This is a genomic window from Chryseobacterium sp. GVT01B (genome assembly GCF_019970045.1).
Lineage (GTDB): Bacteria > Bacteroidota > Bacteroidia > Flavobacteriales > Weeksellaceae > Chryseobacterium.
On the sequence record NZ_JAHXYI010000006.1, the window covers coordinates 403,699 to 461,369 of the forward strand.

A 57,671-nucleotide genomic window follows, 5' to 3' on the forward strand; every position below is an offset into this window, starting at 1 on the left:
GCGGGGGAAGCAATGGTACTGAAGCCCCTTACAATCTTGAAGAATACAGATCAATGCCGGCGTTGATCCAAGTGAATGTTTCAAGTTCAAACAACTGCAGCAAAGCCTGTGTGATTTCTAATAAAAATGTCACTCAGAAAATAACAAGATAATTTGAAAAACCAGCTTTTCAGGAGCTGGTTTTTTTATTTTGAATAGGATTTTCAATAAAATACTGAACGGCATCACTGATTGCTTTATCTACAGATTGATATTGAATATCCAACTCTTCTACTGATTTCTGATTAGAATAATAATTACAAATCTGCAGTGCTTTCATATTGGCAGTACTGAGATTTGTTTTTATCTTTAATTTTCTTAATCCCTCTCCTATCAATCCCAGGAAATTCAACAACCCATTTGGAATGGCTATCATGGCTGGATTTTGATGGGTAATTTTATTTATTTTCTTAAAAAATTCTTTATAGCTTAAGTTTTCATTGGCTAAAAGATATTTTTCACCATTCCTACCCTTTTTAATCGCATGTAAGACTCCGTAGGCTGCATCTTCTGCGTGTACAAAGTTTTTCCCTCCTTTAGGGTAGAAAACAAGTTTATTTTTCCAGGCCCAGAAGATAATTTTCCCGGAACTCGGTTTGCTGTCATAGGCTCCGATCATAAAAGTGGGATTTACGATAATTACTTCTGTATTTTTACGGTTCTTTAAAAGGTAATCTTCAGCTTCCAACTTACTTTGAGCATACATTGAATGGGTAAAAGGATAAAGCTGCGGTGCTTGTTCATTTCCCCGGAATGCTGTAGTTCCATATCCCAAAGTGTTTGCTGTGCTTACAAACAAAAACTTTTTTACATTCATTAATTCTGCATGGGTAAACAGATTGATGGTTACCTCATAATTCACTTTTCTATATTCATCATAGTTGATGAGATTCTGGCGTGTTTCCGCAGCAATATGAATGACGCAGTCAACTTCTTTGAGTAATAATGAAAGATCAGATGAAAGATCCGTTTCCATCAGCTTCAGATTTTCGTTCTCTTCACCCAGCCAGCCGCTTTTCTTGCGCACCAGAGCAATAACAGAATAATCATTTTGTAATAATTTAATAATAACATTAGTTCCCAGAAGCCCTGTCGCTCCGGTTACACACACTTTTTTCATGCTTCTATCTCTCTTTTTATAGCCTGAGTCATCAACGGAAGTTTGATCCATATGGGTAAAATTTTCATCATCAGCCAGCTGATTGGGTTCACCATAATTACGGAATCTTTTTTAAACAATTGACGAATGCAGTATGATGCCACTTTATCAGGATTTAAAAGGGTCAGTTTTCCTATGAAACCTTGTTTTTCTATCCTTTTACAGACATCCGTATTGGTTTTCATAGCACCTGGATTCACCACACTTACAAAGACATTGGTATCTTTCAGTTCTTCATGCAGTCCTCTTGAAAATGAATGGATAAAGCTTTTGGAAGCTGGATATACGGTTTTAAAACCAATGGGAGAAAAGGCAGCCATGCTGGAAACATTCAAAATATAGGCTTTTGGCTGTTTTAAAAGATTAGGAAGTAGCTGATGAGTGATCAATGAAGTTGCCGTTACATTGACCTGTAGAATAGTATTGATATAATCCGGAGAGGCTTCTGTGAATTTTTTAGTTCCTCCAAGTCCTGCATTGTTGATCAGGATATGAATATTAAAAGAACGATTAAGCCATTCTGTAAGCTTCATGACATTGTCATTAACAGAGAGATCTGTTTCATAATAATGAACTTTTACATCATACAGCTCGTTCAGTTCCTGAGAAAATTCTTGAAGGTTCTGATCCGGAAGACTGACCAGAATGACATTGATCTTTTTCTTTGCCAGATGTTCAGCGAATGACTTGCCAAGTCCCTGGCTTGCTCCTGTGACGACAGCATATGACTCTTTGGTATCCATACGTTTAAATTTTATGGTACAAAGCTATCGTGAAAAGAGGGTTTGAATGTTCCGGATTATCTAAACGGACTGATTTTGAAACAATAAAGATAATTTATTTAAAACACTAAAAATCAGCACTTTAAATCAATAAAAAAGTAAAACTTTATAAACCTGAACTTATTTTTTGAATTCGGAAGGGGTTTGTCCAGTCACTTTTTTAAAGGTTGTATTAAAAGATGTTTTGGAATTGAATCCGGATTCGTAAGCAATCCCGAGAATTGATAATTTACTATTTGACTCCTTCAGAAGTTTTTGGGCATATTCTACTCTGAATTCGTTCACATATTGGAAAAAATTCTTTCCAAAGCCTGTATTGATAACATACGACAGGTGATGGGTAGAAACGGACAGCATTTCGGCCAGCCTGATCAGGTTGAGTTCACTGTCAAGATAAGGTTTCTGTGTTTCCATCAGCCTTTCAAGTGAGGTTTTAATCTTTATTAATTCATCATCAGAGATTAGCTTTCTCTTTATTTCTTCCGAATCAGAATCTTCATGGATAGAGATCAGCTCTTCTCTCTGTTTTTCTTCTAAAGGATAGATTTCTCTCTGTTTCATGGAATAATAACCCACCCAGTAGATGACAAGTAAAAAGACTGTATTAATAAAGAAATTCAGTGATTTGGGATCATAGAAAAGATTATATATCACATAGATGATATTCACAATAAGAAGTACCAGAATGATATATTCAAGCCAATTCAGATTGATTCCTTCCGTATTGGAAGAAAACTGCTGGATCTTCCGCTGGTGTTTTCTGATGGTAACGTAAGAAAGTCCGGTGTAGAACAGTGCCTGGATCAGGATCAAAATAACACTTAGATATTCAAACGGTTCTTCATACCCGAGCTTTACTAAAATAAGGCACAGCAGAAAAGCTGCGGGAAGCAACAGGAATCTAAAATCCCTGATTTTGAAGGTAAAAGAAGGATTGGTAAAGAACAGCACACTAAAGTAAAAAACAATAGGCGTGAAAAACTGAATACATCTGACGAAAAACAGGGAGTGAAACTCCACCGCCTCACCTGTGATAAGAAACAAAACCTCATCCAGCCAGAAGGTAGACCACAGAAACAGAAATATCCCAAACCAGAAATTGGCTTTACGGTTTACTTTCAAAGGATTGGCCAGCTTCAGCAGAGAAAGCAAAACCAATGAACCATAGATAAGTATCACGATGAAACTGTTTAACTCTGATGTGTTCATTGGTTTTGATATTTTGATTAAAAATAGTCTTTTTATCCTATTCGTTTCCTTACAAAAATTTCATATCCCAGATAAATTAATGGAAGCGACATGATTCCTATATAAATTCCGTTTTGCATGGCATGTTCCGGTGCATTTATCACAGCATATATTAATCCCAGAAAAGCTCCTCCCAAATGAGCAGCATGTCCGATATTATCATGTGCTCTCGGATTCAGCATCATATAGACAGAATAACCAAAATAGATCAGCCCGAAAATGTATCCGGGAATGCCGATAGGAATAAAGAAAAGATAGATTTTGAGATCAGGAATAAGTGCTATGGAAGCAAAAAGAATTCCTGAAACACCACCACTCGCTCCAACGGCAGAATACCAGGGTTGCTTTTGATATATGTATAATGATAAGAAGTTGCCCAGCAATATTGCTCCCAGATATACAATGATAAATCCAATATTCCCAAAGCCCTGAATAACAATAGGCGCAAAGAAATATAATGTCAGCATATTGAATACCAGATGCATGATATCAGCATGTAAAAATCCTGATGAAAGCAAACGAATATATTCTTTTTTATGAAGAATAGCACCAACACTAAATTTATATTTTTCAGTAATGGCAGGATTATTAAAAGCTATAAAACTTATAATAGCCGTAATGGCAATAAATAATATTAAAATATTCATTTTTTTTAATTTTCAGGTTCGTCACCTTGAAACAGATCACCAATAACTCCTCCGTCTTCGTCAGTATCTCCTGTTGATTCAGGTTCTTCATATACTTCAGGTTCTTCTTCTACAGGTTCAGGAATGGTAATATTGATTGCTTTTACTTTAAACTTTGTAAACTGATTCCCGATTGCTTTTATTCCTTTTACGGCAATAAATTCATCAATGTTTATCGTTTCAGCTTCACGTTCTTTCCCTTTATCTTTCGCAAAAATAATTTCTGCAGTCACATCATTGGCAACAATTACATTTTCAATGAATGATTTCGGGTGTTCAGACGGCATAAAAGTCTGTACATTTACTGTATTTTCCAGTAAAAATCTCTTGATGAAGTAAATATCTTTTTCTCCATCATAATAAATACAGGTAATAGGCTGTGCCGGTCTCCATTTTTCCAATACCAGATATTCATCATCGAAACGGTTACCAAGATCAAAAGACACCAGTTTTACTTCTCCGTTTGTGTTGATGGTCAAAATCTTGTCATCTCCTTTGAAACTTCCCAGTAATGTTCCTCTTACATCGGCATTCAGTCTTCTTACGGTATCGTCAAACCAGATTTTTCTAGGTGCAAGGGTAGAAACTCCTTCTTCCTTCATATCAACTTTCTTTACCGCATATTTTGTTACCAGATTTCCTTTGGAATCACGCCCTTTGATGGCAAGTTCGGAAAAATTAATTTCCATTTTGTTTTTCCTGATTCTAGGATTTGGTTTTAAAAGTACTGTTACGGTTTCTGCTTCTCCATTAGGATTTGCCGAAAAATACAGTGTTTCGGAACCTTTTTTATCTGAAGCTAACGGATAATCTGTATTTCTTGTCACTCCGGTTACAGAGAAACGTTTCATATAATATGGTCCTTCTCTTCCCTCGCGGTAGATCATATTATACACAGTTCTTTTATCGTTTTTCTTCCATATGGCAACGTGTAAGATATCTTTTCCAACAAACGTTTTTGCCTCTACTTTCACCACTTTCATGCTTCCGTCTTTTCTGAAAATGATGATATCATCAATGTCAGAACAGTCGAACAGATACTGGTCTTTCTTCAGGGATGTTCCGATAAAGCCTTCTTCAAAATTGGCATAGAATTTTTCATTAGCTACCGCTACTTTTGTGGCATCAATGGTATCAAAAATTCTAAGTTCTGTCTTTCTCTGCTTGTCTTTACCGTACTTTTTCTGAATATTTAAATAATAATCGATGGCATACGCAATCAGGTTGGCCAGGTGGTATTTCACCTGTTCTATTTTGCCTTCCAGTGATGCTATATTTTCTTTAAATTTATCTAAATCGAATCTTGAAATTCTCTTGATCCGGATTTCGGTCAGTTTTAAAATATCTTCTTCTGTAACAGCTCTTAAAAGATGTTTGGTATGTGGTTTTAATCCTGCATCAATGGTCTTTAGCACATCTTCCCAGGTTTTCACCTCTTCAATATCGTGGTAGATTCTATTTTCAATAAAAATTCTTTCCAGTGACGAGAAATGCCAGCTTTCCTGAAGTTCGTGAAGCTCAATTTCAAGTTCTTTCTTCAATAATGACACCGTGTGATCTGTATTCATTTTCAGAATATCGGAAACATTCATGAACATAGGTTTGTCACCTACAATCACACAGGCATTCGGAGAAATTGTCACCTGGCAGTCTGTGAATGCATACAGAGCGTCAATTGTCTTATCCGGAGAAACATCATTATGAATATGGATCAGGATTTCTACTTTATCTGAAGTATTATCCTCAATCTTTTTAATTTTGATCTTCCCTTTCTCATTGGCTTTTAAGATAGAATCAATAAGATCAGTCGTCGTTTTCGAGTAAGGAAGCTCGGAGATCACCAATGTATGCTTATCAGTTTGCGTGATTTTGGCTCTGGCTCTCACTTTCCCTCCTCTGTGGCCGTCATTATATTCTGAAACATCCAGATAACCGGCTGTTAAAAAGTCCGGATACAGTTCAAATCTCTTTCCTTTAAGATAAGCTACCGACGCGTTGATAAGCTCATTGAAGTTATGCGGAAGTATTTTTGTGGAAAGTCCTACCCCAATACCTTCTACTCCCTGTGCAAGAAGCAAAGGAAATTTTACCGGCAGGTCGATAGGTTCATTATTTCTCCCGTCGTAAGATTTGGTCCATTCTGTAGTTTTAGGATTAAAGACTACCTCCAATGCAAAAGGAGTCAGTCTTGCTTCAATATACCTTGCAGCTGCGGCAGAGTCTCCTGTATAAATATTTCCCCAGTTTCCCTGAGTATCTATCAGTAGTTCTTTCTGCCCTACCTGTACCATAGCATCTGTAATGGAAGCGTCTCCGTGTGGATGGTATTTCATGGTATTTCCCACGATGTTCGCTACTTTATTGTAACGGCCGTCTTCCAGTTCCCGCATAGAGTGCATAATTCTTCGCTGAACGGGTTTTAAACCGTCATACACCGAAGGGATTGCTCTGTCCAAAATTACATAGGAAGCATAATCCAGAAACCAGTCTTTGTACAGACCGGAAACCTTCTTTAAACTTTCACCCTCATGCGAATATTCTTCTGTCGTCATCTGTTTTTCTGTCTTTTTTCTCTTTATTAGCTTTTACTACTTTGTTCAGAGAGAGTTTTAAATCGTTTACTTCTTTTCTGTTCAAATAAGAGATCTGATACTTCAGTGTAGTAGATCCATTATTCTTACTTGAAACGGTGACGTATAGTCTTTTGATAAATAAAATACTGACTACATCATATTTTATCAGCTTATATTTTGGAAATTCATCGTGAAGAGGCTTCTCTAAAAAAGGAATAATATTCCTGTTTTTAAAGTTCAGAGCTTCTCCATCGCTGTCATATTCAAAAATCTGCCGTCCGCAAATATAAAAGATAATCAGCAATACAATAGGAACAATAATCAGCAAATAACTTTCATCATCCAGTGCATTAAATCTATATTTATTAGCGATAAATGCAATTACTCCAAGTACCAATATCATAAGAAGAAGGGTGCTCAAAAAGTTATAAACTGATGCTTTATTACGGTTACTTAGTCTCATTTGATTTTTTTTGTTGTAAGTTTCCTAATCTCTTACTTCAAAATGTGTTTTTTTTAAAACCTCTGCATCGTTCTCAAGGATAGTTTTAATATATAATTTTTAGTTTTCTACTTCATCCAGAATTTCTTTTTTAGCAATATCAGTATCATCTTCTACAACCAGGTTTTCCAGAATAAAAGTCTGTCTGTCCGGAGTATTTTTTCCCATATAAAACTCCAGAAGCTGTTCAATGGTCTGATCTTTTCCTAACACCACAGGTTCCAATCTGATATCCTGACCTATAAAGTGCTTGAATTCATCCGGAGAAATTTCTCCCAATCCTTTAAATCGTGTGATTTCAGGATTTTTTCCCAGATCATTTAATGCTTTTACTCTTTCGGCTTCTGAATAACAGTATCGTGTTTCTTTCTTATTTCTTACCCTGAATAAAGGGGTCTGAAGAATATAAAGGTGTCCGTTTTTAATCAGATCAGGGAAGAACTGCAGGAAGAAAGTAATCATCAGCAAACGGATGTGCATCCCATCCACATCGGCATCGGTCGCAATAATCACCTGATTATACCTCAGGTCTTCCAGACTTTCTTCAATATTTAAAGCAGCCTGAAGAAGGTTAAATTCTTCATTTTCGTACACCACCTTCTTCGTAAGACCATAGCAGTTTAATGGTTTCCCTTTCAGTGAGAATACAGCTTGAGTTTCCACATCTCTGGACTTTGTGATAGATCCTGATGCAGAATCTCCCTCCGTAATGAAGATCTGAGTATCTCCTTTTCTTTCGGCTTTCTGATCATTATAATGTTGTCTGCAGTCACGAAGTTTTTTATTGTGAAGAGAGACTTTTTTAGCTCTTTCTCTAGCCAGTTTCTGGATTCCGGAAAGTTCTTTTCTTTCTCTCTCGGAAATCAATATTTTCCTTTGGATCGCTTCCGCAATTTCCGGGTTTTTGTGTAAGAAGTTATCCAGTTTGCTTTTTAAGAAATCAATGATGAATGTTCTTACGGTAGGTCCATTTGGTCCCATATCATTAGATCCTAATTTTGTTTTGGTCTGCGATTCAAAAACCGGTTCTTCTACATTGATGGAAATAGCGGCAATGATAGATTTTCTGATATCGGAAGCTTCAAAACTTTTATTAAAAAACTCACGGATCGTCTTCACATAAGCTTCACGGAATGCATTAAGGTGAGTTCCACCCTGCGTGGTATTCTGTCCGTTTACGAATGAGAAATAGGTTTCCATCTGAGATTTGTCCGTATGGGTGATTGCCACTTCAATATCATCATCTTTCAAATGAACGATAGGATAAAGTGTCTCACTTTCCAGTTCTTCTTCAAGGAGATCTTTAAGACCATTTTCAGAAAAATAGGTTTCTCCGTTGAAAAGGATTTTTAATCCCGGATTCAGGTATGCATAATTCCGGAGCATTCTTTCGATATACTCTTTTCTGTATTTGAAATGCAGGAATATATCACCATCCGGAATAAAAGAAATTTCAGTACCGTTTCTGTCTGAGGTCTCTTTTTCTTCAAAGTTTTCTTTGATAAGTCCCTGAGAGAATTCTGCAGCTTTCATTTTCCCGTCGCGGAAAGAACGTACTCTGAAATACTCAGAGAGTGCATTTACCGCTTTGGTACCTACTCCATTCAACCCTACAGATTTTTTAAACGCTTTACTGTCGTACTTACCTCCGGTATTCATTTTGGAAACAGCATCTACTACTTTTCCCAATGGGATTCCACGTCCAAAGTCACGAATTGTAACTTTACCGTCATCCACTTTTATTTCGATTCTTTTTCCTGATTTCATCCTGAACTCATCAATAGAGTTATCCAGGATTTCTTTAAGCAGAATATAAATACCGTCATCAGCGGAAGACCCATCACCAAGCTTCCCGATGTACATGCCGGGGCGCAGACGGATGTGTTCCTGCCAATCGAGGGTTCTGATATTATCTTCTGAATAGGTTGGATTTATTTCTTGTGACATATATGATTTCAGCAAACATACAAAAATACGAAATTGTATAAAATTATCCGAATTTTTAAGTTTGTTTTTTTTTAAGATTTTTCCTGAAATATTGCAGTATTATCAACCAAATTACATAATTTACATGATTATTCTACTGAATGTGAAAAAAACAACAATCTACTGTTTATTTTCTTTCATCATACTCGCTGTTTCATTTTGTAATGCTCAAATTCCGGGCATGGTACATTATCATGAAGGAGACGGGCTCAACAGCTCTTATACTTACGGACTTAGTCAGGATGAAGACGGGTTCATTTATGTGGGAAGTGACAATGGTTTTTTCAGGTTTGACGGAACAGAGTTCAAGCAGTTCGGAAGTAAAAACGGATTAAAGAACATTGAGATTCTGAATAGCTTCTCAATTCCCGGCAACGGAATGTTTATTATTTCTTTCCTTAATGATTTCGCTTATCTGAAAAAAGGTAAAATCATCAATTCAGACCGCAATCCGGAGTTGAAAAAAATAAAATTTAATTATACTACTCTCAGTCACATCAACGGAAACACACTCTATCTGTATGAGGGTGATAATCCCAAAAATATATTGGTTTACAAAAACGAAAAAATCACAACAATACCTCTTTTTCTTAATCAGGATACGTCGGATTCTTATTTTGCTTTCGACTTGAATATGGCAAACGGACTTCTTTATATTTCAAATAAAGATAAAAAGAAGAATATAGAAGTCTACAATATTTTCACCCGAAAAAAAACAATCTGCAATATTTCGATCGAAAAAAATGCAATGGTAACAAGGAAGGGTGATTTTTTTATTGTAAAAAACGGAAGAACGATTGATGTATATAAAGTCTACCATGAGTCCCGTTTTAAAAAAATTGCATCCTATAAAGCTTCCGAAAACATACATCGTCTGGCCTTTGATAAAAACTCCCGGATCTGGGCCTGTCTTGAAAATGGGGGCGTTCTGTATTTCAAGAATTCTTTCACCGAAGAAAAAGGTTTATCAGATCCTGTCAGATTGATGGATGGCTACATTATCAATGATGTCTTCGCCGATACGGATAACAATCTTTGGTTTTCTACCAGAAACAACGGTCTTTTTTTTATTTCGGACCTGTTTTTCAGAAATTACATTCATTTTCCTGTTAAGAACAACTCATCCCATATTAAGGCTATTACTAAAAACGGAAACCGAATTTATCTCGGCTATAATGAAGGCAAAGGCGGCATTTATCATAATGGAGTCATCACTGATATTCATTTGGGAGGAAATTCACAAATGGAAAACAAAGCCATTTTTTCTGATGGAAATACTATTATTTTCGGGCTTACCAGAAATCCTCTTCTGTATAATACTAAAACGGGAGAAAAACGTGTTCTACAAGGAAAGGTTATTAAAAATATGGTACCTTATACCTCAGGATCTGTGCTTTTCTGTACTTTAGAAGGTCTTATTGCCTATAATTATCATACAAAATCCTATAAAAAGCTGATGATGGGTGACCGAATTTATACAGCGCTACCTTATAACAAAGACAGCATCTTTGCCGGAACATTTAAAGACCTCTATAAACTGAATGCCGCTACACAAAAGAAAAAGCTGTTTCTGGAAGGATATTATTTTACAGATATTAAGAAACTTAGTCAGAATCTTTATGCAGGTGCTACCAATCTTAACGGAATCATTTTGTTTAATAATTCCAGAATAATCAAAAAAATTACGGAAAGTGATGGTCTTCCGACAAGACAGATCAAAAGAATAGAAATAGAAAATGAAAAAGTTTTTTGGGTGAGTACCAATTATGGTCTTAGCAGAATTGAGTTTAAAGATAAAAAATTAAAAATCAACAACTTCACCCATATAGATGGGCTTCCTTCAAATGTTGTATCAGGATGTGTAATTTCCGGAGATACCGTTTATGCAGGTACCTCAAAAGGTCTGGGCATTCTTTCCATTAAAAATCTGTTGAGCCAGCAGGAATCTGTCCGTAAAAAAGTAATCATTAATTCCGTAAAGATCGGGAATAATTATTTTTTTGATCTTGACAAACCGCTAGCGGGCAAAACTCCGGATAACAACCTGACCTTTAATGTAAGTTTCCCGGATTTTGCTTCACAGGGGAAAATCAGTTACCGATACAAAATTGAAGGGCTAAGTGAAGACTGGCAATCCGGCAGTTCCCCGAATATTACTTTCAACTCTATTCCTCCCGGAGATTATACTTTTAAAATTTTCGGATTGGGTTACAATGGGAGAAAGTCTTATGCTTCTACTGATTTGCATTTTGAGATTAAGCCTGCCTTCTGGCAAACGTGGTGGTTTAAACTGCTTCTTGTCCTCATTGGAGCTACCGCATTATCTATGCTGATCGCATTTTACTTTCAGAAAAAAAGAAATAAAAAACTGGAGACTTTATATTATGAAAAGAAAATTGCAGAGCTGGAACTTCAGGCCATTAAAGCACAGATCAACCCTCATTTTATTTACAATTGTCTCAATTCCATTCATTTTTTACTGTATAAAAAAGATTATAGTGAAGCGGAGAACTATCTTAATACCTTTTCTGTAATGATCCGGAAAACACTTCATTATTCCGAAAAAACCTTTATGCCCATAAAAGAAGAAGCAGAATACTTATCCTTATACCTGAATATGGAAAAACTGCGTCTGAAAGATCTTTTTGATTATAAAATTTCCGTTTCTGAAAATGTAAATGAAAGCTGGACCGTTCCTTCACTCCTCATTCAGCCTTTTGTAGAGAATGCTATAAAACACGGTGTAGCGAATCTTCAGGGCAGAAAAGGAAACATTGAAGTGCTGTTTCAACATACAGGAACATCGCTCTGTGTGATTATTGAAGACAATGGTACAGGCATTGGAAAGAACAACCATTCCAAAGCGGATTCTTTTGGAGTAAAATTATCTGAAAAGAGAATTGAAACATTCAGACAACTTTTTGCTACTAATATCATATTGGAAATAACCGATCTTCAGGAGAAAGAAAAGAGACCGGGAACACAAATCACACTTTATATCACACCTTATGAAAACCAAAATACAGGCATGCATCATTGATGACGAGCAGGACGGAAGAGATTATATTTCCCTTCTGCTGGAGAATGAATTTCCGGAAATTGAGAACATCCACCAGGCAGCCAGTGTAGAGGATGCTTATATTTATCTTTCCAAAAACTCACCTGATATTCTTTTTCTTGATGTTCAGCTGAAAGATGGAACCGCATTTGATCTTCTTTCAAAGTTCAGAGAAGTTGACTCAAAAATTATTTTCATTACAGCTTTTGAGAATTTTGCGATTCAGGCCATTAAAAACGGAGCAGCCGATTATCTTTTGAAGCCTATAAAAAAAATGGAGTTTATTATTGCTGTGAATAAAGTTCTGGAGAACATCAGAAAAGGTAAAAATACGGTAAGTCTTCAAAATAATAAGATCAACCTTCCAACACTACAGGGTTTTAAACTCACAGATATCAGTGACATTATTCGCTGTGAGGCAGATTCCAGCTATACCACATTTTATTTCACAGATAAGACCAAGATAATTGTCTCCAAAACACTCCACGAATTTGAAGAACAGCTTTCAAAATATAGTTTTTTCAGAATCCATCATAAACACCTGATCAACCTGTCTCATCTTAAAGAATACATCAAAGGAAAAGGCGGCCAGGTAGTGATGGCAGACCATTCTGTACTGGATGTTTCTGTCCGCAAAAAAAATGATTTCCTTCACCGCATAGGATATCTGGATTAAAAAACTCTTACCTAATCAAAAAATTAATATCATCATTCAACTATACAATTAAAAGCAACTTACTTACACTTATTAAGATAACGCACACACTTATCAACCGGTATAACCAATCGTTTTAATATCATAATACCTTTACCAGAAGTCAATACACAAAATTAATACTAAAGTTTTTTGTTGATTTTTGATCTATAAAATCAATACTGTATTATGATAAAAGCATACATTTTTACCATCTGTATTTTCTTGGGTGGTCTGCTTTTCAAAGCACAGGCACCTTGCTCAGATTTTGATTCACCTACCCTTCCGGCCGGAAACTGGGTTCATGCTCCTTATCCTAATGGCAATGTTACCATTTCAAGCGGCACTCCCAATACTCTGGACGGTTCTCAGTTTTTAAAACTAATTGATGATTCAGGAGGCTCACGACTTGTCAACACCATAGATTTTAAAAATCTGGGACAACAGTTTCCTGGAAAATGTTTATTTTTTGATTTCTATCTTGAAAATGACGGAACATTCAACGGATCTCCGCCTATACATCCAGCCATTCACATCATGTCTGGCAACAAAATAATCACGTTTGTCGCCAATATCACTGTTACTGAAGGAAGCGGATGGGTACGGGTGCGCGCTCCTATTGCCAACTGCAGCGGTTCTGTTCTTCCCTCCAATTCTGAAGGAACCTGGACGATGGATCCCAGCAGCGGCACAACCTGTACAGATTTCAACAACATCATCAATAATTCAACTGCTGTAATGATTACTCCTGATTATACAGCCAACCCATCAGAAATAGTATGGTATGACAATATTTGCGTAAAACCATGTGCTGACTGCGACCCGAATTTCAAACTTGACACCTCATTCAGCTCTACAAGCAATACCGCAACAGCCAAAGTATCATTAGACAGCTATAATCCTCCAAATAACTACTCTGTAAACTGGGGAGACGGCACTCCGATTACTGACCACATGACTCCGCATACTTACAATACTCCTGGTTCATATACGGTATGCGTAACTCAATCTGACAGCAAAGGTTTAAAAAAATGCAGCACCTGCATTACATTTTGCTATTCAAAAAAAGTCATTTTAAAAAAAACTGACAATACAGGTCTCCGCAGTCAAGGGCCTGACCTGGAAGCCATTTCAAAAGAAGAGCTTCAGGCGAACAGAAAAAGAGATATCTCTTTAGTTCCGAATCCTGCCAAAAACTATGTGGATGTACAAACATCTCTTTCAAAGAAGGACAAAGCAGCTGTAAAAATTATTGACGGTTCAGGAAAAACAGTATTAGAAAAGTATGAAAATCTCAATAGCGGACGCCAAAGCATCAGATTGAATATTGAGAAGCTGATCCAGGGAATTTATATTGTGGAACTCACATCAGAAGGAAAAACCGGTTCACAAAAACTAATGATCTCTAAATAAATAGTCAAGAAGACAATAACCAAAATGCAGTTTCAAAAGTCGAACAATTTAACTTTTGAGACTGCGTTTTTTATATTCTAGCCATTGGTAAAAGACATGTATTATCTTTTCTCTAATTGTACAATCATATTTCTCAACATAGCGGGTACAATCAATTTATGAAAAGGACGAACAGGAAGAAAATATAATATCCCCAGCCAATTATGAAACTTTACCGTAGTGGATATGGTAAGAGATTTTTCGTCAAAATGCTCTTTATTTTCATCCAACAAAAGGGAAACTCTGAAATCCAGATGTTTATCATCTTCCCCAATAATAATTTCATGATCCGTTTTATCAAACACCCTAAAAATACCCATGTGCTCTCCCACTTCACATTTAAAATTCTTTTCCATCTGCTGCTTTTCTGTTTCAGATCCAGTTTTAAGTCCCAATAACCTTACTACTTTATTTCTGAACGCAAACATTTTCTTTCCCCATTTCGGTCCACTTGTAAAGAAAGCTTTTCCAATTTCTGAAATATCAATATTCCGACTGTTATATGTCAATTCCCCTTCAAAACTATCAACATAATCAAAATCTTTTTTTCCCTGCGATAAAACTGATTTTTCCGGAAACTCCGTCTGCTTAATCTTCATTGTTATTGTTTTTTATAGTTGTGTGTCTAACAAATGTAGGTATCTTTCTATAGATTTAAAAGAAAAAAATCAAACATATGTTTAAAATCATATTTCATCATTAAATTAATTATTCAAACCATTAACCTCCTCAACATCAACCTTCAACCTACCTCTATTTAATTTTTATTTTTATAAGTGGAGTCTGTTTTAAATATTTCATTAAATTCGATCAACAAAACTGTTTTTATGATACAACTTCCTTTATCAAAACTTTCCAATGTAGGAACTACTATTTTCAGTCAGATGACTCAGCTTGCCAACGAAAATGAAGCGATCAATCTTTCTCAGGGATTTCCGGATTTTATGCCTGATCTGGAGTTATTGAATCAGGTAGATCATTTTATTAAAAAAGGCTTTAACCAATATGCCCCACTAGGTGGAATGATTGGTCTGAAGGAAGAAATTGCCAGAAAAATCGAGAACAGCCATCAGGCAACCTATCACCCTGAATCGGAAATAACAATTACTGCAGGGGGAACTCAGGCTATTTTCACCGCCATTGCTTCTTTTATCAAAAAAGAGGATGAAGTAATTATTTTTGAACCGGCCTATGATTGTTATGAACCTACTGTAGAACTTTTCGGAGGTATTGTAAAACGTTTTGAAATGAAAGCTCCTGATTATAATATCGACTGGACTGCTGTAAAAAATCTTGTCAGTGACAAAACCAGAATGATTATCCTGAATAACCCCAACAACCCATCCGGAAAAATACTGACAGAAAATGATATACAAGAGCTTATTCAGCTGGTAAAAGGAACTTCCATTCTTATTTTAAGTGATGAAGTGTATGAAAATATTGTTTTTGACGGGAAGCAGCATTTAAGCATCTGTAAATATCCGGAATTGAAAGAAAGAAGTCTTCTTGTTGCTTCCTTCGGGAAACTTTTTCACGTTACCGGCTGGAAAGTAGGATATTGTGCAGCCCCTAAAATCTTAACGGATGAATTCAGAAAAGTACACCAGTTCAATGTTTTCTGTGTCAACACTCCTATCCAGCTTGCGCTGGCAGAGTATATGAAAAATGATGAACATTATACCCAACTGAATCAGTTTTTTCAGGAAAAAAGAGATTTTCTTAGAAAAGGTATTGAAGGAACATCTTTTGAGCTGCTGAATTGTGAGGGAACTTATTTTCAGGCAGTAAAGTATGATAAGATTTCGAATAAAAACGATTTCGATTTTGCATCTGAACTGACAATCAATCACAAGGTGGCGAGTGTTCCTTTTTCTTCGTTCTACAAAAATAAACTGAATGAGAATGTCATTAGGTTATGTTTTGCCAAGAAGCAGGAAACATTGGAGAAAGCTATTGAGAATTTATCAAGAGTATCATCATAATTTTAGTATGCTTTTGTGAGATCTTAGAGACAAGACCTTTACTCCAACTGTCATTGCGAGCAAAGCGAAGCAATCTCATTAAAATTAATGAATTTTGTATTGGAATACACTAAGACGCAAAGGAACTTTATAAACAAATGTTTTAAGACTCAAAGATTTATCTCCGATAAAATTGTACTGTTCTAAAATGACGTAGATATTTCAGAGGTCATTTCGGACGATGAGTTTATATTTTTCTTTAACAGATTACTTATTATTATTGATTTTCATATATTTATGAAATAACTAATCCATTAAATAATTAAAATCATGAAAAAAGGAATCATCTCACAAGGTAAAAAATTAAACAAAAAAGAATTAAGTACAATCAATGGAGGATTGGGTAACGTAAGATGCACCAATTCTTCAGGGTATTGCGTATACATCGGCCCTGGATGCAGTGAGCTTAAATGCCAGCTGCCTGAACCTCTTGAAGCTGTTGAGTAATTCAACTTCAAAGAAATGATAAATAATACCTCGGGCGGCTCAAAAATGAGCCGCCCGAGGTATTATAATGATGATCCATCAAATACTATAAAAACATTCCTCCTGAAACTTCAATTCTTTGTCCGTTGATCCATCCTGCATCTTCTGTACACAGGAATGCCACCACGCCTCCGATATCATCGGGAAGTCCTACTCTTCCTAAGGCTGTAGCACCCGCTACTGCAGCATTGATCTCTTCATTATCTCTTACTCTTCCTCCCCCAAAGTCTGTTTCAATAGCTCCCGGAGCCACAACATTAGCTTTGATCTTTCTTGATCCTAATTCTTTGGCCATATATTTTGTGAGCATTTCTACTCCAGCTTTTATAGATCCATAAACAGAAGATCCAGGTGTTGCAAATCTTGCCAATCCTGAAGATATATTGATAATTCCTCCTCCATCATTCATGAATGGCAAAAATTTTTGAGTCAGAAAAAATACTCCTTTGAAATGGATGTCTACCACATCATCCAACTGTTCTTCTGTAACTTCCGTAATGGGTGAATATAAAGCTGTTCCTGCATTATTGATCAGGTAATCAATATGAGTACTTCCTGTATTTTCCTGCAGGTGATTGGTAACGTCTTTTACAAAGGCATCAAAACTTTTAATGTCTTTTGTATCCAGCTGGAAAGCAGCGGCATTCCGTCCCATTGCTTTTATTTCATTTACAACGGTTTCAGCTTCTTCCTTGTTGCTTCTGTAAGTAATAATAACGTCTAATCCTTTTTGAGCAATCTTTAGTGCTGAGTTCTTTCCCAATCCACGGCTTCCTCCGGTTACCAGTGCGATATTTGTTTTTGTGTTCATTTTATTTTGATTCTTTTGATGGTACAAAGTTGGGATATTTCCTTGCTGAAGTATTTGCTTGAATCAATCTGAAATTTGCAAAATTCAAATCAGGAACGAAATTCTAATGGCGTAAAGGAAGTTTTCCTTTTGAAGAAATTAGAAAAATGAGCAATTTCTTCAAAACCCAAGGCATAGGATATTTCTGAAACGTTCCATTTGGTCTGCTTTAAGAGTATTTTTGCTTCCTGGGTGATTCGGTCAGAAATAAATTCCGTAGTCGTTTTTCCGGTACTCTCTTTTAATCTTTTGTTTAAATAATTAACATGAACCGCCAATCTGTCGGCATAATCTTTCGCAGTCTTCAGCTGCAATCTCTGATCCCAGGATTCAATAGGGAATTGTCTCTCCAACAGCTCTATAAACAGAGAAACCACTCTCATAGAAGCATCATTTGAAGCCGATATTTTGGTAGCAGGCTGTAATTTCTGCCCATAATGAATGAGTTCAAGAACATAGTTTCTAATCAGATCATATTTAAAAACATAATCCGAATCTATTTCTTTTTTTATCTTTTTAAAAAGGCTTTCTATCTCTTCTGCAAGTTCATTGTCAATTTCAAATACAGGTACTCCTCCAGGCTGAAAAATAGGAAGATCTTCAAGGTTATAATAGGATTTATCTTTAATGAAAAAGTCTTCTGTAAATACACAGAAACTCCCTGACTGGTCAGGATCTTCAGGCACCCAATGATAGGGAACTTTTGGAGTAGCAAATAATAAGGCGTTCTGTTTTATCGATATTACTTTGTCAGCGTATTCTGCCCTGTTTTTTCCTCTTATAAAACTTATCTTATAGTATTTCCTTCTGTTATAGGGCATTTCGGAAGTAGCCTTTGCCCTTTCGAGCGTTTGGGCGATATCGAAAACATTAAAGTGTCCGATATCTTTATGAAGTCCTTTTGGAAAAATACTTTCGAGATCTTTACCTAATTTGGCAGCCATCTCTCTGTAAAAATCTTCGAGTGAGGTATGTACTACTTTTTCCATGACAGATGATTTGTAAAATTCAAATATACAAACTTATGAAATAGTCTGGTTTGAATATATTACAAATTGCTCGCCAGAATTCCTAACTCTTAATAAGAAGTGAAAAGTTTGATAAATAATATACAGGGAATTCTAGAAAATCTAGTCATCAATATTTATATTATTCAACTAATTTATCTTTTTTTCTAAACACAGTGATATACTTCATTTATTTTTCTTACATTCGTCAAAACTAACCCATTAAAAATCAAATCAATGAAAAATCAAATCAATCAAACCGGAAAAAAGTTAAACAGAAAAGAATTAATTACAATCAAAGGAGGTCTTATCAACTGTATGGAAGCTGTTCTATGTCCTAACCCTCCTTGTGAGCCTTCTTCTGATCCAAATGGATGTACTATTATTTCTATAAAGTGTGCACAAAAAGAGTGCAGACCACAGTTATAATATCAATTATTTCATAAACAAAATACTATGAAAAAACTGGATCTAAACAAAGGTAAAAGGCTTAATAAAAAAGAGCTAAAGTCTATTCAAGGGGGAATGCTAGACTGTATGGAACCTATTCTATGTACTGAATTTCCTTGTGAAACCTATCCACCCGGAGATATCAGAAACTGTACTACCATTTCTGTAGGTTGTGCACAAAAAATCTGCCGACCACAACCTTAAGATTTTTATAAAATACTTCACTAAACCCAAATTAAGCATTATGAAAAATCAAAACTTAACTAACGGAAAAAAATTGAACAAAAAACAATTAAGAGTAATTACCGGAGGAAAAGAAATGTGTCTTCTACCAGACCTTACTTGTAAGAAGTATTCACTTGCCTGTGCAGAATTACAATGCCAGCCAATCATTGAGATTGAATAATATCAATACATTGCCCTTCTTCATATGAAGAAGGGCTTTTTTAAACTTCAAAAAAAACTAATACCTGATTCATTTAAATTATTACCATGAAAAAACAAATGTTAGAGAACGGAAAAAAACTAAGCAAGAAAGAACTGAAAACAGTAGCTGGAGGAAAAAAAATATGTATGTACAATGGCATATGTACTCAAGTGGGTCTTACATGCATGGAGCTTCAGTGTCAGACTGCGGAGCTAAAATGTACAGATATGGTTGGCAACTGTATTAGTATCTCTTTAGATTGTATAGAGCCAAAATGCCGGTTTGAAGTAGGTATTCCGCTGTAAAGATAAAATAACAGAACTGCTCTCTGATTCCAGGGAGCATTTTTTAAGCAGTAGCATCTGTTTTGAACTGCACATAAATGCAAAAAACGCTCCCAAATACATGGAAGCGTTTTTTATTATAAACGAACTTTAATATTTTCTTATACATTGAATCTGAAGTGCATGATGTCTCCATCCTGTACTACATATTCTTTACCTTCTACAGAAAGCTTTCCGGCTTCTTTGATTTTCACTTCAGAACCGTAAGTGATATAATCGTTGTACTTGATTACTTCTGCACGGATAAATCCTTTCTCAAAGTCTGTGTGGATTACTCCTGCAGCCTGTGGAGCTGTCCATCCCTGTCCAATAGTCCATGCTCTTACTTCTTTCACTCCAGCAGTAAAATAAGTCTGAAGTTTCAAAAGATCATAAGCTTTTCTGATCAAACGGTTAACTCCCGGCTCAGTAAGACCCAATTCTTCAAGGAAAATTTCTCTTTCTTCAAAAGTTTCAAGCTCATTGATATCAGCTTCTATCTGTGCTGCTAATACAACTACTTCTGCACCCTCATTCTTAGCCATCTCTTCAATCTTACCAATCCAGTCATTTCCGTTTTTGATAGAATTTTCGTCTACATTACAAACGTAAAGCACAGGTTTATTGGTTAACAACTGAACTTCTCCAATAATTGCTTTTGTGAAATCATCGGTAGCAAATTCTCTTGCGTTTTTACCATCTTCAAGGAATTTCTGTAAATTCTGAAGTGTTTCGTAAGTAAGGATATCTTCTTTCTTCCCTGACTTGATGAATTTCTTAGCTTTTTCAACTGCTTTCCCTACTGTTTCAAGGTCTTTCAGCTGAAGCTCTATATCAATAATTTCTTTATCTCTTAAAGGATCTACAGAACCTTCAACGTGAATGATGTTTCCGTTATCAAAGCATCTTAAAACGTGAATAATTGCTTCACACTCACGGATATTAGCCAAGAACTGGTTCCCCAATCCTTCTCCTTTGCTGGCTCCTTTTACAAGACCTGCAATATCAACAATCTCAACTACAGCTGGTAAAACTCTCTCAGGTTTTACGATTTTCTCCAGTTCAAACAATCTCTGATCCGGTACAGAAACCGTCCCAAGGTTCGGTTCAATAGTACAGAAAGGATAGTTTGCTGATTGAGCTTTTGCATTACTCAAACAGTTAAAAAGAGTTGATTTACCTACATTCGGCAGGCCTACGATTCCACATTTCATATTGTAAAATTCAAAGTTTAAGGTTTAGGGGTAACCCAAGGTTTCTCCAACTTTAAACATTGAACTCTGAACCTTGAATTACGAGTGTGCAAAGATAGTGATTTTTGAGAGAGTTTCATAATAAAAAAATCTGCCAATATTCTGACAGATTTTCTAAAGGTTCGGATCCACCGGCTGTTTTATGGATTATCTCCCGTAGCATTCTGGGCCAGCGGAACATCATTCGGTGCTTCCTGTAAAGTTTTATCTAAAGTAAATAAAGACTCATCGGTAGCTCTGTCACCACCAGCGATTTTTAATTTATCAATTAAGTTTTGAGCTAATGTTTCTTCTTCAATCTGTTCCTGCACAAACCACTGCATAAAATTCCACGTTGCCCAGTCTTTTTCTTCCATCGAAAGATCTACGATTCTGTAAATAGCGGTTGTATTGTCAACTTCATGTTTAAAAACGCCATCAAAACAGGCTGTAAGGCTGTCCGGATCTGCTGGAGGAGCTGGAATAGCATCTACTTTTGGTTTTCCGCCTCTGTTTAAAATGTATTCCATGAATTTGATTGAATGATTTCGCTCTTCCTGAGCATGGCGGTAAAGAAAGTTAGCAATTCCCTGATAGCCTTTATCATCGGCCCAAATTCCATAAGATAAAAAAACGTGAGATGCATGAATCTCCTTATTCATCTGGTCACTAAGTGCTTTTTCCATGTTGGTGGAAAGTCTGTTAGTATTCATAATGTTATATTTTGGTGATTATGGGATGAATCATGCAAAAATGATTCCGATGCAATTTATGTTTTAAACATAATTATTTATTTGCGTTTTTTATTTAATTGAAAATCATTATTTTAAACTGATAATTTATAGTTATTCTAAAATAAAAACCCAGTTCTATTGGAGAACTGGGTTTTTATTTATCATTGAGGCTTCACCTAAAGGTTCGCAATGACATATTTAGAGTGAGTCTTATCCCAACTATTTAATTCTTCTTGCTGTATAGTCACTTTCATTTCCTAATCTGTCGATAGCTTTTATAGCAACTGCACTCAGCTTTTTACCGTCTTTAAATTTAGGAATGTCTTTTGAAAGGGTATCCAGCGTCAAAATTTCGGTTTGCCATACTCCACTGTATTGAGTAAAAAGAACCCACTGGAAAACATCAGCAGCATTTTTTGTACTCCAGCTTGTCTGTGCAAAGCTTCCGTTGTCTGCAATAAACAATGTAGGAGTCTGCAGTGGAACGGTCTTTATCCATGGAGATTTTGGCACTAATGCTTTTTCACTGTACGGCCCGTTTTTCAAAGCAGGCAGCATATTCGGATTTTTAGTAAGTCCTGCAATACTCCAGTGAATTTCTCCGGCATCATTTTTCAGGATATTTCTGGAGATTGCAATCTGGTTTTTAATTTCTGTTGGACGGTCTGATACTTTAACCTCAACAGTGTTCAATCCCGGCCATAAGTGACGGTTCATTGTGTTTTCAGACTGCCACCAGCTTAACAGGGCTTCAAAACTTTGTCCTTTGGAATCAATAGGCCAGTAAAGCTGTGGTGAAAAGTAATCTACCCAGCCTTTATTTAACCATAATTTAGCATCTGCATACAACTCGTCATATTGTGAAGATCCTACCACTCCTGCAGGATATCCGGGTTTCCAGATTCCAAATGGACTGATCCCGAATCTTACATTACTTTTTTCGGCATGGATTTCTTTATAGATACGCTCTACAAATTTGTTAACGTTATCTCTTCTCCAGTCTGCTCTGGATAATGTACCGCCACTGTTTACATAAGCATTCCATGTTGCATTATCAGGAAAATCGGCTCCTCTGTTATAGGTTGCATAAGGATAGAAATAATCATCAAAGTGTACGGCATCAATGTCATATCTTTTCACAATGTCTCTTACTACATTGGATACATGGCCTTGTGTTTTCGGATTGGCGGGATCAAACCAGTACATTCCGTTTTTTAATCTTAAAACAGTATCAGACAGTTTATTGGCCATTGACAGATTATTCACAGCACCACCGTTGGTATGGTGTGCGCGGTAAGGGTTTAACCAGACATGCAGTTCCAAACCTCTTTTGTGAGCTTCTTCTATCCAGAACTGAAGTGGATCATAGTTCGGAAATGGCACCTTTCCGGTTTCGCCGGTCAGAAAGTAAGACCAAGGTTCAATATTACTTGTATAGAGGGCATCCGCTGAAGGTCTGATCTGAAAAATAGCAGCATTGAAATTATTATCTCTCAACATATCAAGCATACTGATTGCTTCTGCTTTCTGCTGTTCTACCGTAAGATCATTTCTTGAAGGCCAGTTGATATTGGCTACACTAGCGATCCATGCTCCACGAAATTCTCTTTTGATTTCCGGAAGATTGGTTCTGAAATTTTCTTCAGTTGAGGCTGTAGTTCCTGTAGACGGTTTTGTTGTTACAACAGGTACTTTTGGCGGGGTTGTATTATTGGTGGGTTTTGTAGGATTCTTCGTTGAAGGTGTTTTTACAACATTGTTCTGAACGGAACAAGAGGTAGTGTAAGATGCAAAAACGCCCAATAAAACGATAAGTTTTAATTTATTCATTCTCATAGTCACAAAACTACTTTAAAATTTATTTTTATTTTCAGAGATTATTATGCCAAAATAAGCATTTTAATGGGTTGACACAGAAAAAAAGCCCCGAAAATCGAGGCTTTATTATATTTTAAGAATTTCGGATTATGCTTTCGCTCCTCTTTCTACTCTTTTTCTTTCTTCTTCTGAAAGGATTTTCTTTCTCATTCTGATGAAGTTTGGAGTTACCTCAATAGCTTCATCCCCTTGGATATATTCCATACATTCTTCAAGAGAGAATAAGATTTTCGGAGCAACACCAGTATCTTTATCTTTTCCAGAAGCTCTCATGTTGTTCAACTGTTTTGCTTCTACGATGTTTACTACCAAATCTCCCGGCTTGTTTTGCTCACCGATGATCATTCCTGTGTAGATTTCCTCACCCGGATCAACGAAGAACTTACCTCTATCCTGTAATTTAGCGATAGAATATTCTGTAGCAGGACCTGTAGTTTTGCTGATCAAAACACCATTGTTTCTTCCAGGAATAGTTCCTTTGAAAGGCTTATATTCTGTAAAACGGTGTGCCATAATAGCTTCCCCTGCAGTAGCTGTCAACATCTGAGAACGTAGTCCGATCAAACCTCTTGAAGGAATTTCAAACTCCATGTGCTGCATTTCACCTTTAGTTTCCATGATGTGAAGGTCACCTTTTCTCTGAGTTGCCAAGTCGATTACTCTTGAAGCAAATTCTTCAGGAACGTCAACAACTAAAGATTCATAAGGCTCACATTTTTCACCATCAATTTCTTTGAAGATTACCTGTGGCTGACCAATAGTCATTTCATAACCTTCTCTTCTCATTGTTTCGATCAAAACTGATAAGTGAAGAATACCTCTACCGAAAACAAGGAATGTGTTCGCATCGTCTGTCTGCTGAACTCTTAATGCCAAGTTCTTTTCTAATTCTTTTGTTAATCTTTCTTTCAGGTGGTTAGAAGTAACATATTTACCATCTTTACCGAAGAAAGGTGAGTTGTTGATAGAGAACGTCATGTTCAACGTAGGCTCGTCAATGGCAGTTCTTTCCAATGGTTCAGGATTTTCAAGATCAACGAATGAATCACCAATCTGGAAAGCATCAAAACCTACTACAGCACAGATATCTCCTGCTTTTACTTCAGTTACTTTTTTCTTTCCTAATCCTTCGAAAACGTAAAGTTCTTTTACTTTTCCTTTTACAATTTTACCTTCAGCCTGAGCAAGACCAATCCACTGAGATTCTTTGATCTCACCTCTTGTCACTTTCCCGATTGCAATTCTTCCTAAGAAAGAAGAGAAATCAAGAGAAGTAATCTGCATCTGAAGATTTCCTTCTGTTACTTTCGGTTCAGGAACATATTGTAAAATACCATCTAATAGTGGTAAAATGTCTTCAGTCTGCTCTAATGAAGTGTTGAACCAACCTTGTTTTGAAGATCCGTAGAATGTAGGGAAATCCAATTGCTCTTCTGTAGCCTCAAGGTTGAAGAATAAATCAAATACCTTATCATGAACTTCGTCAGGGCGGCAGTTTGGCTTATCTACTTTATTGATAACCACTAATGGTCTCAATCCTAATTCCAATGCTTTCTGTAGTACGAATCTTGTTTGTGGCATTGGTCCTTCGAACGCATCTACCAACAAAATAACCCCATCAGCCATTTTCAATACTCTTTCTACTTCTCCACCAAAATCGGCGTGACCAGGAGTATCAATTACGTTAATTTTTGTGTCTTTATAAGTAACAGAAATATTCTTGGATAAGATAGTGATCCCTCTTTCTCTTTCAAGATCGTTGTTATCCATAATTAACTCCCCACTCTCCTGATTTTCTCTGAAAATGTTGGTAGCGTGAATGATCTTGTCAACCAAAGTCGTCTTTCCGTGGTCAACGTGTGCGATAATCGCAATATTTCTAATGTTTTGCATAAAAGATTTTTACGGGTGCAAAAGTAGTGATTTTTAATGAAAAAATATTTACTTATGCAAATATTTAATATTATGTTTAAAATACTTATTTACAAGACAATAAAAAAATGGTGTTAAAAAACACTGTTTAAATTATCTATGTGCATGTCATTTCTACCATGAATCTATTACAGGCAGTTCTCCACATATAATATCATATCCAGATTCCTGATATTGTTTGTTTATTTGTTATTAGCATAATAAAATAATATTATTTTAAAATATTTAACATTAAAAAAACAACATGGGTTTCTTTATATCAATATCTTATCAATCGGTAAAAAAGTACCAGATCAATTAAAACCACGATAAAAAATTTCACAAGAAATGATTTTTTAGAAACTTTATGATTGAAGATAATCATTCCGGAAGCAGCTCCTACAACGCCTATAAGAGAAATTCCTAAAAGCGTATTTTCTGAAATTCTCCATTGCTGTTTTCTGGCTTGCCATTTATCAAAACCAAAGACACCAAATGTAATCAGATTAGCGATCAATAGAAAAGGAATCATTTTAAACTTAATTTAAAGCAAAAATAAAGTTTAATTTATATATAAGAAGAAACGGAAATTTAAATTCAATACAAAACGAGATTTGTACTGCAGTCAGAATTATTTAATTTTGCCCTCTGTTAAAATAACAAATCAATGACACTACATGATCTTGCGGGAAGCTATGCTATTGAAGGAAGCAATCAGGAAGAATCATCCCAGGCTTCTTATCATGGTATATTAACCTTATCTATTGATGAAAACAACCGTATTATTGCTCAGTGGGTTATTGGTGATCATCTGCAACATGGTACAGGGTTTTATAAAGACCATATTTTAGTGATCAACTTCAACTATGAGGGTGAAGATCATAAAATCTATAAAGGAGTTGCAGTATACCGTTGTCTAAGTAAGGATATATTGGATGGTTTCTGGTCTGAAAAACATGGTAATCCTTTGTATCTCGGAAGCGAATATTGTGTAAGGATTCAGAATTCAAGGATTTTGAATTGATTTTGTCACCAGGTCAAATAAAGTTTATAAAAATAAAAAGGGCTGCCTTTATCAAGACAGCCCTGTAGTTATTACAATTTCAATAACTTATTTTTTAGCTTTTACATCGATAGCAATCTCGATATCTTTGCTGATCATCCATTCTGCCGGATCTGCTTCTGAAGTACCAAATTTAAGTCCCCAGTCTGCTCTGTTTACTGTAAATTTAGCCTGAATAGCAGCTGAATTTTCTGCTACATCTACTTTAGCAGGGAAAGTAACATTCATTGTTTTTCCTGATAATGTAAGGTTTCCGCTTACTGTTTTATTAGCTCCTGCTACAGCATCTTTTGGTGCTTCTTTTAAATCTGTAACACTTGTAATTTTGAAATCTGAAGTAGGGTTTTTCGCTACATCAAAGAAATCAGGATTTTTCAGGTGAGCTTCAAGATCTGCTGGTTTTTTATCTTTTTCTGTTACTGAAGCAGGATCTACTTTGATAGAGTTCATATCGATTACGAAATTTCCTGCAGAAACCTGCCCTCCATCAACACTAAGATCTCCAGATTTTACAGTAAGTGTTCCCCAACGTGGAGCCATTCCTCCTTTGTGGGTAGCCTTCCAGTTTACTACTGAACCTACTGTATCTACTGCAAGTACTTCACCTTTGCTCTCTGCTACTGTTTGCTCCTGAGCTGTAGCAGCAGCATCTGCCGTTTTTCCTTTATCACATGATGCTAAAAGCAATCCTACTCCTACTAATGCAATTACGCTAATTTTTTTCATATTGAACTGTTTAAAAAGTTTGTTGAAATTTTGTTGTTTTCGGGTACAAAAATAGAAAAACCAATTCGGAGGTACCTTATCATACATCAAGAAATACAATATTTATATTATTTGCAGTTGTAAATCCACTTACTAAACACCGCTATTCACATAACTGTTTGAGAAATCCTGATCCTTTATTGTTTCATTGCATTTTGTAGAAACCAGATTTTATAAACGAATTCCAATTTTTTCTCATTCCAAAATACTATTTTAGCTATCCGAAAACAGAACAATGACGACCGTAGAATTTATACAGAAGCAGCTCAACATTTCTGAAAAGAGCATCAACAATACTTTACAATTATTAGCAGAAGACTGCACCATCCCATTTATTTCACGTTACCGAAAAGATAAAACCGGGAATCTCGATGAAATACAGATCGAACAAATATCAAAGATCAGCAAACAGTTTGAAGACATTATCAAGAGAAAAGAATCTATCTTAAAATCTATAGAAGAACAGAATGCACTAAGTCCTGAGCTTCAACAGAGAATTGAAGGCAGCTTTGATATTCAGGAGCTGGAAGATCTATATCTTCCGTTCAAAAAACGCAAAAAAACAAAAGCCGATACCGCTAAAGAAAAAGGATTGGAACCTTTAGCAAGGATCATTATGAGTCAGAAAAATAATGACATCCAATTTCTGGCTTCAAAATATCTGAATAATGATGTTACCTCCGAAGAAGAAGCGCTTCAGGGAGCAAGAGACATCATGGCAGAATGGATTAACGAAAATATGTATGTCCGTAAGAATCTCCGCAGACTCTTTCAGCGGAAGGCAGTTGTTACTTCCAAAGTTGTAAAAGCTAAAAAAGATGAGGAAGATGCTCAAAAATTCTCCCAATATTTTGAATGGGAAGAAAGCCTTAGCAGAACGCCTTCTCACAGACTTCTGGCCATGTTACGAGCGGAAGCGGAGGGCTTTGTAAAAACAAACGTAGGAGTAGATAAGGAAGAAGTCATTGATTTTATTGAAAAAGCGATTATAAAATCTAACAATGAAAGTTCAGACCAAATTGCATTGGCCATAAAAGACAGTTATAAAAGACTTCTGGAACCCGCTATCTCCAATGAAGCATTACAGGAAGCCAAAGAAAAAGCAGATAAAAAAGCAATTGAAATATTCTCTGAAAATTTAAGTCAGCTTTTGCTTGCTCCTCCTTTAGGAGAGAAAAGAATCCTGGCAATAGACCCGGGATACAAAAGCGGATGCAAAGTGGTGTGTCTGGATGAAAAAGGAGATTTACTGCACAATGAAACTCTTTATCCTCATGCTCCGCAGAATGAAAGCGGGATGGCTATGAAAAAGATACGTTCTATGGTGAATGCTTATAATATTGAAGCAATCTCTATCGGTAACGGAACAGCAAGTCGTGAGACAGAATTTTTTATCAAAAAGATTGCTTTCGATAAACCGCTGCAGGTTTTTGTAGTTTCAGAAGCCGGAGCTTCAGTATATTCTGCCAGTAAAATTGCGAGAGAAGAGTTCCCAACATATGATGTAACGGTGCGTGGAGCAGTTTCTATCGGAAGAAGACTTTCTGATCCATTAGCAGAATTGGTAAAGATTGATGCCAAATCTATTGGAGTTGGTCAATACCAACACGATGTAGATCAAACCCAACTGAAAAATGAATTGGATTCTACAGTGATGAAATGTGTAAATTCTGTGGGAATTAATTTAAATACAGCAAGTAAATCTCTTTTAAGCTATGTTTCCGGAATTGGCGAGAAAATGGCGGAAAACATTGTCAATTACCGCGCTGAAAACGGAGCATTTGAAGATAGAAAACAGCTTAAAAAAGTTCCGAGACTTGGAGAAAAAGCTTTTCAGCAGGCAGCCGCGTTTGTAAGAATTGCGAATGCTAAAAACCCACTGGATAATTCCGCTGTACATCCGGAAGCTTATGGAATTGTAGAAAAAATAGCCAAAGATTTAGGAATTAAAACCCATGAACTGATCGCCAATAAGGAAAAAATAGCTCTTGTAAAACCGGAAAGTTATATCACGGGTGAAATCGGGATTCTAGGAATCAAAGATATTTTAAAAGAACTTGAAAAACCAGGATTGGACCCAAGAAAGGCTGCCAAAGTATTTGAATTTGATCCTACTGTTAAAAGCATTAAAGATTTGAAAGCAGGCATGATTCTTCCTGGAATTGTCAACAATATTACAGCGTTCGGATGTTTTGTAGATCTTGGAATCAAAGAAAGCGGATTGGTTCATATTTCTCAGCTGAAAGATGGTTTTGTATCAGATGTCAATGAAGTGGTAAAACTCCACCAGCATGTTCGTGTAAAGGTAACCGAAGTAGATGAAGCAAGAAAAAGAGTGCAGCTGAGCATGATTTTGTAATTTTTTAATTATAGATTAAATATAAATCATAAAATATTTATTTTGAACACAAAGAATTTAATTTTCGATCTTGACGGAACATTATGGGATTCCAGAGCGACCATCATTAAAATATGGAATGAAGTACTGGGTAGACATCAGTTAATCCAAAGAGAACTTAAGCCTGAAGATATGAATCAATATATGGGATTATTGGCTCATGATATTATAAAAGATATTATTCCGGGTATTTCAGACCTGCAGGTTCAGGAACTTCTGTCTGAAATTGTAGCCGAAGAAAATAAAATACTGCACATACAGGGTGGGATTTTATATGAGGGTGTAGAAGAAACTTTAAAGAGTCTTGCCAACACCCACTCTCTTTTCATTGTAAGCAATTGCCAGGACGGTTATATTGAATCATTTTTAGACTATTATCAGTTCAATGATCTGTTTGTTGATTTTGAATCTCATGGACGAACTCAAAAACCAAAATCTGAAAATATACAGCTCCTTATGGAAAGAAATGATTTAACAATCGAAGACTCCATCTACATAGGAGATACTCAGACCGATCATGACTCCGCACAAGGAAACGGATTGCCATTTATTTTCTGTAAATACGGATTTGGAAAATTGACTGATTCACTTTACGAACCATCAATTCCTACGTTTTCGGACTTAATAGCCTGTATTTCCGATAGTACAAAATAATGAAATCTTATTCAAGTAAAAGAGGCTGCCCTACGGGCAGCCTCTTTTACTTATAATCCTTAGAACTTCTTCTGGGCTCTTTTACTTCCGGCCATTTTACCGTTTCCCCTTTGTCATCCTGAGGCATTGCTCTCTTCTCTCTGTTGGCGAATTCCGGGTCTTCAGAAGCCATATAAGCTAATGATGCCGTTAAGATCACATTGTTTTTCACCTCATCAAAGACAATTTTATCATACGTATCTTTTGTTGTGTGCCATGTATATCCAAAATACCCCCAGTTCAGAGAACCTAAAGAAAATCCTGGTACTCCGGCGGCCACAAATGAAGCATGATCAGAACCACCACCGCCAGGCATTCCTGGGAAATCGGTTTTAATGTGGCTTTTTACAGCTTTTGGAACACCGTCAAGCCATTTTCCGATATAATCATAAGCTTTTACAAACCCCTGACCACTGATATTCACAACACGCCCTGTTCCGTTATCCTGATTAAAAGCAGCCTGCACTCCTTTTATAATCTCAGGATTATCCATCACAAAACCTCTGGAACCGTTTAATCCCTGCTCTTCACTTCCCCAAAGTCCTATCACGATGGTTCTTTTGTTGTTAGGATAATATTTTTTCAGGATTCGCATGGTTTCCAACATTGTAATCGTTCCCGTTCCGTTATCTGTAGCGCCCTGAGCTCCATCCCATGAATCAAGGTGAGCCGAAAGAATTACATATTCATCCGGTTTTTCCTTTCCTTTAATCATCCCAACAGTATTGAAACTTTTGGCTTCAGGAAGTATTTTAGACTGGGCATCAATTTTTATTTTAGGAAGCGTACCTTTTTCTGCCATTCTGTAGAGCATTCCATAATCTTCCACATCAATATCAATCATGGGAATTTTGGTTGTTTTTGCTCCGAATATTCTGTTAGCTCCCATAATTCCGGTCCAGTTGGAAATAGCAATTCCTGCTGCTCCTGCTTTTTCCAAGGCTTCTGGAAGACTGTTATTGTCATATCCGATATTCTTCACATAGGCAGTGAAATCTTTAGCTGCCTGTTCTTTTTCTGCTTTAAGCTTTTCATACAGTTCAGGAGTAGCAAATTCTTTGATTTGCTCATCGGAACGTCCGATTTTCTGATACTGTGCCATCAGCACTATTTTCCCTTTTGCGGAAGGAAGCCATTGATCAAACTCTGCTTTGGATGATACCTTTGGAAGAATTACTACTTCTGCCTCAATTGCTTTTTTAGTAGCCGGACTCCATGCAAGCTGTGTGGCAGCCAAAGATTTTACACGCGGAAACGTCATATCTACATGAGTAGTTCCTCTCTGCCATCCTTTCCATGTTCCAAACTGCTGAAGATTGGCATCTACTCCCCATGAGCGAAGTTTACCTGCGCTCCATTCATTAGCGGCAAGCATTTCGGGAGTTCCTACAAGACGCGGCCCGATACCGTCCAACAGCTCATATGCGAGGTTTTCCAGCTGGGAATTATTATTTACTTCATCTACAAAACTTTTTACGATAGGGTTGAGTCTTTCTTTTGGGTCAACCTTTACCTGAGCCCAGGAAAACTGAGCAGCCAGCACTACTGCAGGCACTGCAAAAAATCTATTTATCCTCATAATATATATTGATTGGTTTAAAGATAAAGGAAATTGGGGAGATGATGAAAGATTGAGCCTAAAAAAGAGGTTTTCCAGTGACATTATCAATATTTTCACATGAAAACAATAACAAAAATCCGCTAATAACTATAATTCATAAAAAAACTATCAATATGACAGTTTAGATTAGCATTAATAATTGTGTAGATATAAATTCATAAGTGTAAAGAAAATAGCAGTTTAAATACTCTTTACGATATTGAATTAACGCAAAAAAAAGCCGGCTTCAAAAGCCGGCTAAAAGTAAATTATTTTTTAGCTTCTTCTACAGAAACTTTTCTGAAGTCTTTGAACAATTTGCTTAGTTCAAGAGCTGCTTTACGAGCTCTTGTACCAGCTGCCTTGTTTCCTTTTTCTGCTTGTTGGTTTGCCTCAGTTGTGAACGCTTCAAATTCTGCGTTGATTTTTTCAATTAGTTCTTTCATTTATTTAAAAATTTAGGCTGCAAATATAGGTTTTATGGTGATTCCAGCCTAGCTGGAGCGAAAAAAGTTTAAGATAAATGGCTAAAATATTCACTTCCACCTCCATAAAAATATATTTTGGAATGATTTAGTCCCTGAAAACAATCATAAAACACGGTTCCAATCCTTATCTGAGGTCTTCTGAAAGGAGTTTTTCTTTTGGCTGGGTTTCATTATTTTGGTTTATAAATCTTTAAATAATGTATCGAAAAAATGATACCAGAATTTGTGGTTTTTAGAAAGAAACTGATGCTGGAAAACGGGACAGGAAATTATAAAGTTCATAAAGAATAATTACGCTCTGTATTTTACCATTTTAAGTTTGTTCATCGTATAAAAATGTTAGCAACACAGAAGTTCTTGAATTTTATTATAAATTTGAAAAAACGACTTATCCATGGTAAAAAAATTATTCATCCTGGCTTTATTATTACCTCTGCTCACCTATTCTCAGAACAAAATAAATTATAAAATCTATTATGATGCAGATCTTGAGCAAAACGGGCTAAAAGTTCAGGTTGATTACATCCTTAAAAAACCATCAGATACCATCTCCTTTTATTTTGCCAATGAAAACTGGGGTGAAAATAATCTCTTCAACAATCTTACAATATCAAAAGACGAAAATCCGGATATAACTTTTGAAACCCTCCCGGAAAAGAGTCAAATAAAGGTCAGGATGAAAACAGGAGATAAAGTTTCTTTTATTTATCATATAAAACAGGATTTTAAAGATCCTGATTATAAAATATTCAACCGTCCCAGGATTAACAATACATTCTTCCACGTTTTGGGTAAAAACTTATTCATTGTGCCCATATCATTTACAAAGATTCCGGAAGACAGGGAATTTGAATTTTCCATTGAATGGATAAATTTCCCTATGAAATTCAGACTACACAATAATTTTGCTACACAGGCTCGGGCCCAGAACATCAAAACAACACTTTGGGAAGGATTTTACAACTCACTGTTTATAGGAGGTGATTACAGATTTTATTCTTTTAAAATACAAAACAAACCTGTTTATCTTGCATTAAGAGATCAGTGGCAAAACGGATTTACGGATGAGTTTCTATTTTCAAACCTCAAAAAAGCGATACAGTCACAAAGAGATTTCTGGAAAGATTATGATCAGGATTATTATACCGTTACCTTAACCCCTACCGTTTCACAAAAGGACAGTCTTTTCAAAGGATACAGCTCAACAGGATCCGCTATCAAAAATGCATTTATGATTCAGGGAACTAATAATCCTTTTAACAACAAAAGTGCCTACCTTTATCTTCTTCATCATGAGTTGATGCACGAATGGATTGGAAATAAAATCCAAAATAAAAACGAAGAGCTTAATTATTGGTTTAGCGAAGGCTTCACCGATTATTATACTTATAAAAACAGACTTAGAATCAAAGATATTTCTATAGATGAATGGCTCACATTATTCAATACTGAAGTCATTCAAAATCATTGGAAGAATCCTCAGCGAAATATTCCGAATTATAAAATAAAAGATGATTTCTGGAAAAGCCGTGATGTAGAAAAGGTACCCTACAGACGGGGTGCAATTTTTGCTTTCTGGCTGGATAATCAGATTTTATTAAAAACCCGCTACAAAAAATCTCTGGATGTTTTGATGCGTGAATTATTGAAGGTCTGTACGGAAAAGAAGCTCAAGTTTACAGATGAACTTTTTCTCGATATAGCTCATCACTACCTGGATGAAGATATTACTTATTTCTTTCAGAAACACATCATTTCAGGGGAAGATATTAACCTTACCAAAGAAAAATGGATTGACGGTTTTGATTTTAAAATGATTGACAATATCCCCAAATTGGAAATTGACAAAAGCAAGAATCTAAAATATGGTCTCAATTAAACTTTATCCATAAAGGATAGGGTCAATTCGCTATATGTAACATCACATAAAATCTTTATATTTCAAGTAACAACTTCTTAGCCTTTTCACCTGCAGTTCCCAATAAGATTAGGCTTTCGGGAGTAATTCTTTCTGCAAAAACAATCCGGAAATGAAATTGATATTTATCCGTAAATGAAAAGGTATCCCCGGGAGTAAATAAAATCTGGTGCTTTTCACAATACTCGTAAAATCTTTCCATATCCATATTCTCCGGCAGCCTTCCCCAAATGCTGTATCCACCCTGAGGCCTGTGAAAATAAGAACCTTCGGGAAAAGAACTTTTTAAAGTGTCCAATACCTGAATAGCCTGCTGATTGAGCTTTTTTCGGAACGAACGCAAATGTCTTTCATAACTGCTTCCCTGTAACAGTTTCAAGACCAATTCCTGATAAACAGGAGAAACCGACCGTCCCAAAGAAAACCTCGCTCTTTCAGATTTTGCGTAAAAATCACCTGCATAGAGCCAACCTAAACGAATTCCCGGCGCCAATGTTTTTGAAAATGATGAATAGGTCATGACCAATCCTTTGGTATCAAAACTTTTAATACATCGGGGTCTTTGTTCACTGAAATAGAGATCAGAATACATATCATTTTCAATGATACACAACTGATGTTGTTCTGCAACACTCAACAATTCTGCTTTAACCTCATCACTCATTAATACGCCTGTAGGATTATGAAAATTCGGAGTTACAACCAAGGCACGAATATCGTTTTCAGCGCAAACTGTTCTGAAATATTCCGTATCAAAACCACTTCTGTAATGAAGAGGAATTTCGATCACTTTAAGATCGAGATTAGCAATAACTTCCAATACAGAGAACACACAAGGGCTGTCAACAGCAACCACATCTCCAGGTTTGGTAACCGATTTCAAAGCGATCGTGAGTGCTTGTAGTGCACCATCGGTAATAATTATTTCATCAGGATTTAAAATACAGCCATAAGTTCCCATCTGTTTTGCAATCTGTTTCCTTAATGTTTCCAGGCCATTTGAAGGGTAATATCTGAGCAGTGCTGCCCCTTTCTCACGAATTACTTCCTGCATCGTTCTGAGGATGAGTTTCTGCGGAATCAGCAAATCTCCGGGTACAGCTGTGTTGAAAGAACTGGATTCTGATGTTCTTTTGGAAGTCAACATCATATTTTTCATAAATTCGGCATCTCTTACGACCACAGGCAGCTTTGTTCTGACTTCCGGAATATGCTCTTCCTGAATTTCGGCAATAAAATATCCTGACCTCGGATGACTCTTAATTAATCCTTTAATCAGAAGATATTCAAACCCGCTTTGTACAGAACTTGTACTGAGCTTGTATTTTTCTTTAATTTCCCGAACGGACGGAAGTCTGTCATTTTCCTGCAAAATCCCACTGCGAATCTGTTTCTCTATTACTGCTGTAAAAATTTCGTACTTATAAGATTTTACCATAACACATCAACTGTACTGAACAAATTTATAAAATTATCTTTCTGTACCGATTATATTTTAGCAAACTGTATCCCTTTTAAATTGATTAATCTTATAATTTTGAATAAAAAAAATCCCATGGATATCATTTCAAAATTTACAGTAGGTTCTGAAGAGGGAATTTCTGATCTTATAGCCATTATTGATTCTTCTGTTTATGCTTTACACAAAGATTTTATTACGGAAGAGGAGATTAAAAAATACATTCACAATGAAATAGATCCGAGAAAAATGATCAATGACCTGAATGATCTCTCCAACCAGCTGATCATGACGTATGCAGATCAGAAACCTGTCGGATACAGTATTATAAAAAGTGGTTCTCTGCATTCTGGCATACCGGAAGGAAAAAGAGCAACAGAAATCAGTTTTGTGATTCTTTCAGAGTTTGATCTTCCTGAAACCAGGCAGTCGCTTTGGAAAAAATGCAGATCAGCAGTGAGTTTTACGGATATCGTATGGACCAATATGCTGGATCATGATCCGCTTTCGGAGTTTTTAAAAGAGTCTGGTTTTGTACCTTGTGTCAGTTCAAAAGCTGGCCCATTCCTGCTTCCATCCCATATTTTAGAATTGGAAATTAATAAAAGTTAGATGACCACAGATTTCCTTTCTATGATTTTGTACTCATATTATTGAGAGGAGTTATCATTCCTATTTTTTTTATTTCACTTAAAATTATTTTGAGTGAGCAATCGTTTTATTATCTTTGATTTTTATAATTTTTACTTATGAGCGATCAGCTGGAAACTATAGAAGATTATTACAAACGCATCCGTAAGAACCAGATCAAAATGTTTGATTCTGAGGATTTTGAAATGGGTAAATCTCATTTCAACATTTCAATGCGGAAATACTGCAGTTTTAAGAGTCCTTACAACCGCCGTGATTATTATAAAATCAGTTTTATCATTGGAAAAGGGACCATTCATTATGGCACACATCAGTTGTATATTGACCGTCCTGCATTATTCTTTCCTTCTCCAAGCATCCCCTACTCTTGGGAATGTGACAGTGATTTACAGGAAGGTTATTTCTGTCTGTTCAACCAGGAATTTTTTAACGGAAATTCGGAATTTAATCTGTTTAAAAAGACCTCAATGTTCAAAGAATGGAGCAAGCCTGTCGTTTTCCTGACAGAGGAACAAACTCAGCTGGCTACTCTTTATTTTGATCAGATTTACAGAATGAATAATTCTGCTTATCCCTTCCGTTGCAGCAGTATCAAAAGCAATCTGGCATCCGTTATGCATCTGGCAATGGAAAACCGTGTGGAAGACATCAATCCTAATGAACTTCCTGCAAATGTGCGTTTATACAGATTATTTGATGAACTGCTTAACAAACAGTTTCCCCTGGACTCTCCTGCTTATCCGCTTGCTTTAAAAACTCCTTCGGACTTTGCCGATCACCTTAATGTACATGTGAATCATTTGAATTCTTCGGTAAAATCTGTAACCCATCTCACGACAACGCAAATCATTAAAGAAAAGATGTTTGAAGAGTCTAAAAATCTCCTGAAGTACACCAATTGGGACATTGCTCAGATCGGTTATACGTTAGGTTTTGATCAGCCTGCACATTTTAATAACTTTTTTAAAAAACATGCCCGGACTTCACCATTAAAATTCAAGAATTTAGCTTAATATTTGATTTTTGTAATTTTTACTTTGTCTTTTAAAATTCACTTTCTTATTTCTTGACTTATTTTTGCATTGTAAAAATGAATGAATATGTTGAGAGAAGCATCTGAAAAACGAATCAGATTAATTACCATTATGGCTTTCGTGTCTATCCCGCTTTCCGGGTTTGTCACGGATATATATTTACCATCGTTCCCTTCTATGGCTAAAGAAATGATGGTTTCAGAAAAAGATATCCAGATCACTCTGACCTCGTATCTTCTTAGCTACGGAATTTCCCAGTTATTTGTAGGAGGAATTCTGGACAGTATCGGCCGCTACCGCCCTAAACTGATCGCATTGTTCCTGTTGATCCTGACCAGTATTTTAATTACAATGACCAACAGCATTTTATTAATCTGCCTGCTTCGTATTCTTCAGGGAGCTGCTGTTTCAGTACTGGTAGTAGCTACGCGGGCTATTTTTGTAGATATTTATGATGCCGAGAAAGTGAAGCATTATTTAAGCTACTTTACCATTGTATGGTCATGCGGGCCTATTCTGGCACCTTTCCTTGGGGGTTACCTTGAGAAAATATTTAACTGGCATGCTAATTTTTATTTCTTAGCGATATATGCAGGATTCCTTTTCCTGTTTGAATGGTTCTTCAGTGGAGAGAGTCTTCCTCAGAAAAAGAAACTGGACCTGTCAGAGAATATCAGCCTTTACAAAATGATGCTTAAGAACAGGATTTTCATGCTGGGAATTTTCATATTAGGACTGAGCTACTCTATCGTTATGCTATTTAATATTACCGGGCCGTTTATTATTGAAAACACTTTTCATTTTACTCCGGTTGTTATTGGATATTGTACATTGATCCTTGGTTTCTCCTGGATGATCGGTGGTTTCATCGGGAAACGCAGACTGACTCTTGATTTCAAGCCAAGAATTCTGCAGCCTATCCTTTTACAGCTTATTCTGATTGCAGGATTGATTATCACCAGCTATTTCGCAGAAAGTCTTTTTATTATGATTCCTTTTGCCTTTTTCATTCATATCTGTTCCGGAATTTTATTTACCTCATTCTTTACGACAAGTATGCTTTACTTTCCTAAAAATGCGGGAACTGCCGGCGGACTGATGGGTGGACTGGTCTATGTAATCACTTCTGTGACAAGCTTTATCATTTCAGTAAGCGGAAATGTAAGTGAGCAAAAAGATCTGTCCTGGCGCTATCTGATCATTGCATGTTTGCTTTTAGGGATCATCCTTATTATGCATCAGGCCGTAAAAAAAGAAAAAGCAGAGAACTAGTCTCTGCTTTTTTATAGCTCTTTTTTCTCGAGATATTATTTGAAAAGCGACCACCAAAAGGTAGTCGCTTGTTATAAAGATGAATGAGTTTATAATGAAGAACTCTAAAAAGACTGCGCAACCGTATTATTTAAGTTTACTTCAAATTGTACATCAGGAGTTAAACTTGTTCCATTCAGATAGATCCAGTCTGTTCCTGATTTATTATAGACCTGCAGATAATAAGTATTCCCAACTCCTGTCGTATCCTTGAAAGCGACAATATCCCCATTTTCAATACTTGTTGAAAAATTTCCTGCCTTTTTCTTTACAATCTGAAGTCTTAGGTTATAAGTAGTCTTTCCATATTTTGGATAAAAATAATAACTTCCACTGCCTGAGGAATACCAATACCAGAAATGATTGAGTCTTTCACTGCTCTCAACTCTTACATAACCTTCCTTCAGATCAAAATAATTATCAGAATCTCCGATATTCACAATATTAAACCAGGTTCTTGCATCACTTGGCAGTACAGAAGTAACAGTCAGCCAATCATTGGGTGTTGACAGGTTCGTACTGATATATTTTCCTGTGGCTACAGATTTTAACGAAACCCGGTCATATTTTCTGAATTTCAAGCTTTTTGTAGGTGTTTTCTGATCCGAATAGACATTGGCTTCTACAGGATAATGATCTGAGTATTCCGTCCAATGATATTTAATTCCAGTTATATTTGTATAAGTCATAAGGTTGGAAGCTACAGGATCGAATGCAATATTTTGCCAGGTTGGAGGTACAAGATGATCATTGGAAACCAAAATATAATCCAGATATTCTCGTTTATTAGCAGGATAAGGGTAATGATAAGAAGCCATCGTATTGGTTTTCGTATCCCATGAATATTTTAATCCTTTGTATGTAGGAGCATTTACATTCAGGGTTTGCAGCATATCCGAATATTCAGGAGTATCTTTTATAATGTTGAAATCTCCACCATAAATTACCATTTCATTTTCAGGAATATTCAAACGGTCAACAAATGATTTCATCATTCCCAACTGTTGTTTACGGATTTCCACATCTTTTCCATTACAAGACGGCTGTGTAGACTGAGCATGAACTGCTATAAAGTGGATACGTTTTCCTCCTTTTAATATTCTGGCATAAGCAAAGCCTTTCAGACAGTAGCCATCAAAATCACATCCTGCCGGAAAGATAAACTGATCCATTCTTTCTATAGGATATTTACTGGCAATCATCACACCTCCGTCTTCAAATCCGCCGGAGATGATCTCACGCCAATGACCGAAGGTGTTGTTCCATCCATTTTTTGTACGTCCTACTATAGGAGTCTGATAGGGAAAACTGGGAAGAAGTTTTTCACGTAGCTTATCTGAAGCTGCATTATCAAAGCATTCCTGAAGCATCAGAACATCATAGTTCTTCAAAAAAGAGGCTTCACCAATTTTCTGAGCTCTCGCCTGTTGTGACCATTGAGTCATACCAGACACTGCGAGTTCTTTCAACAGGAATGTATTGTACGATAATACTTTAATATTCGGAAAAGCACTTCTCATGGCATTTTCCTGTGCATTAGGCAGTGTTTCATCTGGCTGAAACTGATCTGATCTACACGATAAAAGAGTCAGAAGACATAGTACCGAAAAAATCCGGACTATTGAAAACATTTGATTCATAAGTTTTTGAGTTAAAATTGTTTTGTTTTGCTGCGGCCAAAGTAGGATTAACTGTATTGATGAAAATGAACCCAATGTTATCTAAATAATAATTTTTCGGTTCATTATTTAACTATTAAAAACTACAGTAATCTAAAGGCTCAATTAGTTTTAATTAAAACTAATTTTTCGTATATTTGTTAAGGTAAGCAGTACTGAATTTCTTTCAAATCATCTCTTACTCTGTAATATCATTATTATACAATATGCCTGAAAAACAGAACAATATATCAGAATTAGCACTGGAGCTTGGCCTGGCGATGAGTGAAATGAAAAGCCGGCTTCGACAAAAGATTCAGACCACGATTAATGAGTATGATCCGGATCTTTCTTTTGAACTGATTGAGATTCTGGGACTGCTTTCACGCAATAATGGTATTAACCAGCAGGAAATAGGAAATAAAGTAAGTAAAGACAAATCAAGCATTACTTACCTCATCAACAATCTCGTAAAACGGGATCTTGTTGAGCGGATCGCTGATAAAAACGACCGGAGAAACAAACAGATCTTTTTGACTCCAAAGGGGGAGAAAATCGTTGAAACCGTTTATCCATGGGCATTGGATCTTTACAAAAAGGCGGTTGGCAATATTGATGAAGAGGAGATCAGCAAAGCACTGCTTTTAGTAAAAAAAATGACAGCAAACCTGGAGAATCAGGACTAAAACATAATACAATATGAGAACAATCCTTGTACCCATTGATTTTACATCAACTACGGAAAATGCAGTAAGAGTAGCCGCAGACTGGGCAAAAACCTACGAATATCAAAATATTATCTTACTAAAAACAGCAGGAGAATCCGAATTTGATTATCTGCATATTGCAGAAGGACATTCATTTGTCAACGAAGAAAGTGTCAACAATCTGTTGCAGAGAACGGAATTATTATTTGATCAGTTAACAGAAATCATAACAGAAAAATCACCTGAAATAAAAGTTTCCAGGATATTAAGTGACTGGGCTCTTACCAGAAGCATCAATGAGCTTTTAAAAAATCAGCCTTCTGTAGAGTTGATTATTTTGGGAAGTGATGACCATACCTCCACCACTGAGAGCTTTGTTTCCGACAATATCATTAGCATTGCAAGAACGAGTCCTGTGAAAACCTTAATTGTTCCTAACAGCTATCACTATACTCCTATCAAAAATATATTTATTCCTTGTGATGTAAAGGGAATTAAAAGACTGGAAAGATTGTTTCATCATAAATCTGTTATCCATAAACAGGATGTGCGTCTGATGTTTTTGAATATCAATACCCGTGAGAAAGAAGATGAGGATAAAAAAAGAGAACTGGAAGAGTATATTCGTGAACGTTTGACGGAGATTCCAAGCAGTATTCATTATTCTCATGATGAAAATGTCATTAAAGGAATACTCACTTTTGCAGCCTCTAATGAAGCGGACCTTATTATTGCTTTGCCAGGCCAGCACAGCTTCCTGTATTATCTGGCAAGCAGAAGTATTTCTGAAGGAATTTATCAGAACACCCAGCAACCCGTATTGATTTTAAAATAATAAATTATAAAGTGAATGATTGAAAGCTAATAGTAAATTTTGGTGCTTTCAATCTTGACAAGTTTCAGTTCCTGCATTTTTTTAACATATCTGATCACAGTCTCTACCCGAAGCCCGGTAAGAGTGGCTATCTGCTGCCTGGTATAGGGAATGAGAAATGAATAGGCTTCCTCAAATCCAAAATACTTTTTAAGATGATCAAAAAGCTTCATAAGTTTGACTATAGGATCCGAAATCGCCAGGAAACTGGAAATCATATACCTGAAATGCAGTCTGTCAGCTGTATATCTGTTAATCTCGAGCATTAATTCAGGTTTTTCCAAAAGCATTTCCAGAAACTTAGTCTTAGAAATCTTAATAATCTCGCAGCTGGTTACAGCAATAGCATTAATGGCATAATGATGGCTGGTAAATAAATAGCTTTCACCAATGCAGTGACCATCAAAAGGGAGTCCGTGAACAAATTCTTTTCCGTCTTCTAAAAAAGTATTCAGTTTCACAGTACCATGCCTGATCTGGAAATAATATTTAGCTGCAGTTCCTTCTTTAAAAATAGAATCTGCCACATCATATTTTTCCAGAATGGCTCCCCGGGAAAATAATAAGTCTTCACATATGATCATCTTGCCATTATTTTTGAGTAAAAATACTTAAAGTGTAAGCTATATTGCAACTTATCAAATACCACAAAACACTGTATTTACTGACATCAACATTCGTTTATTAAGCTGTAATTTTCTTTTTATGTTTTGTTCCCCAGTCAGCAAGCGCTGCAATAACGTCTTTCAGTGATTCACTGTATTCTGTATGAACATATTCTACCAAGACCGGTTTCTGATCGGTAAGAACGGTTCTTTCCACTAAATGGTTGACCTCCAGTTTTTTCAATTCGCTGGAAAGGACTCTTGCTGAAATGCCATTAATCGTTCGCTGTAACTCGTTGAACCGTGTATGTCCGCCCAAAATAGCGATCATTACCCGGATGGTCCACCTGCCTCCCAAAACGTACAAAGCATCCTCAGTAGCAGACAGATGCGTACTGCATTGAGGCCTTGAATACACTATTTTTTCTTCTTCCATTGTCTTTGTTTTATCTGGTTACTAACCTAAATGTTATTACTAACCTTTTGGTAACTACTATATTTTTATTAGTAAATATAGATAATTTTGAAACATCAATTTTAAAAAAATAAAAAATGAAACGAGTACTTCATATTATCTCCAGCCCAAGAAGCGAATCATCAATCAGTAAAAAACTGGGAAATGCTGTTGTAGAAAAAATCACGGCAAAATATCCTGAAAGTGTTTTTAAAAAACGTGATCTGGCCAACCCGCTTTTTCCTCATTTAGAAGAAGCCCATATCAATGCCTTTTTTACTCCGGAGGAAAACCGCACGCCAGAACAGTTAGAAACTGTAAAACTTTCAGATACGGTAATTGCTGAACTGCATGAAGCTGATATTATCATTATTGAAGCTCCATTGTATAATTTCAGTATCACCTCTACCCTTAAATCATGGCTTGATCATATTGCGAGAGCGGGAAAAACGTTCAGCTATAGCGAAAACGGTCCTGAAGGCCTGGTAAAAAATAAGAAAGTATACCTTGCTTTTTCAAGTGGCGGTGTATATTCTGAAGGGGAAAGGCAGGCGTATGATTTTGTAGTTCCTTACCTAAAACAAACTCTTGGATTTATGGGAATGACGGATATTTCTGTGGTCCGTGCTGAAGGTCTTTCTGTCCCGGTGATTCAGGAAACAGCTTTGCAAAAAGGAATTGAGAGTATAGTTGTTGAGTAAAAATTTAAAAATGCTGTTCTTATGGAGCAGCATTTTTTATATCGACTTGCAAATAGGTAAAAAATGTTTACATCATAAAAACAACAATTCCCTCAACATATGTAAAAGTTTCTCTTGTTTTTATCTCTCATTTTTACATCATTAAAAAGAAAATTATGGAAAATAATAAACAACCTCAGCTGATCAATCCTACTGCATTATTCAATCCTAGTCCTTATGGTTTTTCACACAGTATTTCTGTGGATTCTCCTTTCCGGATGTGTTTTATATCCGGACAGAGTGGCGGTGTAGGAGAAAATCATGTATTGGCTGATGATTTTAAAACGCAGGTTCAGAATGCTTTAAAAAACTTAAAAATCGTTCTACAGAATCATTCTATGACGTTTGAGAATGTTGTCAAAATCACGCTTCTTATCGTTGATAATAATCCCGAGAAGCTTGAAATTTGGGCAGAAGAAGCTAAAAAAGTATGGAACCCGACATTTCTACCAACAAGCACGCTTATTCCTGTGAGCCAGCTCGCTTTACCTGGAATGTTGTTCGAGATAGACGCAATTGCGGTGAAAAGTTAGTTCCTGTTAAGACGTTCAATAAGTAATGATGAAAAGTTTTTCACACCCGTTCTGATGCTCTCTTCATCCACTTGAAAATCAGAAGAATGATTCATGGCAATCACTCCTTTTTTGAAATTGGAACCTCCCAGGAAAAAGTAAACGCCTGGTATTTTCTGTTGAAAATAAGAGAAATCATCATTGAAAAACGGAACCTGTCCATAATCTGCAGCAACCGTATTTTTTCCATAAAGATTCTGAAGGATTTTCTTGGCTGATGTTGTCAGCTTTTCATCATTGATAACCGTTGGATTTCCCTGTATAAATGAAACGGAAAGAAGTTTGTCTTTATACCCGCTGTCTTCTATAATTTTCTGAACTCCCGGAATTATTTTATCTAAATTAGAAGAATTTGTTTCATACAGATAGGTTTCAAGAAAAGACTCATTATTTTTAGAATAAGTCGTAAATTTTCCATCCGTGAACAGGTAATCTTTAAAAATAGTATCAGGATTTGTCAATCCGATTTTAGGATCAACAATAGATTGTAATTCCCATGGCTTTGTTCCGGGCTGAATACGGGACAGAAATTCACTGATCTTTTTCGTTAGCCCTTTTGTTTCTTCTTCAGATAATCCATTTTTTAACTGAACTCCTATTCTCTTCTGATAGGCAAACATTTCATTAGGTTTCACCATGATTTGCCCTACAGGCATTGCCGTCACATGCAATCCATATATTTCGTCAGGATTTATTATAGAAAGTAAGCCTTTATCCAGCATTTCTTTTGCCCCTTTGAAGGTTTCTTCTTCAGGTTGAAATATGAAATAGACTGTTCCTTTTAAAGATTTTTTATTTTTTGAAAGAACTTCGGCTATTCCCAATCCAACCGCCATATGGATATCATGACCACAGCCATGCTGAATGCCTTTTATTTTTGATTTGAAAGTTTCAGGATCAGGATAATCATTGGGTAATGCATCCATATCTGACCTCCATGCTATTTTTTTTCCCTTTTGATCTCCTTTCAGAATTCCTACCACACTGTAACCATATATATCTGTCTTAACTTCCAGTCCGAGATCGAGCAGATATTGCTTAATTTTTTCCTGAGTTTGCTTTTCATGACCTGCCAATTCCGGATTTTCATGAAACTCTCTTCTGATAGTAACCAATTTATCAAATATCCGGTCTGTTTCCTGTTGAACAGATTGATGTACAGACTTTTTGTTTATACTTGTTGAGGAATAAACAATTAATTCTTTTTTACTGTTCAATCCCTGTGCAGACAAAAGAGAAGAAACAAAGCACAATAAAGTTAAGGTTAATCGTTTCATGGTCAGGGGTATTGGTTTTATCTTTGGTGATTATAAAGCCGAAAGTTTATTTATATCAATTAGACAATAAAAGTTTTACTTTCGTTACATCCTGGCTGATTATTTCAAAGAATTTACAGTTTATAAAAACAACAAATGCTTACCAATGGCAAGCATTTGTTTACAAACATGATTATATTAAAATTATTTCACTTTCAATACGTTGTATTACTAAATAATTCTTTTCAAAGAAATTCCGATAATAGTATTGGATGTAGCCGTGTTAAAAGCTGCATTTGTAGAATAAGCTACAATAGACATCCTGTAGTATTTTCCATCAGGAAAAAGTATTTCTACAAGATCTTGTTCCATATTTTCATTGCTTGTGTAAAGCCAATCATCACCATCTATTTTCGTACTGTAATAATTAGGAAGAATCGTCATGTTGGGAGAATTCTGCAATGGATTGCTGGTAGACAATGTTGCATAGGATACAGTAATATTAGAATTCGTTGTGTTAAAAAATCTGGGCCTTAAAATAGTATCCTCACCGGCTAAAACATCAATCCTGATTCCCTCAAAAAATGGAAGCTCAGAAATATTCACAAATTCAGACAGAGCTTTTCTCTGAATTGTTCCTGTTTGGGAAGCAGCTCTTCCAGTCATTTGATTTTTATTGGTATTTCCTGCAGAATTTTGAAATGTTCCTGGAATTACAAACCTATAACCTCTTTCTTCTCCCACTTGGAAATTTCCACCGCCATCAGCAATGCTTAATCTTGTCCATTTAGTGCCATCCCAGTAATAATATCCTTTAGTTGTTAAGCTTCCCGCACCAGTGTTAAAAACAAAAAGCCCTGTCGCCGGATTGGGAATCGTTACAATATCTGTAGCAGAATTAAGATTGACCCTCGGAGGTAGGAAACCTCTGTTGGAAGATGTCAGATCCAATATAGCTGATGGATTAGGATTAGAAGTACCTATACCTACTTGCCCAAACAGGGCAGATGTAATTAAACTTGTTAATAAAAATAATACTTTTCTCATCTGTGTTTCTTAATAGTAATGCAAAATTCAGTAATTACAAAACTCAGATTATTGGTGAAAAGCCCAAATAAATATTGCTGAAAAATTCAATATAAAAGCAATAGAATCAAACAAAAAGTGATAAACTAAACCATTTCAAAAGTTTACTCTGTCTTAAATAAATCTATTTTAAGCTGAACATTATTTAAAATAATTCTAAACTCTGTGAAAACAAGACCTCTCGAAACCACTTATTACAAAGGATTTGTTACAAAAAATTAAAATTACACCATTCTAAATTACGTAGAAATACTGAATCTTATCTGAGAGGATCTGTTTAATTTCGAATAAACAAAAACTGACAACTATGGATAGCTTGAAAAACATGCATTCATTTCTGAAAAAGAAGTGGTATCTGAAAATCCGGCAGCTATAGATCAATCGGCATGATAACTTCCTGTTAAAAGGAGTTGAAGATATCTAACCCAAATTTTTAACGAAATGAATATTATTAACAAAATCCTCAACGTCGACGATTATTATTTCGACGTGTTTATGTCTATCTCGGAAGCGCTTGCCGGGTTTACTGTAAACGAATTACAATCCACAGGTCTGGCAGAGGCCTATTACACCTACGTTATGAAAAGCTTAGAAGCGGCTACTTTCGTAGAATTCCTTACAGTTTCTAAAAATATTCTTGAAAATTCTTCCGATGAAGATCAGTTGAAAAAAGCCATTCAATCTGAAATTATCGCCAATCCCGGAATGAATGATATCGCCGGAAAAGTGATCACCATGTGGTATTTGGGAACCTGGGAAGGAGCGTATATCAATGACATTTCTTACAAAGAAGGTCTTGTCTGGAATCTGATGCATTCTCATCCGCCAGGAGCAAAACAACCGGGTTATAAATCGTGGAATATTAAACCTGTAAACACCAACTCATGAGCCAGACCAATAATAAAAAAGATGTGATCATCGTAGGAACGGGGATCGCAGGATCATTGATCGCAAAACTGTTGTCTGATCATGTATTTGACGTGACAAAAGGCAAAATGATCCATCGTGCAGATGCAGGAAAATCTGATAATATCAAGGAAATATCAATCCTAATGTATGAAGCAGGGCTGGAAGCCGGTATTGAACTGGATTCCGTATCCTCAATGACCACTTACAATGAGTATATCCGTACTTTTTACAGAGAAGAAGCCAAAGTCCCCAACTCTCCTTATCCGAATTTGAAGCAGGCCCCTTCTCCAAATGTCCTGGATATGGAGCATATTGTCCAGCCATTTCCTGATAAAAAGGGATATCTGGTTCAGTTTGGGCCGATGCCTTTTGCAAGTGATGCCATCAGAGTGGGAGGAGGAACAACTCTTCACTGGCTGGGAACTACTCCAAGAATGCTTCCGAATGATTTTAAACTTACAGAAAAATATGGAATTACTATTCCTCAGCCTAATACTGATAAGCCAAGTCCGGTCAACTGGCCGATAGATTATGAAGAATTAAGGCCGTATTATGAAATGGCAGAATTTGAAATCGGGGTTTCCGGAGATGTTTCAAGACAGGAATATCCTATTTCTGAGAATATGGAGCAATATTATGGAAATTATGTATTCCCGATGGAAGAAATTCCGCAAAGTTATATGGATCATAAGATCATTGAAGGTCTTAAAGGCACGAGCGTAACGCTAAGCTCCGGAGAAATTCCGCTGATGATGGTCCCTTCTCCTCAGGGAAGAAATTCTATCCCGAATCCAAAATACGGAAAAACAAAGATTATCAAGGCTGAACCAAAAGAATCCGGGTACAAACTGATTTTAGACAGTTCTGAAAAAGAAGAATACAAAGCTCTTGGTTCTGTCTGGAATCCTTATATGGGAGAGCGTTGCGAAGGAAATGCATCATGCGTTCCGATCTGTCCGGTTCAGGCTAAATATAATGCTTTAAAAACTTTAAAAAAGGCACTGTATAAAGTTAACGATAATGAAAATCTTAAGCGTAATCCATACATGCAGATTCAGGCTCAGAGTGTGGTATACAGATTAAGTGTTGACCAGAATGATAAAGATAAGATTTCCAAAGTTCATCTGAGAAGGTATACTTCAAAGGAGAAAACCGATTTTGTTGAAGAATCAATTGATACTTCAGACGCCATCGTAATTCTGGCAGCCAATGCTTTTGAAAATCCAAAGATTTTATTAAACTCAAAATACACCGTTCAGGACGTTGTAAAAACCGTTGCCAACAGCAGTGATCAGGTAGGAAGAAACCTGATGGATCATATGGTAATGCTTACCTGGGGACTTTTCCCTGAACCGGTATATCCTTACAGAGGTCCCGGTTCTACCACTAATATTTCGTCTTTCCGTGACGGAAACTTCAGAGGTGAATTTTCTGCGTGGATCTCTCCGCTTGACAATTGGGGCTGGGGCTGGCCGGCATTTTCTCCGGGATCTGATGTAGGATATTTTATCAGCCAGAAGCTTTTCGGGGCAGAATTAAGAGAAGCACTTACGAACAGGCTTTCAAAACAGGTTTTATTCCACTTCGAGATTGAGCAGCTGCCTAATCCAAATAACAGAGTAACTATTAATGATCAGTATCTGGATGTTCTCGGAATTCCGCGTCCTGTTATCCATTATGAACTAACAGAATATGAAATGAAAGCGATGGAACAGGCAAAAAATGCTTCGGACCAGATGTTCAAAAGATTAAATATTGATGATTTCACAAAATATACTGCGGAAGACAAGAATTCTGTGATCTACAATGGAACAAGATATTCTTACAACGGGGCCGGTCATATTGTGGGAACGCACAGAATGGGTTCTACAGCAGAAGATTCTGTTACCAACAGCTATTGCAAAGCCTGGGATCACCCGAATTTATACGTTGTAGGAGCAGGAAACATGACCACTTTGGGAACCTCAAACCCTACTTTAACATTATCAGCATTCACTATCCGTTCGGTAGAATCTATCCTTGCAGATCTTGAAACTCAACTAAAAAAATAACAACATGAGACAAAGACTTATCAATAAAACAGCACAGCCACAGGAAATATTAACTGCAGGAAGAATGGCAGCAAGAAGCGCAGTCGTTACTGAAGCCGTTTCATTACCTTCTTTATTATTTGATTCAACATTGAGTAAAGAAGACTGGATTGAAGGATTAAAACATCACAGCAAAACATTGACGAATCTTTTACTGAACGATCAGATTGATGATTTTAATGCCTATTTAGAATCCCAATTTGGCTCAGATGTTTCTGAATTAAAAAAAGGATTGACTGAAATTGATTATAAACCCGTTTTACAGGATCTTTTGCAGACGGCTATTCTCATTGAACATTCTACCATTCCACCTTATCTTACGGCTTTATATTCGATTAAAGACGGAACCAATGCTCTGGCTTCCCAAATTATCAGAAGTGTTGCTGTGGAAGAAATGCTTCACCTGATCATGGTTTGTAATGTATTGAATGCAATTGACATTCAACCCTCTGTTAACAAAAAAGAGAACTACCCTACTTATCCGATGAAATTACCAATGAATGTTGATTTCTATGTAGGTCTGGAAACGTTCTCAAGCAACAGTATCGCAACTTTTATTGCCATTGAAAGCCCGAGCAAACCATTGGTAAAAGCGCCGAAATATGACCACGAAACAGATTCTTCAGCATTATATTCCCAAAGAACGGCTGTACAGGACAATAACTTCTGGACCCTTGAAAATATGAAAGGTTTCATCATGGAAAATGTACATACCATTGGTGAATATTACGATGTTTTATTCTTCTATATTGTTGTTTTCCAAATTATTGCCTATTACAAAGAACACGGAACTCTTCCTAAGAATTTCGAGGAATTAAATACCGGAGGAATTTTCACAGGAAATCCTGCCAAACAAATCCGTCCTGAGCAATATTACGGAAGTGGCGGAAAACTACATTTTGTGGAAGCTTTAGAAGGAGTAATTGCTGTTTTTCAGGAGATCAAAGGACAAGGTGAAGGGGCTGACGATTCAATTTTCGATGTTGACCCATCCCAATTTGAAGAAGGTGTAGAGTTGGCTCATTATTTCAGATTTAAAGAAGTTTTCCATGAGCATTTTTATCTCGGTGGAAACTATGAACCTTTTACGGATGAAAACGGTATGATGCCTGTCACTACTCCACCTACAGGAAAAGATTTACCCGTAGAATGGGATGAAGCTTATCCTATGAAGCCTAATCCAAAAGTGGAAGATTATATCAAAAACAAAGAATTACATGCACAAGGAGTTGAGTTTAATAAGACCTACAGACGTTTATTAGATGCTATACAAAGCGCTGTGGAGGGAAACCAGAGAGAACTGGAAAAATCAATCATGTACATGTATGCCTTGAAAGAACAGGCTGTTAACCTCATGAAACAGCCGCTGGATGCTCAAACTAATGCAGGCCCCACTTTCGAATACACTGAATTATAACCATAAAAACGATATATCATGCTTAAAAGAAAAAAAGAGAGTCCCGAATCGGGAGGCGAACAGTTGTTCCGTAAAATGCCAGGCCAAAATGAAGTTAATCTGGCTGAGCTAATGGATGGATATTCAAAACTATTGATTGATGATCCGGTAAGGCCATTCAGGGAAGACAATCTTCAGGCCATCGAAAATAGTGTAGATTATGGAATACTTAAAGCTTTGGCAGGTACATGGGTAAGCTATAATGTGAATTACAATAAAGATATTGCTAAACCGTCATTAGCAAGTGGAGTACATACTACAATTATGCCTTCTCCCGGAACCAATTCAGGAACGATACCCGGAAAATTCGCTTTTGACAGTGAAGAATATATTGAGAAGTTAACATTTTCAATTGTCCCGGGTGGAGTTCGTAACCGCGGTGGTGCCAGTGAACTCTTCTGTGGAGCTGTAAAATATGAGCAAAGTATTAAGAGTGTTAATGCCATACAGGGACAAGATGCTTTGAAATACACCCCTATCCATGAAGAAAACGGTATGTATCTTTGGCTGAGTGATGTCTACAATCATGCAGCAACCAAGGAATCTATTGAAAGAGACCGTGGTATTCATGCCGTTTCAACAGAAGATGCTAAAAAGTATGGCTATACGGGTGAATACAGAGATGAGCCTTTAGTAAGAATAACACCAGATGGAGTGGCAAATCCTAAATATATTCTTTTAAGTCAGCTAGAGCCGGGACAGCCTTATTATGAAATTATTCCGGCACAGGAAATAAAACCGGGAGCAGGAGTTGACGGTCCTTATTTTATTCCGGACTACTCTATTTCCCGAAGCGGCGTTATTCCTCACGGAAGTACCATTACTTTACTTGGCGATATTATTCCTCAAAATAAAGCTGATGAAACCTTTTATTTAATTGATGGCTCGCCTCAATTCCCTTATGGTAAAGAGGCATGGGATACTAATCATCTTTCCATTTCACGTACAATGGGGAATGCAGGGGTAACGCCAGAAGAAATCATTGACCTTGATAAGCCTGCACCGGATTGGGTTCATCAAACACTGGACGACAAAAATGATCCTGGTTCAAACAAGATTTATACTCAAAGAATACTCGCAGACGATTTATACCCTTATTCTGTACGACCCGATCTCAGACTTAGGGATACATTAAGAGGTCAGAAGGTCAGCAATTATGTACATGTGAGAATGTCTTCCAAAATGAAAACCGGAGCACAGGGAGGAGTTTTAAATGTTCCTTTTGTGAACCGTTTTGTTCCAACAGTTGAAGTGGATATGGATATGTGGATCGAAACAATTATTGAAGACGGAAAAGAAATTCTTCAGCTGCAATACGAGCAAATTGTATTCTTTGAATTTGATTTCGGGAATGATGGAGGTACTACAAGCTGGCCTCACATCCAGGTCAATACCCTTCGTAAGTTAGCAGATATTCCTGATGATCAGAAAAAAGTGATCGAAGATCAGTTCTTTAATACTGGTGAAAATTCCGGTGCAGCTTCAGGCTGTCCTTACCATAAAGGATAGAATTATTCACCAATAGTACAAAAAAGAGGCAGATTATTGCCTCTTTTTATGTTTTCTAAGTATATTAAAGATTATCGTAGGTCTGATCCACCATAAAAGATATTGCTTTTTTGATTTTTTCACGCCCTTCAGGGGTATTGGTATCTATGCCGCAGAAAATACTGCCATTTAGGGAAGAGAACATATTCAGGTAATAAAGCCCTGAAACCATAATCGCCATGATAGAGCGATAGGTATCCATTTTATCTTTGAAATGAGATTCCATCAGTAATTTGAAGATATATTCTCCATTTTCTTCCTGGGTATCAATCAATTTCTTCAATGATTTTCTGGGTTCAGAAATGGTCCACAACAATAGTTTTTGAGCTTCTTTGTTGGTATATACGTGATCAAATTGTGAAAGCAGCATATGCTCGATAAATTCTCTTCCTCCATCTTCCAGATTCGGTTTCATCTTTTCTACTTCTTCACTGGTTACCTTTACCCAAAAATCCTGTGTACGGACATATTCGTCCATCAGACCATCCATACCGCCAAAATAGGTGTAGATCATTTTCTTATCTACTCCGGCGGTTGCAGCGATATCATTGATCTTCAATCCTGCATACCCTTTCGTTTTCAGAATTTTCCCAACTGCATCTAAAAATTTTTTCTTACTGCGTTCCTTGTTTCTAATACTCCCTGATGCTGACTTTCTTTCCATGACTAAACATTCAATATACAAGTTTAAGAAAATTTTTTATCATTTTAGACACCTATAGGTGTCTAATTTCAACTATTTATATATATTTGTACAAAATAAAACCATCTAATATATAAAACCCTATCGAGATTGAAAATTAAAAACTATTCAGATTGTAACAGCGTATCAGCATCATTCAGATAGTAATTTCTTATAAAATAAAATTAATAACCTGAAAATCAAAACATTAAATAAAATTCATAAAATTTTTATTATTTTACACACTTCGTAGTGTCTTATTTTATATATTTGTACAAACTAAAACCATCTACATATCTTAAAACACTTTTAGGTTGAAAAATAAGACAATTCAGACTGTTTTATTTAGGTTCCCTTACTTTAAGACAATTTCGAACACGAAACAACTAAGGTAGAAACACAACAACACAATTGACCATTAGAGATTTCTAATGGTTTTGTTTTTTTCCATAATAATATAACAAACTAAATATTACAGATTCTCATAGGTTTGGTTCAATAAAAAAGAAACTGCACTTTTAATTTTATCCCGTCCTTTAGAGGTGTCTACATCTATTCCACAGAAAATACTGCCATTCATCGCAGCATACATATTCAGATAATAAAGTCCGGAAACCAGGATAGCCATTATCGCACGTACATCTTCAGCATGATCTTTGAAATGAGAATCCATCAGGAGTTTAAAAATATATTCTCCGTTTTCTTCCTGAGTATCGGTAAGTTTTCTTAGTGATTTTCTTGATTCTGAGATGCGCCATAGAAGTAATTTTTGCGCTTCTTTGCTTTTGTAGACATAGTCAAATTGCGACAGAAGCATTTCTTCCATGAAAGACTGTCCGCCGTCATCCAGTTTGGGTTTTATCTTGTCTACTTCATCAATAGTTACTTTACTCCAGTAGTCCTGAGACCGGATATATTCATCTATAAGCCCGTCTATCCCTCCAAAATAATTATAGATCATCTTTTTATCTACCTCGGCTGTAGCAGCAATGTCAGTCACTTTCAAAGCAGTATGTCCTTTTGTTCTCAGTATTTTTCCTACTGCTTCCAAAAATTTTTTTTTACTGCGTTCCTTGTTCCGGATACTTCCCGCTGCTGACTTTCTTTCCATGGTAAACTTTTCAATCCTACAAGTTTATGAATTTTTTTTCATTTTAGACACTTTTTAGTGTCTAAATATGTATATTTGCATCAACTAATAACCATTTTATATAAACGAACGATCAAAGTTGTGAGATTGAGTGAGATCAGATTGTACCGTTAATTCCCTCAGTTTAAATGTATGAACATTCCATGACTGAGGTAAAACATTACTCACAGCATCATTTTTATGGTGCTGTTTTTATTTAACAGAAATAAGTTCTTACATTTTTCAGGTATAAATACCCATTCCTTTTAATTTTTTTGATTTTATTTCTGGCTTGAAATACCTTCTATCACTGGTTTTTCTCAATTCAATTAAACATTGAAAAAAAATAATTTAATTTTTTTTTCATTTTAGACACTTTCAAGTGTCTTATTTTGTATATTTGCTTCAAACTAATAACCATTTTACATAGAAGCACTATTGAGTTGAGAAAAATTAAAAAGTTTCGAAAACAAGCAACTAAGGTAAAAACACTAAATGCAACAGTATCATTAGCTCTTTAATGATGCTGTTTTTAAATTTAAAAGTCAGATTTTGATTTTGAAGTACAGAAAATTGCATATACCGGTTTCGGTATAGAATAGTTGATATGAAGAGAGAGACTGCCCTAGGACAGTCTCTTATTTTTAAAGGTCAGAAAAGTTTGTTATCCTTTTGCTTTTTCGTCAGTAAAAAAATGATACCCATCCTTTTTCTCAATAAGTTGTAATGGATATAATGATGGATTATACTCACCGTTCAGCACTTCATTCAATGCATGTTTTTTGGATTCGCCAAACGCTATTACCAGAATATTTTCAGCGTTATTGATTACAGGTGCAGTCAAAGTAATCCTGAACATTTCCTGAGGTTTCAGATAATAGGCAGAAACCCATTTTTCTTTTTCATTTAAAACCTCTTCACCGGGAAATAAAGAAGCGGTATGACCATCGTCTCCCATTCCTAAAAGGATAAAGTCAAAAACCCCTTCATTGCCAAGAACACTTCTGATCTGCTCTTCGTAAGTCTTTGCATAATCCTCAGGAGTTTTCCCTTCAGCATACATAGGGAAAATATGGTTTTTATCAACAGGAACCTGGCTGAGAAGAGCTTCATCCGTCATTCTGAAGTTGCTTTTATCATCATGTAAAGGCACCCATCTTTCATCTACCCAGAAAAAGTAAACTTTATTCCATTCAATCTGCTCTGCATATTTCTGAGTCGCCAATAGTTTAAAAATAGCTTTGGGAGAAGATCCTCCACTCAATGCAACTACAAAACGGTCATTTTTCTGAATAGATTTTTTTGAAAGGTCAACAAATGCATCTGCTGCCTCTTTGTACAGTTTTTCCAGATCGTCAAATACTGTAATATTCATTTTTTGTCTGTTTAAATTTTATATTGTTTATACCCAGCTGTGTCCTTGTCTTTCCACCAAAGCATTAACATCTTCGGGTCCCCAGCTTCCTGCTTTATAATTCGGGAATGATAAATCTTTATTATTCTCCCAGGCTTCCTGTATTGTTGTAACCACATCCCAGGCTTCTTCCACCTGATCGGAACGCATAAATAAGGTAAGGTCTCCTAAAAGAGCATCCTGCAGTAAGGTTTCATAAGCTTCCGGAGTATCATCCTGGCAGGCAAAATTATCAAAAATCATTTCTGCAGGCTTCAAATCCAAGGTCAGTCCCGGTTTTTTCGTCATAAACTGTAATCTGATATCCATCATCGGCTGAATATTAATAATCAACCTGTTAGCTGATAAAAGATGCGGACTGTCTGAGAATGTGGAATGAGGAAGCGGTTTAAACTGAATGGTAATATAAGAATGCTTTTCTTTCATTTTCTTTCCTGTACGAACGTAGAAAGGAACATCCTGCCATCTTTCGTTGTCCAGATAAAACTTTATCGCTGCAAAAGTTTCCGTATTGGAATCTCCAGCAATACCGCTCTCCTGGCGATAGCCTTTCACATCTACCCCGTTTATTGTGCTTTTTCCGTATTGCCCTCTTACCGCATAATGATCAACCTGATCTGGAGAAATTCTGCGAATTGATTTCAGAACGTCAACTTTGCGGTCTCTTATTTCACCTGATTTCAAGGAAGCCGGCGGTTCCATAGCCACCATACACAGAATCTGCAACAAATGGTTCTGAATCATATCCCTCAAAGCTCCTGTCTGCTCATAAAAAGCACCTCTTGTTTCTACTCCTACTTCTTCCGCTACGGTAATCTGTACTGATTCTATATATTTATGATCCCATAAAGGTTCAAAAATAGAATTTCCGAATCTGAATGCCAATATATTTTGTACCGTTTCCTTGCCCAGATAATGATCAATACGATAGATCTGTTCTTCTTCAAATGTTTTTGCCAGAAGACTATTCAGTTCAATCGCCGACTGTTTATTGTGGCCAAAAGGCTTTTCAATAATAATACGGTCTTTTTTCGGATCGGAAGCTAAAGCTGTCGTTTTGATATGATTGGAAATGGTAGAAATGAAATTAGGTCCTATTGAAAGATAAAATAACCTGTTGGCTCTCATTCCGTAAACAGCATCAAAATCCTGCAATTTCTGCTGCAGATTCTGATAAGAACTTTCTTCATCCAATTGATGCTGGAAGTAAGTAATATGAGCCTGAAAACCTGCCCAGTCTTCGGAAGTCACTTTTTTTCTGGAAAAACTTTCCAGATTTTCTTTGATATAATTTCTAAAAAGTTCATCGGTATTTTCGGCTCTTCCCAATGCCACAATATTGAAGCCTTTGGGCATTCTGCCGTCGATGTATAAGTTATAAAATGCCGGAAAAAGTTTTCTTTTTGCCAGATCTCCTGTAGCACCAAAAATAACGATTGTTGTTGGCTGCAAGATTCTATTTTGATTCATTTTTCCGAGTTTTAGTTGTTTGCAGTTTGCCAAGAAGTATGAAATACTCCTTCTCTGTCGGTACGCTGATAAGTATGAGCTCCGAAATAATCACGTTGAGCCTGGATCAGATTCACAGGAAGAGATTCTGTTGTGTAGGCATC

The 57,671-nt window shown here is 36.2% G+C and carries 53 protein-coding genes (2 of these 53 only partly in view); 24 read left to right on the plus strand and 29 right to left on the minus strand.

All coding sequences use genetic code 11. The features are described 5' to 3' along the window. Positions 1–152, plus strand: partial view of a hypothetical protein gene (locus LC457_RS16740; protein WP_223600902.1) — the 3' portion only. Its footprint begins 1,381 nt before the window's first position; 152 of the gene's 1,533 nt are visible here — the last part of the coding sequence; its start codon lies beyond the left edge, outside the window; its stop codon occupies positions 150–152. A gap of 17 nt (positions 153–169) precedes the next feature. On the opposite strand, the gene LC457_RS16745 is transcribed toward LC457_RS16740, so the two are convergent. The 7 genes from LC457_RS16745 to LC457_RS16775 all read right to left on the minus strand — a co-directional run bounded on the left by LC457_RS16745 (position 170) and on the right by LC457_RS16775 (position 8,936). Beyond that, a complete protein-coding gene (locus LC457_RS16745) occupies positions 170–1,210 on the minus strand; it encodes an NAD-dependent epimerase/dehydratase family protein (protein WP_223600903.1) in 1,041 nt (346 codons plus the stop codon). Beyond that, a complete protein-coding gene (locus LC457_RS16750; RefSeq protein ID WP_223600904.1) occupies positions 1,156–1,941 on the minus strand; it encodes an SDR family oxidoreductase in 786 nt (261 codons plus the stop codon). Before LC457_RS16750 ends, LC457_RS16745 begins: the two co-directional genes overlap by 55 nt. Before the next feature lie 159 nt (positions 1,942–2,100). Further along, positions 2,101–3,189: an AraC family transcriptional regulator gene (locus tag LC457_RS16755; RefSeq protein WP_223600905.1), complete on the minus strand. Its 1,089-nt coding sequence runs from the start codon at positions 3,187–3,189 to the stop codon at positions 2,101–2,103. A 32-nt stretch (positions 3,190–3,221) separates the two neighbouring features. Further along, entirely contained in the window at positions 3,222–3,875 is a 654-nt protein-coding gene (locus LC457_RS16760; protein WP_223600906.1) for a rhomboid family intramembrane serine protease, read from the minus strand. A gap of 5 nt (positions 3,876–3,880) precedes the next feature. Beyond that, positions 3,881–6,466, minus strand: coding sequence for a DNA gyrase/topoisomerase IV subunit A (locus LC457_RS16765; RefSeq protein ID WP_223600907.1), 2,586 nt, complete (start codon positions 6,464–6,466; stop codon positions 3,881–3,883). Continuing rightward, the gene (locus LC457_RS16770; RefSeq protein ID WP_223600908.1) at positions 6,441–6,950 is read right to left on the minus strand and encodes a hypothetical protein; all 510 of its coding nucleotides are present in this window, start codon (positions 6,948–6,950) and stop codon (positions 6,441–6,443) included. Before LC457_RS16770 ends, LC457_RS16765 begins: the two co-directional genes overlap by 26 nt. Before the next feature lie 99 nt (positions 6,951–7,049). Then, the gene (locus LC457_RS16775) at positions 7,050–8,936 is read right to left on the minus strand and encodes a DNA topoisomerase IV subunit B (protein WP_223600909.1); all 1,887 of its coding nucleotides are present in this window, start codon (positions 8,934–8,936) and stop codon (positions 7,050–7,052) included. A 220-nt stretch (positions 8,937–9,156) separates the two neighbouring features. Between LC457_RS16775 and LC457_RS16780 the strand changes: the two genes are divergently transcribed. From LC457_RS16780 to LC457_RS16790, 3 genes are all read left to right on the plus strand, one after another. Beyond that, positions 9,157–12,015 carry a histidine kinase gene (locus LC457_RS16780; RefSeq protein WP_223600910.1) on the plus strand — a complete coding sequence of 953 codons (2,859 nt, stop codon included), beginning with the start codon at positions 9,157–9,159 and terminating at the stop codon, positions 12,013–12,015. After that, positions 11,984–12,709 carry a LytTR family DNA-binding domain-containing protein gene (locus LC457_RS16785; protein WP_223600911.1) on the plus strand — a complete coding sequence of 242 codons (726 nt, stop codon included), beginning with the start codon at positions 11,984–11,986 and terminating at the stop codon, positions 12,707–12,709. The genes LC457_RS16780 and LC457_RS16785 overlap by 32 nt, the downstream gene beginning before the upstream one ends. 207 nt (positions 12,710–12,916) lie before the next feature. Further along, the gene (locus LC457_RS16790) at positions 12,917–14,140 is read left to right on the plus strand and encodes a T9SS type A sorting domain-containing protein (protein WP_223600912.1); all 1,224 of its coding nucleotides are present in this window, start codon (positions 12,917–12,919) and stop codon (positions 14,138–14,140) included. A gap of 101 nt (positions 14,141–14,241) precedes the next feature. On the opposite strand, the gene LC457_RS16795 is transcribed toward LC457_RS16790, so the two are convergent. Further along, positions 14,242–14,778: a DUF2867 domain-containing protein gene (locus LC457_RS16795; protein ID WP_223600913.1), complete on the minus strand. Its 537-nt coding sequence runs from the start codon at positions 14,776–14,778 to the stop codon at positions 14,242–14,244. 228 nt (positions 14,779–15,006) lie between these two features. Between LC457_RS16795 and LC457_RS16800 the strand changes: the two genes are divergently transcribed. Together LC457_RS16800 and LC457_RS16805 are read left to right on the plus strand one after the other, a co-directional pair. After that, the gene (locus LC457_RS16800; protein ID WP_223600914.1) at positions 15,007–16,161 is read left to right on the plus strand and encodes a methionine aminotransferase; all 1,155 of its coding nucleotides are present in this window, start codon (positions 15,007–15,009) and stop codon (positions 16,159–16,161) included. Between the two features lie 309 nt (positions 16,162–16,470). Next, positions 16,471–16,647: a bacteriocin gene (locus LC457_RS16805; RefSeq protein ID WP_223600915.1), complete on the plus strand. Its 177-nt coding sequence runs from the start codon at positions 16,471–16,473 to the stop codon at positions 16,645–16,647. 85 nt (positions 16,648–16,732) lie between these two features. On the opposite strand, the gene LC457_RS16810 is transcribed toward LC457_RS16805, so the two are convergent. Both LC457_RS16810 and LC457_RS16815 read right to left on the minus strand, forming a co-directional pair. Then, complete coding sequence (locus LC457_RS16810) at positions 16,733–17,497, minus strand: SDR family NAD(P)-dependent oxidoreductase (protein ID WP_223600916.1); 765 nt, start codon at positions 17,495–17,497, stop codon at positions 16,733–16,735. An 89-nt stretch (positions 17,498–17,586) separates the two neighbouring features. Beyond that, entirely contained in the window at positions 17,587–18,525 is a 939-nt protein-coding gene (locus tag LC457_RS16815; protein WP_223600917.1) for an AraC family transcriptional regulator, read from the minus strand. A 255-nt stretch (positions 18,526–18,780) separates the two neighbouring features. Here LC457_RS16815 and LC457_RS16820 point away from each other — a divergent pair, with 255 nt between their 5' ends. The 3 genes from LC457_RS16820 to LC457_RS16830 are packed head-to-tail and all read left to right on the plus strand — an operon-like array spanning position 18,781 to position 19,399. Continuing rightward, entirely contained in the window at positions 18,781–18,972 is a 192-nt protein-coding gene (locus LC457_RS16820; RefSeq protein WP_142718100.1) for a hypothetical protein, read from the plus strand. A 27-nt stretch (positions 18,973–18,999) separates the two neighbouring features. Then, positions 19,000–19,197, plus strand: a complete 198-nt coding sequence (locus LC457_RS16825; protein ID WP_223600918.1) for a bacteriocin — start codon at positions 19,000–19,002, stop codon at positions 19,195–19,197. 40 nt (positions 19,198–19,237) lie between these two features. Then, positions 19,238–19,399: a hypothetical protein gene (locus LC457_RS16830; RefSeq protein ID WP_223600919.1), complete on the plus strand. Its 162-nt coding sequence runs from the start codon at positions 19,238–19,240 to the stop codon at positions 19,397–19,399. A gap of 466 nt (positions 19,400–19,865) precedes the next feature. On the opposite strand, the gene ychF is transcribed toward LC457_RS16830, so the two are convergent. From ychF to LC457_RS16855, 5 genes are all read right to left on the minus strand, one after another. Further along, positions 19,866–20,957, minus strand: coding sequence for a redox-regulated ATPase YchF (gene ychF / locus LC457_RS16835; RefSeq protein ID WP_142718102.1), 1,092 nt, complete (start codon positions 20,955–20,957; stop codon positions 19,866–19,868). A gap of 179 nt (positions 20,958–21,136) precedes the next feature. Then, positions 21,137–21,688, minus strand: a complete 552-nt coding sequence (locus tag LC457_RS16840; RefSeq protein WP_047421761.1) for a ferritin — start codon at positions 21,686–21,688, stop codon at positions 21,137–21,139. A gap of 240 nt (positions 21,689–21,928) precedes the next feature. Continuing rightward, positions 21,929–23,545: a glycoside hydrolase family 10 protein gene (locus LC457_RS16845; RefSeq protein WP_223600920.1), complete on the minus strand. Its 1,617-nt coding sequence runs from the start codon at positions 23,543–23,545 to the stop codon at positions 21,929–21,931. Between the two features lie 129 nt (positions 23,546–23,674). Continuing rightward, entirely contained in the window at positions 23,675–25,480 is a 1,806-nt protein-coding gene (gene typA, locus LC457_RS16850) for a translational GTPase TypA (protein WP_223600921.1), read from the minus strand. Between the two features lie 298 nt (positions 25,481–25,778). Further along, a complete protein-coding gene (locus LC457_RS16855; protein ID WP_213279755.1) occupies positions 25,779–26,030 on the minus strand; it encodes a DUF1294 domain-containing protein in 252 nt (83 codons plus the stop codon). A gap of 135 nt (positions 26,031–26,165) precedes the next feature. Between LC457_RS16855 and LC457_RS16860 the strand changes: the two genes are divergently transcribed. Beyond that, the gene (locus LC457_RS16860) at positions 26,166–26,522 is read left to right on the plus strand and encodes a hypothetical protein (protein ID WP_223600922.1); all 357 of its coding nucleotides are present in this window, start codon (positions 26,166–26,168) and stop codon (positions 26,520–26,522) included. Positions 26,523–26,609: 87 nt separating this feature from the next. On the opposite strand, the gene LC457_RS16865 is transcribed toward LC457_RS16860, so the two are convergent. Then, the gene (locus tag LC457_RS16865; protein WP_223600923.1) at positions 26,610–27,287 is read right to left on the minus strand and encodes a YceI family protein; all 678 of its coding nucleotides are present in this window, start codon (positions 27,285–27,287) and stop codon (positions 26,610–26,612) included. Between the two features lie 274 nt (positions 27,288–27,561). On the opposite strand from LC457_RS16865, the gene LC457_RS16870 reads away from it, so the two are divergent. Both LC457_RS16870 and LC457_RS16875 read left to right on the plus strand, forming a co-directional pair. Then, positions 27,562–29,685: a Tex family protein gene (locus LC457_RS16870; RefSeq protein ID WP_223600924.1), complete on the plus strand. Its 2,124-nt coding sequence runs from the start codon at positions 27,562–27,564 to the stop codon at positions 29,683–29,685. A 42-nt stretch (positions 29,686–29,727) separates the two neighbouring features. Further along, on the plus strand, positions 29,728–30,378 hold the full coding sequence (locus LC457_RS16875) for an HAD family hydrolase (RefSeq protein ID WP_223600925.1): 651 nt from the start codon (positions 29,728–29,730) through the stop codon (positions 30,376–30,378). Between the two features lie 46 nt (positions 30,379–30,424). Here the strand turns inward: LC457_RS16875 and LC457_RS16880 are convergent, their stop codons facing one another. Next, the gene (locus LC457_RS16880) at positions 30,425–31,996 is read right to left on the minus strand and encodes a M28 family peptidase (protein ID WP_223600926.1); all 1,572 of its coding nucleotides are present in this window, start codon (positions 31,994–31,996) and stop codon (positions 30,425–30,427) included. Positions 31,997–32,286: 290 nt separating this feature from the next. After that, the gene (locus LC457_RS16885; protein ID WP_047377485.1) at positions 32,287–32,463 is read right to left on the minus strand and encodes a histone H1; all 177 of its coding nucleotides are present in this window, start codon (positions 32,461–32,463) and stop codon (positions 32,287–32,289) included. A gap of 436 nt (positions 32,464–32,899) precedes the next feature. Between LC457_RS16885 and LC457_RS16890 the strand changes: the two genes are divergently transcribed. Further along, positions 32,900–34,384, plus strand: a complete 1,485-nt coding sequence (locus LC457_RS16890) for a M1 family aminopeptidase (protein ID WP_223600927.1) — start codon at positions 32,900–32,902, stop codon at positions 34,382–34,384. A 55-nt stretch (positions 34,385–34,439) separates the two neighbouring features. Here the strand turns inward: LC457_RS16890 and LC457_RS16895 are convergent, their stop codons facing one another. After that, the gene (locus tag LC457_RS16895) at positions 34,440–35,861 is read right to left on the minus strand and encodes a PLP-dependent aminotransferase family protein (protein WP_223600928.1); all 1,422 of its coding nucleotides are present in this window, start codon (positions 35,859–35,861) and stop codon (positions 34,440–34,442) included. 117 nt (positions 35,862–35,978) lie between these two features. On the opposite strand from LC457_RS16895, the gene LC457_RS16900 reads away from it, so the two are divergent. From LC457_RS16900 to LC457_RS16910, 3 genes are all read left to right on the plus strand, one after another. Continuing rightward, positions 35,979–36,494: a hypothetical protein gene (locus LC457_RS16900; protein ID WP_223600929.1), complete on the plus strand. Its 516-nt coding sequence runs from the start codon at positions 35,979–35,981 to the stop codon at positions 36,492–36,494. Positions 36,495–36,631: 137 nt separating this feature from the next. Continuing rightward, positions 36,632–37,546 (plus strand): AraC family transcriptional regulator, encoded by a 915-nt coding sequence (locus tag LC457_RS16905; protein ID WP_223600930.1) that lies wholly within the window; start codon positions 36,632–36,634, stop codon positions 37,544–37,546. 87 nt (positions 37,547–37,633) lie between these two features. Beyond that, on the plus strand, positions 37,634–38,839 hold the full coding sequence (locus LC457_RS16910) for an MFS transporter (protein ID WP_223600931.1): 1,206 nt from the start codon (positions 37,634–37,636) through the stop codon (positions 38,837–38,839). A 104-nt stretch (positions 38,840–38,943) separates the two neighbouring features. Here the strand turns inward: LC457_RS16910 and sph are convergent, their stop codons facing one another. Continuing rightward, a complete protein-coding gene (gene sph / locus LC457_RS16915; RefSeq protein WP_223600932.1) occupies positions 38,944–40,509 on the minus strand; it encodes a sphingomyelin phosphodiesterase in 1,566 nt (521 codons plus the stop codon). A 254-nt stretch (positions 40,510–40,763) separates the two neighbouring features. Here sph and LC457_RS16920 point away from each other — a divergent pair, with 254 nt between their 5' ends. Both LC457_RS16920 and LC457_RS16925 read left to right on the plus strand, forming a co-directional pair. Beyond that, positions 40,764–41,222 (plus strand): MarR family winged helix-turn-helix transcriptional regulator, encoded by a 459-nt coding sequence (locus LC457_RS16920; protein WP_223600933.1) that lies wholly within the window; start codon positions 40,764–40,766, stop codon positions 41,220–41,222. 13 nt (positions 41,223–41,235) lie between these two features. Beyond that, positions 41,236–42,078, plus strand: coding sequence for a universal stress protein (locus tag LC457_RS16925; RefSeq protein WP_223600934.1), 843 nt, complete (start codon positions 41,236–41,238; stop codon positions 42,076–42,078). A gap of 26 nt (positions 42,079–42,104) precedes the next feature. Here the strand turns inward: LC457_RS16925 and LC457_RS16930 are convergent, their stop codons facing one another. Together LC457_RS16930 and LC457_RS16935 are read right to left on the minus strand one after the other, a co-directional pair. Then, the gene (locus LC457_RS16930; protein ID WP_223600935.1) at positions 42,105–42,701 is read right to left on the minus strand and encodes a Crp/Fnr family transcriptional regulator; all 597 of its coding nucleotides are present in this window, start codon (positions 42,699–42,701) and stop codon (positions 42,105–42,107) included. 100 nt (positions 42,702–42,801) lie between these two features. Continuing rightward, positions 42,802–43,158, minus strand: a complete 357-nt coding sequence (locus tag LC457_RS16935) for a helix-turn-helix domain-containing protein (protein ID WP_223600936.1) — start codon at positions 43,156–43,158, stop codon at positions 42,802–42,804. A gap of 116 nt (positions 43,159–43,274) precedes the next feature. Between LC457_RS16935 and LC457_RS16940 the strand changes: the two genes are divergently transcribed. Both LC457_RS16940 and LC457_RS16945 read left to right on the plus strand, forming a co-directional pair. Beyond that, on the plus strand, positions 43,275–43,877 hold the full coding sequence (locus LC457_RS16940) for an FMN-dependent NADH-azoreductase (protein WP_223600937.1): 603 nt from the start codon (positions 43,275–43,277) through the stop codon (positions 43,875–43,877). Between the two features lie 155 nt (positions 43,878–44,032). After that, positions 44,033–44,449: a RidA family protein gene (locus tag LC457_RS16945; protein ID WP_223600938.1), complete on the plus strand. Its 417-nt coding sequence runs from the start codon at positions 44,033–44,035 to the stop codon at positions 44,447–44,449. Here LC457_RS16945 and LC457_RS16950 read toward each other — a convergent pair. Both LC457_RS16950 and LC457_RS16955 read right to left on the minus strand, forming a co-directional pair. Next, the gene (locus LC457_RS16950; protein WP_223600939.1) at positions 44,446–45,765 is read right to left on the minus strand and encodes a M20 family metallopeptidase; all 1,320 of its coding nucleotides are present in this window, start codon (positions 45,763–45,765) and stop codon (positions 44,446–44,448) included. The two genes, LC457_RS16945 and LC457_RS16950, sit on opposite strands and share 4 nt — an antisense overlap. Before the next feature lie 210 nt (positions 45,766–45,975). Beyond that, entirely contained in the window at positions 45,976–46,791 is an 816-nt protein-coding gene (locus tag LC457_RS16955; protein ID WP_223600940.1) for a hypothetical protein, read from the minus strand. Between the two features lie 480 nt (positions 46,792–47,271). On the opposite strand from LC457_RS16955, the gene LC457_RS16960 reads away from it, so the two are divergent. The 4 genes from LC457_RS16960 to LC457_RS16975 are packed head-to-tail and all read left to right on the plus strand — an operon-like array spanning position 47,272 to position 52,794. Further along, complete coding sequence (locus LC457_RS16960; RefSeq protein ID WP_223600941.1) at positions 47,272–47,718, plus strand: hypothetical protein; 447 nt, start codon at positions 47,272–47,274, stop codon at positions 47,716–47,718. Further along, entirely contained in the window at positions 47,715–49,790 is a 2,076-nt protein-coding gene (locus LC457_RS16965; RefSeq protein ID WP_223600942.1) for a GMC oxidoreductase, read from the plus strand. Before LC457_RS16960 ends, LC457_RS16965 begins: the two co-directional genes overlap by 4 nt. A 4-nt stretch (positions 49,791–49,794) precedes the next feature. Further along, positions 49,795–51,246 carry a ferritin-like protein gene (locus tag LC457_RS16970; RefSeq protein ID WP_223600943.1) on the plus strand — a complete coding sequence of 484 codons (1,452 nt, stop codon included), beginning with the start codon at positions 49,795–49,797 and terminating at the stop codon, positions 51,244–51,246. Between the two features lie 18 nt (positions 51,247–51,264). Then, positions 51,265–52,794 carry a peroxidase, FMP-type gene (locus tag LC457_RS16975; RefSeq protein ID WP_223600944.1) on the plus strand — a complete coding sequence of 510 codons (1,530 nt, stop codon included), beginning with the start codon at positions 51,265–51,267 and terminating at the stop codon, positions 52,792–52,794. A 64-nt stretch (positions 52,795–52,858) separates the two neighbouring features. Here the strand turns inward: LC457_RS16975 and LC457_RS16980 are convergent, their stop codons facing one another. From LC457_RS16980 to gndA, 5 genes are all read right to left on the minus strand, one after another. Next, positions 52,859–53,497 carry a TetR/AcrR family transcriptional regulator gene (locus LC457_RS16980; RefSeq protein ID WP_223600945.1) on the minus strand — a complete coding sequence of 213 codons (639 nt, stop codon included), beginning with the start codon at positions 53,495–53,497 and terminating at the stop codon, positions 52,859–52,861. A gap of 490 nt (positions 53,498–53,987) precedes the next feature. Further along, positions 53,988–54,626 carry a TetR/AcrR family transcriptional regulator gene (locus LC457_RS16985; protein ID WP_223600946.1) on the minus strand — a complete coding sequence of 213 codons (639 nt, stop codon included), beginning with the start codon at positions 54,624–54,626 and terminating at the stop codon, positions 53,988–53,990. Between the two features lie 682 nt (positions 54,627–55,308). Then, positions 55,309–56,019 (minus strand): 6-phosphogluconolactonase, encoded by a 711-nt coding sequence (gene pgl / locus LC457_RS16990; protein WP_223600947.1) that lies wholly within the window; start codon positions 56,017–56,019, stop codon positions 55,309–55,311. A gap of 27 nt (positions 56,020–56,046) precedes the next feature. Beyond that, positions 56,047–57,528, minus strand: coding sequence for a glucose-6-phosphate dehydrogenase (zwf, locus tag LC457_RS16995; RefSeq protein ID WP_223600948.1), 1,482 nt, complete (start codon positions 57,526–57,528; stop codon positions 56,047–56,049). Between the two features lie 11 nt (positions 57,529–57,539). Next, positions 57,540–57,671, minus strand: partial view of an NADP-dependent phosphogluconate dehydrogenase gene (gene gndA, locus LC457_RS17000; RefSeq protein WP_223600949.1) — the 3' portion only. It continues 1,287 nt past the right edge of the window; 132 of the gene's 1,419 nt are visible here — the last part of the coding sequence; its start codon lies beyond the right edge, outside the window; its stop codon occupies positions 57,540–57,542.

What these genes read in the sequence shown, in the direction of transcription:
- LC457_RS16745 (WP_223600903.1), bottom strand. Translation starts at nt 1,210, where the DNA reads ATGGATCAAACTTCCGTTGATGACTCAGGCTATAAAAAGAGAGATAGA.
- LC457_RS16750 (WP_223600904.1), bottom strand. Translation starts at nt 1,941, where the DNA reads ATGGATACCAAAGAGTCATATGCTGTCGTCACAGGAGCAAGCCAGGGA.
- LC457_RS16755 (WP_223600905.1), bottom strand. Translation starts at nt 3,189, where the DNA reads ATGAACACATCAGAGTTAAACAGTTTCATCGTGATACTTATCTATGGT.
- LC457_RS16760 (WP_223600906.1), bottom strand. Translation starts at nt 3,875, where the DNA reads ATGAATATTTTAATATTATTTATTGCCATTACGGCTATTATAAGTTTT.
- LC457_RS16765 (WP_223600907.1), bottom strand. Translation starts at nt 6,466, where the DNA reads ATGACGACAGAAGAATATTCGCATGAGGGTGAAAGTTTAAAGAAGGTT.
- LC457_RS16770 (WP_223600908.1), bottom strand. Translation starts at nt 6,950, where the DNA reads ATGAGACTAAGTAACCGTAATAAAGCATCAGTTTATAACTTTTTGAGC.
- LC457_RS16775 (WP_223600909.1), bottom strand. Translation starts at nt 8,936, where the DNA reads ATGTCACAAGAAATAAATCCAACCTATTCAGAAGATAATATCAGAACC.
- LC457_RS16780 (WP_223600910.1), top strand. Translation starts at nt 9,157, where the DNA reads ATGGTACATTATCATGAAGGAGACGGGCTCAACAGCTCTTATACTTAC.
- LC457_RS16785 (WP_223600911.1), top strand. Translation starts at nt 11,984, where the DNA reads ATGAAAACCAAAATACAGGCATGCATCATTGATGACGAGCAGGACGGA.
- LC457_RS16790 (WP_223600912.1), top strand. Translation starts at nt 12,917, where the DNA reads ATGATAAAAGCATACATTTTTACCATCTGTATTTTCTTGGGTGGTCTG.
- LC457_RS16795 (WP_223600913.1), bottom strand. Translation starts at nt 14,778, where the DNA reads ATGAAGATTAAGCAGACGGAGTTTCCGGAAAAATCAGTTTTATCGCAG.
- LC457_RS16800 (WP_223600914.1), top strand. Translation starts at nt 15,007, where the DNA reads ATGATACAACTTCCTTTATCAAAACTTTCCAATGTAGGAACTACTATT.
- LC457_RS16805 (WP_223600915.1), top strand. Translation starts at nt 16,471, where the DNA reads ATGAAAAAAGGAATCATCTCACAAGGTAAAAAATTAAACAAAAAAGAA.
- LC457_RS16810 (WP_223600916.1), bottom strand. Translation starts at nt 17,497, where the DNA reads ATGAACACAAAAACAAATATCGCACTGGTAACCGGAGGAAGCCGTGGA.
- LC457_RS16815 (WP_223600917.1), bottom strand. Translation starts at nt 18,525, where the DNA reads ATGGAAAAAGTAGTACATACCTCACTCGAAGATTTTTACAGAGAGATG.
- LC457_RS16820 (WP_142718100.1), top strand. Translation starts at nt 18,781, where the DNA reads ATGAAAAATCAAATCAATCAAACCGGAAAAAAGTTAAACAGAAAAGAA.
- LC457_RS16825 (WP_223600918.1), top strand. Translation starts at nt 19,000, where the DNA reads ATGAAAAAACTGGATCTAAACAAAGGTAAAAGGCTTAATAAAAAAGAG.
- LC457_RS16830 (WP_223600919.1), top strand. Translation starts at nt 19,238, where the DNA reads ATGAAAAATCAAAACTTAACTAACGGAAAAAAATTGAACAAAAAACAA.
- ychF (WP_142718102.1), bottom strand. Translation starts at nt 20,957, where the DNA reads ATGAAATGTGGAATCGTAGGCCTGCCGAATGTAGGTAAATCAACTCTT.
- LC457_RS16840 (WP_047421761.1), bottom strand. Translation starts at nt 21,688, where the DNA reads ATGAATACTAACAGACTTTCCACCAACATGGAAAAAGCACTTAGTGAC.
- LC457_RS16845 (WP_223600920.1), bottom strand. Translation starts at nt 23,545, where the DNA reads ATGAGAATGAATAAATTAAAACTTATCGTTTTATTGGGCGTTTTTGCA.
- typA (WP_223600921.1), bottom strand. Translation starts at nt 25,480, where the DNA reads ATGCAAAACATTAGAAATATTGCGATTATCGCACACGTTGACCACGGA.
- LC457_RS16855 (WP_213279755.1), bottom strand. Translation starts at nt 26,030, where the DNA reads ATGATTCCTTTTCTATTGATCGCTAATCTGATTACATTTGGTGTCTTT.
- LC457_RS16860 (WP_223600922.1), top strand. Translation starts at nt 26,166, where the DNA reads ATGACACTACATGATCTTGCGGGAAGCTATGCTATTGAAGGAAGCAAT.
- LC457_RS16865 (WP_223600923.1), bottom strand. Translation starts at nt 27,287, where the DNA reads ATGAAAAAAATTAGCGTAATTGCATTAGTAGGAGTAGGATTGCTTTTA.
- LC457_RS16870 (WP_223600924.1), top strand. Translation starts at nt 27,562, where the DNA reads ATGACGACCGTAGAATTTATACAGAAGCAGCTCAACATTTCTGAAAAG.
- LC457_RS16880 (WP_223600926.1), bottom strand. Translation starts at nt 31,996, where the DNA reads ATGAGGATAAATAGATTTTTTGCAGTGCCTGCAGTAGTGCTGGCTGCT.
- LC457_RS16885 (WP_047377485.1), bottom strand. Translation starts at nt 32,463, where the DNA reads ATGAAAGAACTAATTGAAAAAATCAACGCAGAATTTGAAGCGTTCACA.
- LC457_RS16890 (WP_223600927.1), top strand. Translation starts at nt 32,900, where the DNA reads ATGGTAAAAAAATTATTCATCCTGGCTTTATTATTACCTCTGCTCACC.
- LC457_RS16895 (WP_223600928.1), bottom strand. Translation starts at nt 35,861, where the DNA reads ATGGTAAAATCTTATAAGTACGAAATTTTTACAGCAGTAATAGAGAAA.
- LC457_RS16900 (WP_223600929.1), top strand. Translation starts at nt 35,979, where the DNA reads ATGGATATCATTTCAAAATTTACAGTAGGTTCTGAAGAGGGAATTTCT.
- LC457_RS16905 (WP_223600930.1), top strand. Translation starts at nt 36,632, where the DNA reads ATGAGCGATCAGCTGGAAACTATAGAAGATTATTACAAACGCATCCGT.
- LC457_RS16910 (WP_223600931.1), top strand. Translation starts at nt 37,634, where the DNA reads ATGTTGAGAGAAGCATCTGAAAAACGAATCAGATTAATTACCATTATG.
- sph (WP_223600932.1), bottom strand. Translation starts at nt 40,509, where the DNA reads ATGTTTTCAATAGTCCGGATTTTTTCGGTACTATGTCTTCTGACTCTT.
- LC457_RS16920 (WP_223600933.1), top strand. Translation starts at nt 40,764, where the DNA reads ATGCCTGAAAAACAGAACAATATATCAGAATTAGCACTGGAGCTTGGC.
- LC457_RS16925 (WP_223600934.1), top strand. Translation starts at nt 41,236, where the DNA reads ATGAGAACAATCCTTGTACCCATTGATTTTACATCAACTACGGAAAAT.
- LC457_RS16930 (WP_223600935.1), bottom strand. Translation starts at nt 42,701, where the DNA reads ATGATCATATGTGAAGACTTATTATTTTCCCGGGGAGCCATTCTGGAA.
- LC457_RS16935 (WP_223600936.1), bottom strand. Translation starts at nt 43,158, where the DNA reads ATGGAAGAAGAAAAAATAGTGTATTCAAGGCCTCAATGCAGTACGCAT.
- LC457_RS16940 (WP_223600937.1), top strand. Translation starts at nt 43,275, where the DNA reads ATGAAACGAGTACTTCATATTATCTCCAGCCCAAGAAGCGAATCATCA.
- LC457_RS16945 (WP_223600938.1), top strand. Translation starts at nt 44,033, where the DNA reads ATGGAAAATAATAAACAACCTCAGCTGATCAATCCTACTGCATTATTC.
- LC457_RS16950 (WP_223600939.1), bottom strand. Translation starts at nt 45,765, where the DNA reads ATGAAACGATTAACCTTAACTTTATTGTGCTTTGTTTCTTCTCTTTTG.
- LC457_RS16955 (WP_223600940.1), bottom strand. Translation starts at nt 46,791, where the DNA reads ATGAGAAAAGTATTATTTTTATTAACAAGTTTAATTACATCTGCCCTG.
- LC457_RS16960 (WP_223600941.1), top strand. Translation starts at nt 47,272, where the DNA reads ATGAATATTATTAACAAAATCCTCAACGTCGACGATTATTATTTCGAC.
- LC457_RS16965 (WP_223600942.1), top strand. Translation starts at nt 47,715, where the DNA reads ATGAGCCAGACCAATAATAAAAAAGATGTGATCATCGTAGGAACGGGG.
- LC457_RS16970 (WP_223600943.1), top strand. Translation starts at nt 49,795, where the DNA reads ATGAGACAAAGACTTATCAATAAAACAGCACAGCCACAGGAAATATTA.
- LC457_RS16975 (WP_223600944.1), top strand. Translation starts at nt 51,265, where the DNA reads ATGCTTAAAAGAAAAAAAGAGAGTCCCGAATCGGGAGGCGAACAGTTG.
- LC457_RS16980 (WP_223600945.1), bottom strand. Translation starts at nt 53,497, where the DNA reads ATGGAAAGAAAGTCAGCATCAGGGAGTATTAGAAACAAGGAACGCAGT.
- LC457_RS16985 (WP_223600946.1), bottom strand. Translation starts at nt 54,626, where the DNA reads ATGGAAAGAAAGTCAGCAGCGGGAAGTATCCGGAACAAGGAACGCAGT.
- pgl (WP_223600947.1), bottom strand. Translation starts at nt 56,019, where the DNA reads ATGAATATTACAGTATTTGACGATCTGGAAAAACTGTACAAAGAGGCA.
- zwf (WP_223600948.1), bottom strand. Translation starts at nt 57,528, where the DNA reads ATGAATCAAAATAGAATCTTGCAGCCAACAACAATCGTTATTTTTGGT.